Source organism: Pseudarthrobacter sp. B907, from assembly GCF_040137805.1.
Lineage (GTDB): Bacteria > Actinomycetota > Actinomycetes > Actinomycetales > Micrococcaceae > Arthrobacter.
Window position 1 is genome coordinate 92,030 of the sequence record NZ_JBEEQE010000002.1, and the last position, 57,671, is coordinate 149,700.

The 57,671-nt window shown below is 66.0% G+C and carries 48 protein-coding genes and 1 tRNA gene (1 of these 49 cut by a window edge); 24 read left to right on the forward strand and 25 right to left on the reverse strand.

Annotated features, from left to right (window positions below; genetic code table 11):
* Positions 1-39 precede the first annotated feature (39 nt).
* The gene (locus tag ABLI39_RS02005; protein WP_349411897.1) at positions 40-1,734 is read right to left on the reverse strand and encodes an L-lactate permease; all 1,695 of its coding nucleotides are present in this window, start codon (positions 1,732-1,734) and stop codon (positions 40-42) included.
* A 352-nt stretch (positions 1,735-2,086) separates the two neighbouring features.
* Between ABLI39_RS02005 and ABLI39_RS02010 the strand changes: the two genes are divergently transcribed.
* The 4 genes from ABLI39_RS02010 to ABLI39_RS02025 all read left to right on the forward strand — a co-directional run bounded on the left by ABLI39_RS02010 (position 2,087) and on the right by ABLI39_RS02025 (position 7,084).
* Positions 2,087-4,273, forward strand: a complete 2,187-nt coding sequence (locus tag ABLI39_RS02010) for a malate synthase G (protein ID WP_349411692.1) — start codon at positions 2,087-2,089, stop codon at positions 4,271-4,273.
* Positions 4,270-4,698 (forward strand): GlcG/HbpS family heme-binding protein, encoded by a 429-nt coding sequence (locus tag ABLI39_RS02015; protein ID WP_349411693.1) that lies wholly within the window; start codon positions 4,270-4,272, stop codon positions 4,696-4,698. The genes ABLI39_RS02010 and ABLI39_RS02015 overlap by 4 nt, the downstream gene beginning before the upstream one ends.
* Positions 4,699-4,823: 125 nt before the next feature.
* Positions 4,824-5,366, forward strand: coding sequence for a PadR family transcriptional regulator (locus ABLI39_RS02020; protein ID WP_349411695.1), 543 nt, complete (start codon positions 4,824-4,826; stop codon positions 5,364-5,366).
* Between the two features lie 182 nt (positions 5,367-5,548).
* Positions 5,549-7,084 carry an ABC1 kinase family protein gene (locus ABLI39_RS02025; protein WP_349411898.1) on the forward strand — a complete coding sequence of 512 codons (1,536 nt, stop codon included), beginning with the start codon at positions 5,549-5,551 and terminating at the stop codon, positions 7,082-7,084.
* Here the strand turns inward: ABLI39_RS02025 and ABLI39_RS02030 are convergent, their stop codons facing one another.
* On the reverse strand, positions 7,085-7,546 hold the full coding sequence (locus ABLI39_RS02030; protein WP_349411697.1) for a DUF8821 family protein: 462 nt from the start codon (positions 7,544-7,546) through the stop codon (positions 7,085-7,087).
* Between the two features lie 119 nt (positions 7,547-7,665).
* Between ABLI39_RS02030 and ABLI39_RS02035 the strand changes: the two genes are divergently transcribed.
* Positions 7,666-8,244, forward strand: a complete 579-nt coding sequence (locus ABLI39_RS02035; protein WP_349411698.1) for a type 1 glutamine amidotransferase domain-containing protein — start codon at positions 7,666-7,668, stop codon at positions 8,242-8,244.
* Positions 8,245-8,258: 14 nt separating this feature from the next.
* Here ABLI39_RS02035 and ABLI39_RS02040 read toward each other — a convergent pair whose 3' ends face one another.
* The 4 genes from ABLI39_RS02040 to ABLI39_RS02055 form a co-directional block, all read right to left on the reverse strand.
* Positions 8,259-9,332 (reverse strand): DNA polymerase IV, encoded by a 1,074-nt coding sequence (locus tag ABLI39_RS02040; protein ID WP_502935171.1) that lies wholly within the window; start codon positions 9,330-9,332, stop codon positions 8,259-8,261.
* Positions 9,333-9,349: 17 nt separating this feature from the next.
* Entirely contained in the window at positions 9,350-10,006 is a 657-nt protein-coding gene (locus tag ABLI39_RS02045) for a dihydrofolate reductase family protein (RefSeq protein WP_349411699.1), read from the reverse strand.
* 58 nt (positions 10,007-10,064) lie between these two features.
* Entirely contained in the window at positions 10,065-10,814 is a 750-nt protein-coding gene (locus ABLI39_RS02050) for a lytic transglycosylase domain-containing protein (RefSeq protein ID WP_349411700.1), read from the reverse strand.
* Between the two features lie 65 nt (positions 10,815-10,879).
* Positions 10,880-11,785, reverse strand: a complete 906-nt coding sequence (locus ABLI39_RS02055; protein ID WP_349411900.1) for a DUF4192 family protein — start codon at positions 11,783-11,785, stop codon at positions 10,880-10,882.
* A gap of 821 nt (positions 11,786-12,606) precedes the next feature.
* Between ABLI39_RS02055 and ABLI39_RS02060 the strand changes: the two genes are divergently transcribed.
* On the forward strand, positions 12,607-13,227 hold the full coding sequence (locus ABLI39_RS02060; RefSeq protein WP_349411701.1) for a polysaccharide deacetylase family protein: 621 nt from the start codon (positions 12,607-12,609) through the stop codon (positions 13,225-13,227).
* A 98-nt stretch (positions 13,228-13,325) separates the two neighbouring features.
* On the opposite strand, the gene ABLI39_RS02065 is transcribed toward ABLI39_RS02060, so the two are convergent.
* A complete protein-coding gene (locus ABLI39_RS02065) occupies positions 13,326-13,862 on the reverse strand; it encodes a hypothetical protein (RefSeq protein WP_349411702.1) in 537 nt (178 codons plus the stop codon).
* A gap of 513 nt (positions 13,863-14,375) precedes the next feature.
* On the opposite strand from ABLI39_RS02065, the gene ABLI39_RS02070 reads away from it, so the two are divergent.
* Positions 14,376-14,510, forward strand: coding sequence for a hypothetical protein (locus ABLI39_RS02070; protein WP_349411704.1), 135 nt, complete (start codon positions 14,376-14,378; stop codon positions 14,508-14,510).
* A gap of 61 nt (positions 14,511-14,571) precedes the next feature.
* Here the strand turns inward: ABLI39_RS02070 and ABLI39_RS02075 are convergent, their stop codons facing one another.
* Together ABLI39_RS02075 and ABLI39_RS02080 are read right to left on the reverse strand one after the other, a co-directional pair.
* Positions 14,572-15,477 carry a LysR substrate-binding domain-containing protein gene (locus ABLI39_RS02075; RefSeq protein ID WP_349411705.1) on the reverse strand — a complete coding sequence of 302 codons (906 nt, stop codon included), beginning with the start codon at positions 15,475-15,477 and terminating at the stop codon, positions 14,572-14,574.
* Positions 15,478-15,588: 111 nt separating this feature from the next.
* Entirely contained in the window at positions 15,589-16,503 is a 915-nt protein-coding gene (locus tag ABLI39_RS02080) for an NmrA family NAD(P)-binding protein (protein WP_349411706.1), read from the reverse strand.
* Between the two features lie 299 nt (positions 16,504-16,802).
* On the opposite strand from ABLI39_RS02080, the gene ABLI39_RS02085 reads away from it, so the two are divergent.
* Positions 16,803-17,189: an NUDIX domain-containing protein gene (locus ABLI39_RS02085; RefSeq protein ID WP_349411707.1), complete on the forward strand. Its 387-nt coding sequence runs from the start codon at positions 16,803-16,805 to the stop codon at positions 17,187-17,189.
* On the opposite strand, the gene ABLI39_RS02090 is transcribed toward ABLI39_RS02085, so the two are convergent.
* Positions 17,186-17,668: a hypothetical protein gene (locus ABLI39_RS02090; RefSeq protein WP_349411708.1), complete on the reverse strand. Its 483-nt coding sequence runs from the start codon at positions 17,666-17,668 to the stop codon at positions 17,186-17,188. The two genes, ABLI39_RS02085 and ABLI39_RS02090, sit on opposite strands and share 4 nt — an antisense overlap.
* Before the next feature lie 206 nt (positions 17,669-17,874).
* On the reverse strand, positions 17,875-18,573 hold the full coding sequence (locus ABLI39_RS02095) for a maleylpyruvate isomerase family mycothiol-dependent enzyme (RefSeq protein WP_349411709.1): 699 nt from the start codon (positions 18,571-18,573) through the stop codon (positions 17,875-17,877).
* Between the two features lie 282 nt (positions 18,574-18,855).
* On the opposite strand from ABLI39_RS02095, the gene ABLI39_RS02100 reads away from it, so the two are divergent.
* From ABLI39_RS02100 to catC, 4 genes are all read left to right on the forward strand, one after another.
* Entirely contained in the window at positions 18,856-20,241 is a 1,386-nt protein-coding gene (locus ABLI39_RS02100) for an MFS transporter (RefSeq protein ID WP_349411710.1), read from the forward strand.
* Positions 20,242-20,413: 172 nt separating this feature from the next.
* Complete coding sequence (locus tag ABLI39_RS02105; RefSeq protein WP_349411712.1) at positions 20,414-21,352, forward strand: LysR substrate-binding domain-containing protein; 939 nt, start codon at positions 20,414-20,416, stop codon at positions 21,350-21,352.
* Positions 21,349-22,452 (forward strand): mandelate racemase/muconate lactonizing enzyme family protein, encoded by a 1,104-nt coding sequence (locus tag ABLI39_RS02110; protein ID WP_349411713.1) that lies wholly within the window; start codon positions 21,349-21,351, stop codon positions 22,450-22,452. Before ABLI39_RS02105 ends, ABLI39_RS02110 begins: the two co-directional genes overlap by 4 nt.
* A 25-nt stretch (positions 22,453-22,477) precedes the next feature.
* Positions 22,478-22,756 carry a muconolactone Delta-isomerase gene (gene catC / locus ABLI39_RS02115; protein WP_349411715.1) on the forward strand — a complete coding sequence of 93 codons (279 nt, stop codon included), beginning with the start codon at positions 22,478-22,480 and terminating at the stop codon, positions 22,754-22,756.
* A gap of 75 nt (positions 22,757-22,831) precedes the next feature.
* Here catC and ABLI39_RS02120 read toward each other — a convergent pair whose 3' ends face one another.
* From ABLI39_RS02120 to benA, 5 genes are all read right to left on the reverse strand, one after another.
* Positions 22,832-25,636 carry an ATP-binding protein gene (locus ABLI39_RS02120; RefSeq protein WP_349411716.1) on the reverse strand — a complete coding sequence of 935 codons (2,805 nt, stop codon included), beginning with the start codon at positions 25,634-25,636 and terminating at the stop codon, positions 22,832-22,834.
* A gap of 88 nt (positions 25,637-25,724) precedes the next feature.
* The gene (locus ABLI39_RS02125; protein ID WP_349411717.1) at positions 25,725-26,552 is read right to left on the reverse strand and encodes a 1,6-dihydroxycyclohexa-2,4-diene-1-carboxylate dehydrogenase; all 828 of its coding nucleotides are present in this window, start codon (positions 26,550-26,552) and stop codon (positions 25,725-25,727) included.
* On the reverse strand, positions 26,552-28,123 hold the full coding sequence (benC, locus tag ABLI39_RS02130; RefSeq protein ID WP_349411719.1) for a benzoate 1,2-dioxygenase electron transfer component BenC: 1,572 nt from the start codon (positions 28,121-28,123) through the stop codon (positions 26,552-26,554). Before benC ends, ABLI39_RS02125 begins: the two co-directional genes overlap by 1 nt.
* 122 nt (positions 28,124-28,245) lie before the next feature.
* Positions 28,246-28,782 (reverse strand): benzoate 1,2-dioxygenase small subunit, encoded by a 537-nt coding sequence (gene benB, locus ABLI39_RS02135; RefSeq protein WP_349411720.1) that lies wholly within the window; start codon positions 28,780-28,782, stop codon positions 28,246-28,248.
* Positions 28,783-28,818: 36 nt separating this feature from the next.
* Positions 28,819-30,201, reverse strand: coding sequence for a benzoate 1,2-dioxygenase large subunit (gene benA / locus ABLI39_RS02140; RefSeq protein WP_349411721.1), 1,383 nt, complete (start codon positions 30,199-30,201; stop codon positions 28,819-28,821).
* Positions 30,202-30,518: 317 nt separating this feature from the next.
* On the opposite strand from benA, the gene catA reads away from it, so the two are divergent.
* The 5 genes from catA (at position 30,519) to ABLI39_RS02165 (ending at position 38,518) form a co-directional block, all read left to right on the forward strand.
* Positions 30,519-31,415, forward strand: coding sequence for a catechol 1,2-dioxygenase (gene catA / locus ABLI39_RS02145; RefSeq protein ID WP_349411722.1), 897 nt, complete (start codon positions 30,519-30,521; stop codon positions 31,413-31,415).
* Positions 31,416-31,524: 109 nt separating this feature from the next.
* Positions 31,525-33,021, forward strand: a complete 1,497-nt coding sequence (locus tag ABLI39_RS02150) for a benzoate/H(+) symporter BenE family transporter (RefSeq protein WP_349411723.1) — start codon at positions 31,525-31,527, stop codon at positions 33,019-33,021.
* Between the two features lie 775 nt (positions 33,022-33,796).
* Positions 33,797-34,681 carry an undecaprenyl-diphosphate phosphatase gene (locus tag ABLI39_RS02155; protein ID WP_349411724.1) on the forward strand — a complete coding sequence of 295 codons (885 nt, stop codon included), beginning with the start codon at positions 33,797-33,799 and terminating at the stop codon, positions 34,679-34,681.
* Between the two features lie 1,076 nt (positions 34,682-35,757).
* On the forward strand, positions 35,758-36,891 hold the full coding sequence (locus ABLI39_RS02160) for an alkaline phosphatase family protein (RefSeq protein WP_349411726.1): 1,134 nt from the start codon (positions 35,758-35,760) through the stop codon (positions 36,889-36,891).
* Positions 36,892-36,922: 31 nt separating this feature from the next.
* Positions 36,923-38,518, forward strand: a complete 1,596-nt coding sequence (locus ABLI39_RS02165) for a S53 family peptidase (protein ID WP_349411727.1) — start codon at positions 36,923-36,925, stop codon at positions 38,516-38,518.
* 252 nt (positions 38,519-38,770) lie between these two features.
* On the opposite strand, the gene ABLI39_RS02170 is transcribed toward ABLI39_RS02165, so the two are convergent.
* Entirely contained in the window at positions 38,771-40,345 is a 1,575-nt protein-coding gene (locus ABLI39_RS02170) for a multicopper oxidase family protein (RefSeq protein ID WP_349411728.1), read from the reverse strand.
* A gap of 658 nt (positions 40,346-41,003) precedes the next feature.
* On the opposite strand from ABLI39_RS02170, the gene ABLI39_RS02175 reads away from it, so the two are divergent.
* The 5 genes from ABLI39_RS02175 (at position 41,004) to ABLI39_RS02195 (ending at position 46,474) form a co-directional block, all read left to right on the forward strand.
* Positions 41,004-41,840: a carbohydrate ABC transporter permease gene (locus tag ABLI39_RS02175; protein ID WP_349411729.1), complete on the forward strand. Its 837-nt coding sequence runs from the start codon at positions 41,004-41,006 to the stop codon at positions 41,838-41,840.
* 40 nt (positions 41,841-41,880) lie between these two features.
* Positions 41,881-43,209: an ABC transporter substrate-binding protein gene (locus tag ABLI39_RS02180; protein ID WP_349411731.1), complete on the forward strand. Its 1,329-nt coding sequence runs from the start codon at positions 41,881-41,883 to the stop codon at positions 43,207-43,209.
* Between the two features lie 215 nt (positions 43,210-43,424).
* Complete coding sequence (locus ABLI39_RS02185) at positions 43,425-44,168, forward strand: carbohydrate ABC transporter permease (RefSeq protein ID WP_349411732.1); 744 nt, start codon at positions 43,425-43,427, stop codon at positions 44,166-44,168.
* A gap of 40 nt (positions 44,169-44,208) precedes the next feature.
* On the forward strand, positions 44,209-45,567 hold the full coding sequence (locus ABLI39_RS02190; RefSeq protein WP_349411733.1) for an MBL fold metallo-hydrolase: 1,359 nt from the start codon (positions 44,209-44,211) through the stop codon (positions 45,565-45,567).
* Positions 45,568-45,682: 115 nt separating this feature from the next.
* Positions 45,683-46,474, forward strand: a complete 792-nt coding sequence (locus tag ABLI39_RS02195) for an HAD family hydrolase (protein WP_349411734.1) — start codon at positions 45,683-45,685, stop codon at positions 46,472-46,474.
* A gap of 403 nt (positions 46,475-46,877) precedes the next feature.
* Here ABLI39_RS02195 and ABLI39_RS02200 read toward each other — a convergent pair whose 3' ends face one another.
* A complete protein-coding gene (locus tag ABLI39_RS02200; RefSeq protein ID WP_349411736.1) occupies positions 46,878-47,309 on the reverse strand; it encodes an SRPBCC domain-containing protein in 432 nt (143 codons plus the stop codon).
* Between the two features lie 394 nt (positions 47,310-47,703).
* On the opposite strand from ABLI39_RS02200, the gene ABLI39_RS02205 reads away from it, so the two are divergent.
* Positions 47,704-49,026, forward strand: coding sequence for an alpha-amylase family protein (locus tag ABLI39_RS02205; RefSeq protein ID WP_349411737.1), 1,323 nt, complete (start codon positions 47,704-47,706; stop codon positions 49,024-49,026).
* Between the two features lie 1,051 nt (positions 49,027-50,077).
* Here the strand turns inward: ABLI39_RS02205 and ABLI39_RS02210 are convergent.
* From ABLI39_RS02210 to ABLI39_RS02225, 4 genes are all read right to left on the reverse strand, one after another.
* Positions 50,078-50,326, reverse strand: coding sequence for a hypothetical protein (locus ABLI39_RS02210; protein ID WP_349411738.1), 249 nt, complete (start codon positions 50,324-50,326; stop codon positions 50,078-50,080).
* Between the two features lie 230 nt (positions 50,327-50,556).
* Positions 50,557-52,353, reverse strand: a complete 1,797-nt coding sequence (selB, locus tag ABLI39_RS02215; protein ID WP_349411739.1) for a selenocysteine-specific translation elongation factor — start codon at positions 52,351-52,353, stop codon at positions 50,557-50,559.
* A 3-nt stretch (positions 52,354-52,356) separates the two neighbouring features.
* Positions 52,357-53,688: an L-seryl-tRNA(Sec) selenium transferase gene (gene selA, locus ABLI39_RS02220; protein WP_349411740.1), complete on the reverse strand. Its 1,332-nt coding sequence runs from the start codon at positions 53,686-53,688 to the stop codon at positions 52,357-52,359.
* Positions 53,689-53,726: 38 nt separating this feature from the next.
* Positions 53,727-53,821 (reverse strand) — tRNA-Sec (locus ABLI39_RS02225).
* Between the two features lie 44 nt (positions 53,822-53,865).
* Between ABLI39_RS02225 and selD the strand changes: the two genes are divergently transcribed.
* A complete protein-coding gene (gene selD, locus ABLI39_RS02230; protein ID WP_349411741.1) occupies positions 53,866-54,891 on the forward strand; it encodes a selenide, water dikinase SelD in 1,026 nt (341 codons plus the stop codon).
* A gap of 15 nt (positions 54,892-54,906) precedes the next feature.
* Here selD and nrfD read toward each other — a convergent pair whose 3' ends face one another.
* From nrfD to fdh, 3 genes are all read right to left on the reverse strand, one after another.
* A complete protein-coding gene (nrfD, locus tag ABLI39_RS02235) occupies positions 54,907-55,998 on the reverse strand; it encodes an NrfD/PsrC family molybdoenzyme membrane anchor subunit (RefSeq protein WP_349411742.1) in 1,092 nt (363 codons plus the stop codon).
* On the reverse strand, positions 55,995-57,005 hold the full coding sequence (locus ABLI39_RS02240; protein ID WP_349411743.1) for a 4Fe-4S dicluster domain-containing protein: 1,011 nt from the start codon (positions 57,003-57,005) through the stop codon (positions 55,995-55,997). The genes nrfD and ABLI39_RS02240 overlap by 4 nt, the downstream gene beginning before the upstream one ends.
* Before the next feature lie 104 nt (positions 57,006-57,109).
* Positions 57,110-57,671, reverse strand: partial view of a formate dehydrogenase gene (gene fdh, locus ABLI39_RS02245; protein WP_349411744.1) — the end only. It continues 2,771 nt past the right edge of the window; the window shows 562 of its 3,333 coding nt (coding positions 2,772-3,333); its start codon lies beyond the right edge, outside the window — the gene reads right to left on this strand; the stop codon is at positions 57,110-57,112.

Consider the following 57,671-nt stretch of genomic DNA (forward strand, 5'->3'; position numbering starts at 1 on the left):
CGGGGCCGCGCCGGACTGTGTTGGGACGGTGTCGGTTGCTTAGGGAACCATCCAGCCCAGCACCGGGGTGGACTGCAAGACAATAAGGATGGTCAGGAATGCCAGCAGTCCCAGGCTCCAGCCGATGAGCTTCCGGAACAGGACGCTCTCGGCCCCGTCCAGGCCCACTGCAGCCGAGGCAACGGCCAGGTTCTGCAGGGACAGCATCTTTCCGAGGACCCCGGCAGAGGAGTTGGACGCCGCCATCAGGGTCGGCGACAGGCCCGTTTGCTGGGCCGCGGTCACCTGCAGCTGGCCGAACAGTGAGTTGGACGAGGTGTCCGAGCCCGTGAGCGCAACACCGATCCACCCCAGCAGCGGGGACAGGAAAGCGAAGAAGCCTCCGGCGGACGCCAGCGCAATGCCGAGCGAGTTGGTCTGCCCCGAGACGTTCATAACAAACGCCAGGGCCAGCACCGAGGTAACGGAGACGATGGTCCAGCGCAGCTGGAACAGCGTGTCGCGGTAGATGCGGAGACCGCGCAGGGGTGCCAGCTTGTACAGCGCCATGGTGATGATGCCCGAGATCAGCAGCAGCGTGCCGGTGGCCTTGAGGTGGTCAAGCTTGAATTTGTGGGCGGCAACCGGTTTCCCGTTGGGATCCACCGCGTCCAGGCCGGGCCATTCGAACGTCACCGAACCCACTGCTGAGAGCCAGTTCTTCACACCCGGAAGCTGGGCGATCGAGAACACCGCCATGATGATCAGATAGGGGGCAATCGCCATCCACACTTCGCCGTTGGAAGGCCTGACCGCGGCGTCGCTGCGCTCCCCGGATGTGCCCGCCTGCGCGGGCGCACCCTTGCGGCTCACGCCGCCGAGGCCGGAGGACGTTCCGTAGCCAGTACCGGACTTCGCACCGACGCTGGCCAGTTCGGCGTCGGCGGTCTCGCTGTCGGCGACGTCGTGCATTCCGATGATCTGCGCCGGCTGCCAGTACTTCAGCATGACCAGCACCACCGCCACGGTGGCAATGGCGGCGACGACGTCGGTGAGCTCCACAACCAGGAAGTTCGAGGCAACGAACTGCGCCAGGCCGAAGACGATGCCCGAGACCACGGCCACCGGCCAGGTTTGCCGGACGCCGCGCTTGCCGTCGACGATGAAGACCAGGATGAGCGGGACGATGACCGCGACAAAGGGCGTCTGGCGGCCGGCCATGGAGCTGAGGTCGTGAAGGGGGATGCCGGTGACACCGTTAAGGGCGATGATCGGCGCGGCCATCGCTCCGAAAGCCACGGGGGCGGTATTGGCCAGCAGCGCCACGATGGCCGACTTCAATGGTTTCATGCCGGCCGCCATGAGCATGGCGCCCGAAATTGCCACCGGGGCGCCGAACCCCGCCAGGGCCTCCAGCAGCGCCCCGAAACAGAACGCGATCAGGATCGCCAGGATGCGCAGGTCGTTGGAGATGGAGCGGATGGTCCGGCCCAGTACCTCGAACCACGGGGTATCCACCGTGAGCTTATAGACCCAAAGCGCGTTGATGAGGATCCAGAGGATCGGGAAGATGGCATAGAAGGCGCCCTGGCCGGCGGCGCTGAGGACCTGGCCAAAGGGCATCTGCCAGCCCACGACCGCGAGGACAATGGACAGCAGCAGGCTCGCGATAGCAGCCTTGGGGGCCTTGACCCGGAAGACGCCCAGCAGGACAAACAGGAGCAGCAGCGGCAGGGCGGCAACCACGGCTGACATGGCAAGGGAACCCGCTATCGGGTCGATGACTTGCTGGAACGGCTCAAACCTGGGACTCACAAAAACTCCTTTGTTTTCTCCGAGCTATCGGTGGGCACTGCGTGGCAGCATGGCGGCAATCCGCTCAGCCTGCGGATTGATTTCCGCATAGTGGAATATATCTTTTGTTCAGTGATATTCAGTGACTGAGAGTATGTGCGATCCACGTCACAGTCAACCGTCCGCCCGGCGCGCCGCTGCGCCGTGCCGGGGGCCGCAAACGCCGTTGACAGGCAGCAATCGGGCTAGGTAGGTTTTATATATTGGTATTTAACTTCCACAATATGAAATTTGATCTTGAGAGGTGGCCGGTATGCCGAATCACGTGGAGACAAACGGGCTGAACGTCGCCGAGGAGCTCTACGCCTTCGTCCGGGACGAAGCGTTGCCGGGGACGGGAATCGAAGCGGAGGCATTCTGGGCCGGCGCCGCCGAGCTCATCTCCGAGTTCTCGCCGAAGGTGCAGGAACTGCTGGACATCCGTGACCGGACCCAGCAGCAGATTGACGAGTACCACCGTTCCCGGGGCGCGGCGCCGGTGGACCCGGAGGAGTACGAGGATTTTCTTCGCTCGATCGGCTACCTGGTCGAGGAACCCGGGGACTTCACTATCTCGACTGAGCGGGTGGACCCCGAGATCGCGACCGTCTCCGGAGCGCAGCTGGTGGTCCCGCTGTTGAACGCGCGGTTCGCGGCCAACGCCGCCAACGCCCGGTGGGGCTCGCTCTACGATGCGCTGTACGGCACCGACGTCATCGACGACGCGGACGGGCGCGGGCACACCAGCGGTTACAACCCGGTTCGCGGTGCCGCCGTTGTCGCCCGCGGGCGGCAGTTCCTGGACGAGACCACCCCGCTGGCGGGCGCATCGCACACAGATGTCACCGCATACCGGATCGCCGACGGCGCCCTCCTGGCAGAGACTCCGGACGGCGCGAAGCCGCTGGCGGATCCGGCCCAGTTCGCCGGCTTCAGGGGATCCGCTGACGCACCCGAGTCCGTGCTCCTCGTACACCACGGGCTGCACGTGGAGATCCAGATTGACCGCAGCCACGCCATCGGCTCAGGCGACCCTGCCGGCGTCAAGGACATCGTGCTGGAATCCGCCATCACCACCATCATGGACCTCGAGGACTCCGTCGCGGCGGTCGATGCCGGCGACAAGGTCGAGGGCTACCGCAACTGGCTGCAGCTGATGCAGGGCACCCTGAGCGCCGACGTCGAGAAGGGCGGACGCACGTACACCCGGCGCCTCAACGCCGACCGCGTCTACACGGCACCCGACGGCTCGGAGCTGACCCTGCCCGGCCGCTCGCTGCTGCTCATCCGCCAGGTGGGCCACCTCATGACCAGCGACGCCGTGCTCGACGCCGCCGGAGCACCGGTGCCAGAGGAAATCCTGGACGCCCTGTTTACCAGCCTCGGTTCCGTGCATGACCTCCGCGGTCCGCACGCCGGCCGGAACTCCCGTGCCGGATCGGTGTACATCGTGAAGCCGAAGATGCACGGCCCGGGCGAGGTGGCCGTGGCCTGCGCGCTGCTGGCCGGCACCGAGTCCGTGCTGGGGCTCGAACCGCTGACCCTCAAGATCGGCATCATGGATGAGGAGCGCCGCACTTCGGCCAACCTGAAAGCGTGCATCTGGGAGGCGCGGGAACGGGTGGCGTTCATCAATACGGGCTTCCTGGACCGTACCGGCGATGAGATCCACACCTCGATGCTGGCCGGTCCCATGGTCCGCAAGGCCGACATGCGCAACTCCAGCTGGATCAAGGCCTACGAGGACGCCAACGTCGATATCGGACTGGAGTGCGGCTTCAGCGGGCGCGCCCAGATCGGCAAGGGCATGTGGGCGGCCCCGGACAACATGGCCGACATGCTCCAGCAGAAGATCGCCCACCCGCTCGCGGGCGCCGACTGCGCCTGGGTCCCCTCGCCCACCGCCGCGACACTGCACGCCATCCACTACCACCAGGTCGACGTGGACGCCCGGCAGGCTGAACTCGCCGGGAAGCGCCGTTCGACACTGCGGCAGCTGCTGACCATCCCGGTCGGCGATCCTGCCGGGTGGGACGCCGACGCCCGGCGCAACGAGCTGGACAATAACATCCAGAGCAGCCTCGGGTATATCGTCCGCTGGGTGAACGACGGCGTCGGGTGCTCCAAGGTCCCCGACATCAACGGCACGGCGCTGATGGAGGACCGCGCTACCTGCCGGATCAGCTCACAGCACGTGGCCAACTGGCTCCAGCACGGCGTCGTGACCCCGGAGGAAGTGGAGGCATCCCTGCGGCGCATGGCCGCCGTCGTCGACGAACAGAACGCCTCAGACCCCGGCTACACGCCCATGTCCCCCGCGTTCGACGGCGAAGCCTTCCTCGCCGCCCGCGAGCTCGTGCTTGAGGGAGCCGCCCAGCCATCCGGCTACACCGAGCCGGTCCTGCACCGGCGCCGCGCCGCGCACAAGAACACCGAGAATCTGGCAAGGAACGCATCATGAACCTGACACTGGAATCCGCACAGTCCATCATCAGCGACGCCTTCGCGGCCGGGGCGCAGCACGGCTTCAAACCGCTGACCGTGGTGGTCCTCGACGCCGGAGGCCACGTGATCGCCGCCGCGCGCCAGGACGGCGCCTCGAACAACCGCTTTGAGATTGCGCAGGGCAAGGCCTACGGGGCGCTGGCCCTAGGGATGGGTTCGCGCGCCATCATGGAGCGGGCCGAGCAACAGGCCTACTTCATCGCTGCGGTGACCGCCGCCGTGGGCGGCCGGCTCATCCCGGTGCCCGGCGGCGTGCTGGTCCGGGGGCAGGACGGCACGGTCCTGGGTGCTGTCGGCATCACCGGCGACACCTCGGACAATGATGAGACGGCGGCGACGACGGCGATTGAGGCCGCCGGCCTGACGGCCCAGGCCGCCTGACCCCGGGCCGCTCCCCTCGATCATCTTTTGGGATCGAGGGGGGTGGACCGTCGCCACGCCTCTGGTTTTCGGGTGTATCGGGATGTATCGTTAAGTATCGTTCGTGATCCACCGAGGAGAACAACATGCGCAATTCACACCCGATGGGCGGCTTCGGCGGCCCCAACATGGACAACATGTGGCAGGCCGTCGAAGATCTGCGTTCAAGGTTCGAGAAGCGCGCGGGCACCCGCGCCGGGCGGGGCGAGGTGCGGTCGGCCGTGCTCGCCCTGCTCGCCGAACGGCCGATGCACGGCTACCAGATCATCCGGGAAATCGAGGAACGCAGCAACGGCAGCTGGAAACCCAGCGCCGGCTCCGTCTACCCCACGCTGCAGCTGCTGGCCGACGAGGGACTGATCCGGGCCGAAGAGTCCAATGGCCGCAAAATCTACTCGCTGACCGACGCCGGGCGCGAAGAGGTAGCGCAGGCCGACGCGTCAGCGCCCTGGGAGGAAACGGGCCCCGCCTCCGGCCCGGGCTTCGCGGCCCTCCCCAAGGCCGGCGTCGAGCTTGCGCAGGCCGCGGCGCAGGTGGGCCGCACCGGCTCTCCGGAGCAGGTGAAGCAGGCCGTGGCGGTGCTCGACGAGGCACGCCGCCGGCTGTATTCGATCCTCGCCCAGGACTGACGGGGGTGCCGGCGGCCGATCGGGCCCGGGCGGCTCCGGTGCCAGGCGCCGGGAACACCCGCGCCCGCTACCGCCGCATCCTGCGCTTCGCCGCGTGGCACCTCGCGGTCACCTGGTGGTTCGAGCTGCTCCTCCCCCGTGTCGGGCTGGGCGGACTTGCCGGGCGCACGCGGACCAAGCGGATGCAGAACTTCGCCAGGCGCTTCCACGTGCTGGCGGTGGAACTGGGCGGCCTGATGATCAAGGTGGGCCAGTTCCTGTCTTCCCGGCTGGATGTGCTCCCGCCCGAGATCACCAAGGAGTTGGAGGGGCTGCAGGACGAGGTCCCTCCCGTCCGCTTTCCGGCCATCCGCGCCCTCGCCGAAGTGGAGCTCGGTGCGCCGCTGGAGCAGGTTTTCGCCTCGTTCGAGGAGACGCCCATCGCCGCGGCCTCCCTCGGGCAGGCGCACCGGGCGCAGCTCCTGCCCGCCAATGCCGCGGACGCCGGGCTCCACAGCGTGGTCGTGAAGGTGCAGCGTCCGGGCATCGAGGAGATCGTCGACGTCGACCTGGCGGCGCTGCGTAAGGTGGGCGGCTGGCTCAGCCACGTGCGCCTGGTCTCCGCCCGCGCGGACATGCCCGCCCTGGTCGAGGAGTTTGCCCAGACCAGTTTCGAGGAGATCGATTATTTGCATGAGGCGGGGAACGCGGAGCGCTTCGCCGCCGATTTCGCCGACGACGACCGGGTGGATGTGCCCGTCGTCGCCTGGGAATGGAGCACCCGCCGGGTCCTGGTGCTCGAGGACGTAGCGGCGATCAAAATCACGGATGCGGTGGCCCTTCGTGCGGCCGGCATCGATCCGGCCCAGGTGGCTCCGGTCTTCGCATCGGTGATGTTCGACCAGCTGTTCACCAACGGCTTTTTCCACGCCGACCCGCACCCCGGCAACATCTTTGTCACCCCGGTGCCCGGTGCTTCCGCCGGGCATCCCTGGAAGCTGACGTTCATCGACTTCGGCATGATGGGCGAAGTTCCGCCGGGCACGAGGCGGGGTCTGCGGAAGCTGCTGATCGCGGCCGCCTCGCGTGACGGCAAGGGCCTGGTCGGCGCGATCAGCGACGTGGGAGTGCTGGTCCCGTCGGCCGACAGGGCGGAGCTTGAGCGGGCGATGACGCAGCTCTTCGACCGCTTTGGCGGAATGGGCTTCGCCCAGCTGCGCGAGGTGAACCAGCGGGAGTTCCTGGAGTTCGCCGTCGAGTTCGGGGACCTGGTGCGCTCGCTGCCGTTCCAGTTGCCGGAGAACTTCCTGCTCATCATCCGGGCCATGTCGCTGACCTCGGGGGTGTGCAGTTCGCTGGATGAGGAGTTCAATCTCTGGGACTCGGTCGAACCCTATGCGGCGCGCCTGCTCCGTGACGAACGCGGCAACGTGGTGCAGGACGTTGCCCAGCAGGCGCTCGACGCCGCCGGGACCGCGCTGCGCCTGCCGAAACGCCTGGACGGCCTGGTCACCCGGATCGAGGAGGGTTCACTGGCCGTAGCCAATCCGCGGCTCGAACGCCAGCTGGCGCAGCTGGACCGCTCGGTGCAGCGGACGGCCTCGGCGCTGGTCTTCGGCGCCCTGCTGATCGCCGGGTCCGTGTTGCGGGCGGACGACGCCGTCCTCGGCAGCGTGCTGATGATCGCGTCGGTGGTCCCGCTGCTGCACGGGCTCTGGGTGGGGCGCCGCGGCCTGTGATCAGTACTCGCCCTTGATCACGAAGTAGGACCCGCGGATCACGCCGGCCAGCTTCGATTTCTGCCGGGCGAATTTGAAAGCTGCCAGTTCCTCCGGGACCTCCATGCCATCGGACAGTTTGAAGCCGACGGCCCGCTTCCCGCCGTCCTGGATGCTGGACATAACGTTGATGGACAGTCCGGACTCGTAGAAGACGTAGTCCATCCGTAAGCCGTCCACCTCGAAGCTGGTGGCTTCGAGCGGCCGCGAGCCGATGACGATGCCGCGCTCCTTCCGGAGGATGCGGCTCACCCGGTCCACGACCTCCGGAACCTCGCCGGCCGGGCTCACGGTAAAGACGTGGTCATATTTGTTGCGGTAGTAGCGGGCCTCGTTGGCGCGCAGTCCGGCCAGCGCCCCGGCAACCGGGGACGTTTCCAGGCCCACGGTGGCAACGTTCTGGAAATCAACGACGTACGGCATGCGCCCTCCCGGGATAGACGTGTGGTGGACCAACAATAACGTGGCGGCGCTCTGCCGGCCCGAAAGGGCCCCTCCCTTCGACTCTGTCCGACTCCGGTGCCCGCCCCTACAATGGCGCTATGGCAGTTCCGGAATATGGAAAAGTACCGCAGCCCGTCGGTGGCGGGGCTCCGAAGGCGCTCGTTCTCTCCGCCGATAAGTTTGAAGATCTGGAGTTGTACGTCCCGGTCTTCCGCCTTGTCGAGGCGGGGTGGACGGTCGATATCGCCGCCCCGGAAGAGGGCCGGATCACCGGCGAAAGCAACTGGTACTACGTCATCGCCAACAAGCGCATCGACGACGTCGACCCTGACGAGTACGACCTTCTCTTCATCCCCGGCGGCAAACCGGATGGTGCACCGACCACGGTGAGGAACAACAGCCGGGCAGTGGACATCGTCCGTTCGTTCTTTGCCGGCAACAAACCGGTCGCCGCGATCTGCCATGGACCGTATCTCCTGGTTTCCGCGGACCTTGTGAAAGGCAGGCGGCTAACCTCCTATTGGGGCGACGGCGTTCCGGAGGAGATCACCAGTGCCGGCGGGATCTGGGAGGATGCGGACGTTGTGGTCGATGGAAATCTCGTCACCTCTCGATGGCCGATGGACCTGGCAGCGTTCTCACGCGAAATGATGAAGTTGGTTGGCAACCGCGCCTGACTGGAAGGGCGCCGTCACCAGCCGCCGCGCGTGGGTGTATGCCCATTTCGGGCATCGTCGGGCATGGCCATCTCGGCCCGCAGCCCCAGGAGCCGGACCGGACGGCCCGCCTCGATTGCCGCGGCCAGGTCAACGGCCCGCGCGAGGACTTCGTTCCGGTCGAAGGTCTCCGGAATCTTCCGCGCATGGGTGGTGGTTAGGAACGGCGCGTACCGGATCTTCAGGGTCAGCCCAATCACGGGCCGGCCCTCTGCGGCAACATCCTCAAGGACCCGCGCTGCCAGCTCCCGGACGGCGTCGTTCACCTGCGCGGGGTCGGTCAGGTCGTGTTGAAAGGTGGTCTCGCGGCTGTGCCCGCGGGCAACCCACGGGGTGTCGTCCACAACGCTGGTGCCGTCCCCGCGTCCGAGTTCCGCGTACCAGGGGCCCATCCGTGGTCCGAACTCCGGGACCAGGTTTTGGGGGTCGGCCGCGGCGAGCTCGGCGACGGTACTGATGCCGATTTTGGCCAGCCGTGCGGAGACTTTGGTTCCGACGCCCCACAGCTCCCTGGTGGGCCGGGCGCCCATGACCTCGAGCCAGTTCCCGGCCGTGAGCCGGAAGACCCCGGCCGGTTTGCCGAATCCGGTGGCCACCTTGGCCCGGACCAGGGTGTCGCCGATGCCGACGCTGCAGTGCAGCAGCGTGCGCTCCAGGACGGCGGCCTGAACCTGCCGGGCGTAGGACTCGGGATCCGCCGTCTCGATGCCAACGAAGGCCTCGTCCCAGCCCAGCATCTGGACTGTCGCACCGGGCTGGGCTCGCAGGGTCGCCATCACCGTCTCAGAGGCGGCGAGGTATGCCGCCTGATCGACGGGCAGGATCACGGCGTCGGGCACTTTGCGGGCCGCCACCCGCAGGGGCATTCCGGAACCCACACCGAACGCCCTGGCTTCGTAGGAGGCGGTCGACACCACGGCCCGCTCGGAGGGGTCGCCCCGGCCTCCGACAATGATGGGCCTGCCCGCAAGTTCCGGCCGCCGCAGCACTTCGACCGCCGCGATGAACTGGTCGAGGTCGACGTGCAGCACCCACCGGATTCCGCTCACGCCACCAGCCTGCCCTATTAGCGGGTGCGACGGGTGAAGACCATATGGACGACGCCCGCCGGGGACGGAGTCGTTTCGATGTCGAAGCGCTGTTCGAGTCCCTCGAGGGAATCCCAGAGCCGTTCACCCCGGCCCAGGATGATCGGTACGACGACGATGTGCATGTGGTCGATCAGATCGGCCTCGAGGAACTGCCGGACCGTGCTGACGCCGCCGCCGATCCGGACGTCGAGGTCACCGGCCAGGGCCCGCGCTTGCTTGAGCGCGGTGACAGGCTCGGCGTCGACGAAGTGAAAGGTTGTTCCACCCTCCATCTCCAGGGTCGGCCGGGGATGGTGGGTCAGGACGACCACCGGGGTGTGGAAGACAGGGTTGTCGCCCCACCACCCCTTCCATTCCTCGTCCGCCCAGGGGCCCCGCTGCGGTCCGAATTTGTTCCGGCCCATGATCTCCACACCGACCCCGGGGCCCCAGCCGCTCGCAAACGCCTCGTCGACGCCGAACGATCCCTCCGACTCTCCGTGGAAGCCCATCTGGCGGAAGGTGCGTGTCTCGAAGGCCCACTCCATCAGCCGCGAGCCTGCATGGCCGAACGGCGCGTCGAGTTGCTGGCCCTCGCCGGTGCCGAAGCCGTCGAGGGAGATCGAGAAGTTGTGCACGCGGACGAGGGACATATCAGCTCCTGGGGTGCTTGTAGGTTGCAGTTACCTTATGGTGATTGCACCCGGCGACTCAAGAGGTTCCCGTCTTGGCGGCGTAGTCGGCCGCCTGGTCCCGCACCTGGCGCACGTAGGACCCGGACTGGTTGTAGGAGTAGACGGCGTCGGTCCAGCCTTGCGCGGTGGAAAGGTCACGGCCGTGGGCGCACAGATAGGCCGCCGCGCTAAGCGCGGCGTCGTCGATATTGAACGGGTCAGCTGTTCCGTCGCCGTTCCCGTCCCGGCCCGCGAGCTGCCAGGTGGAGGGGATGAACTGCATGGGTCCGACGGCGTGGTCCCAGCGGGCGTCGCCGTCGAGGGCTCCGGCGTCGGTGTCGGCGATGGCGGCGAACCCGGCGCCGTTGAGGCTCGGGCCCACGATCGGACCGCTAGCTTCGCCGTTTGCGTTGAGGCTGCCGCCGCCGTAGCTTCCGTGGGCCGTTTCAACAAAGCCGATGGCGGCCACGGTGTTCCAGCCGATCCCGCACTTTGGAGCGGAATCGTTGGCCGTGGCCGCTGCGGCAACGTAGGCCCGGAGCGCGCGGGCCGGAATCCCGGTCTGCCCGGCCGCCCGGATCAGCCACTCGGCATCAGTGCTGGGGGTCACGTTCACGGCGGTGGTGAGGCCTGCGGAAGATGCGGCGAGTTTCGCCCCCGCCCGCGGCGGCGGAGCCAGTGCCCCGCTGGCGTCGGCACCGGGCTGGCGGACAGCCCAGAATGAGAACGCCGTGATGACGCATAGCGCGAACAGGCCGAAGACCAAGAGACGTTTGAGGCGGAGCACCGACTAATCAAACCATCCAGGTTCGGTGGCCGGTAACCGGCGGCCCTGCGGTCAGCAGGCCAGCGTTACCGGCGGACGGCAGCGCGCCGGCGGCCGGCGTCGCCGCTCATCTGCGCGTAGGACTTCTCCGGATTCCGGGCGCAGTCAGCGACCAGCCCGCGGTTCACGACCTCGGCCAGCAGCACCGGGAGGCGGTAGTCGGCGGTGTCCTCCAGTGCCAGTTTCAGGTACCGGGCGGCAAATCCGGACTTGCCTTTGAGCCATTCCAGCCAACCGATGAGGCAGAGCATCGGGGCGCGCTGTCCTTCGCTTGTGGCCTTCATCAGTTCGAAGGCGACTTCCTGGGCGGTGTCCACACGGGCCCAGTCCGGACGGCCCTCGAACAGTCCAAGCATGACAAACCGGAATGGATCCGATGCACCGGTAATGACATCAGTCATGAGACAGTCCCTGATAACGGGGTGCTGAAATCCCGCCGCGAGTTCCTCCGCGGTCTGGGCGGTCAGGGTGGCGGGCGTCCGCAGAACCTGTGCCCACTGCTCCCGGCTACTTGCCAGCCCGGCGGCCCATCTATCCGGGCGGGAATCCGCGCTGGCGACGCCGGATCCGTTGTTCCCGGTGAACGGTGCCGGTGCGGTGACTCCCGTGGTGTTGCTTGCGGCGCGGATCGGGCCGGCGTGTCCGGCGCTGGTGATGACCGGGTCCAGCGGCCCCTCGGTCCGAGAGTCCAGGTCGGGGCGGAGGTAGTTCATCCAGGCTTCGGAAGCGACCAACCATGCGTCCGGGAGCGGCATTTCCGCGGTGACCAGCTCGCCAATCAGTGCCGCGACGTGATCGGCATGCGGACGGCGGCGGTTTGAGCTGGCTGCGTCGTGGCCCTGGTGGCTGGCCGGTATCCGGGCGAAGGCCGGCGGGTTGGTGCCGAACCGCGCGCCCACGCGGAGCGTGAGGCCGGGCCGGTTTCCCTGCATGGTCAGCACGTGGCGGTATAGCTAACACTCATCACAAGAAGCGTCCACCCTTGGGTTGCGTTTATGGCTGGCCGGCGCCGCTTGGGGACAGGCACCGGCCAGCGCCTATGTCGGAAGCCCGGCCGCCAGCACTGGTGGGGGTCCAGGCTACAGCGGCGCTTCCGGAGCAGTAATCGTTGAGCAACCCCGAAAGGTTACGCCCCAATCGGAAATTCTTTTTCCGCCTACGCAAGCGATACCCATCCGCTGGCACGCTGGCCCCATCTGCCCCGGCTCCGGCAGCGCCATGCACCCCGCTGTGTCGTCCGACCGCGGAATCGGCCCTCGCTGGGAGTTCTTGTTTACCGGAGATTAACCCGATGCCCCTATGCTGGGGAAAACCGCCGTCATCGGGAAGGGCCCGTCCAACCGCCGCGCCCCGCCCCCGGCGGAGCAGTGTCGGGCCCAGGCCGCACGTGCGAAATTCAAGCTATAAAGATCGGACAATTGCTGTGACCGGGATCCCGAATCGGAGATCGTTCCTACTGGCTGCTGCCTCTTTGGCCCTGGCCGGCTGCGCGCCCGCCAGCCAAGAAATTGGGGCACACCGGACCCCGGGGACGGACGGTGCCGCTCCGCACACCCCCGGCGGGGCATCCCTCGCTGATGGCGGGGAATTAGGAATCGACACGGCCGCTGCTCCGGCCATCCCCGCAGACTTACACCCGGCGGACCTTCCGGCGCCGCCAGCGACAATGCCGACCCGCGCCGACGTGACAACTGCGTTCGCCGGACACGCGCCTAAGTACTGGGGGCTGGAAGCACCCGGGGTACTTAGCCGGTTGCCAGCCACGGCCCCCGGGGTGGCGCTGACGATTGATTTTTGCGGAGGCCCCAACGGCACTGGAGCCGATCTCGCCCTCCTGGCCCTTCTGCGGCAACAGCAGGTCCCCGCCACCTTGTTCCTTAACTGGCGATGGATCACCGCCAACCCCTCCCTGGCCAAGGACCTGGCCGCCGACCCGCTCTTCGAATTCGCCAACCACGGCACCACCCACCGGCCCCTGTCCGTCACGGGCCGGAGCGCCTACGGGATCACCGGCACCGCGAACCCCGGCGAGGTCTACGACGAGATCATGACCAACGACGCCCGCCTCACCGAACTGACCGGACACCGCCCCCGCTACTTCAGACCCGGAACCGCCTACCTGGACGAAGTCGCCGCCGACATCGTCCGCTCGCTGGGCCTTGTGCCGGTCGGCTTCAGCGTTAACGGCGACGGCGGCGCCACCTTCCCCGCCCCGACGGTCACCCGCGAGGTCTCCCGCGCACACACCGGCGACATCGTCATCTTGCACGGCAACCGCCCCGGCGGCGGTACCGCCGCCGGCCTCGTGCGCGCCCTGGCGGCAATGAAGGACCGCGGCGAAACCTTCCGGCCCCTTCCCAAGGAGACTAGCTAGCTGAGCCCAAGGCATGGCGGTCCTCCCACACTGTGGCATGCACTTACCGGGCCACACATAGGGGGAGGGCCCCCAAGGCCCTCCCCCTATGTCGGTTGCTAGCGGCCGAACCGGTCCTGCCCGTCACGGTGCTCCCGCTCCCGCCCGTCACGGGCCGGGTAGCCCGGGCGGCTGTCACTGGCGTGTTCGGAGGCTTCGCTGTCTGCCGAAACGGCGTCCTCGTCGTCGGACTTGCTCGCGACAGGTGCTGGCACTTCCGGCGTAGCCGGAACAGGCTTCACCTCGTCCGTGTCCGTTTCGTCCTCCGGGGCTTCCGCCGCCTCTCCCTCTGCCTTCCCGTCATCACGCACTGCGGGCTCCTCAGGCGCCGGCCCCTCGCTGGCAGGAGGCGCCGCAGCCGGGGCTGAAGCCGTCGGAGCAGGTGCCGGGGTCCCGGGGGCGGACGGGCTGGCCGTCGGCGGCTCTGATGGTGCCCCTGTCGGGGAGCCGGACGGCGACGGGGAGGTGACGGCCGGCGACGTGTCGACCGAGGTGATGGTTGTGAACGCGGCGGCGCCACCGCCGAGGGCGATCGCGCCCGCGGCGGTGAAGGTGATGACGGTCTTGCTCGCGGCAAGCGCTGTCAGAATAGGCATGGAGACCTCCGGAATTTCTCGTCTTGATTGCTCATTGGATATTTCTCGGATTGGGCTGCGGCTGCCTCACCGCATGTTCGAACTGCTTGAACACCCAGGTACAACGTAGGCATACCGGCCGGTAGTTTTCAGTGTTCCTTCGGCAATACTGAGCGACTGTTCACTTTGGGTTTACCCGAGGGAAAGAGTTTTCGGCGTAGGGAGCTTTTCCGGCACCCGCAGTGAGGACCGCCGGGGTGTCCACCTGGTGGAACCCCGGGGCCGTCCGGGCCCCTTCATGGGCCAGGGAACCATGACCCCATGGGCGCCGTCACCACCGCCGGCTGGCTCGCCCAGCTCACAATACCCAGTACACCCCGTGCCGCCGTCGGGAATCGCTATACTCGATTTGTCCCCCGCTGGGGAGGATTTGAACTTGATGCTTTGGAGGCGGATATGGACGAGAATTTGGCGCGAGTTTGGGTTGCTTCCGCAGACAGTGAGTCAGCGGACTTTGCGGCGGACCAAGCGAGGATGGACCTGCACGATGCAATGACCGAGGCCTTGGAGGACGGCGCCGATCCGCAAAGTGTCTGGGCAGCCTCCAACGCCACTGACTCTGACATGATGCGCGACCAAGTCCGGGTGGACGGGCCCGAGTCGGCATAGAACGTGCGGCCGCCATGGCACCTGCCATGACCCGCGCCTGCCCGTGAAATCTGCCACAGTTCTAAGCGTCCCCGACGCGGGCGCCGGCCTCGTCGGGCCGGCCGGGCCAGACGCGATCCGCCAGTCCGAGGACCGGTAAAAGGGCCGGGTTGTCCGAGGCCCCGCGCCAGGCCATGCGCAGGTAGATCGGCAGGGTCTCGTCGAGCACCCGCAGGAAGCGCACATGCGGGTCCGTCACGTTCTCCGCCACCGAAGAAACCGTGAGCGAGCACCCGACTTCGGCTCCGACCAGGGCCATCGCGGTCCAGGAATCTGGGGCCCGTTGCACGATGTCGGGATCGAACCCGGCTCCAAGGCTGAGTCTGCGCAGCCGGTCGCCAAGGACAGAGCCCTCGTGCGGGGGAAGCGCCACGAACGGCTCTCCGGCAAATTCGGCCAGCTGCACTTCCTCGTGCCCGGCCAGCCGGTGGGATGCCGGGACCGCCATCACCAGATGTTCTTCCACGATGATGCGCGACTGAACGCCAGCAGGAACGAAATCCCACCGGCCGAGGCTGATGTCCACGTCGCTCCGCAGAACCCGGGCGAGAGCCGGCAGGGCGAAGTCCTGGCTGTCCAGGCGGAATTCGATGCCCGGGTAAACTTTCCGGACTTCCCGGGCGAGCACTCCCACAAGTACGTGGGTTGATGCACCGGCGTAGGCCAGCTTGACCGTCCCCACCTCCCCGCGGCCGGCGGCGTGCGCGCTGGCCCTGGCACGGTCCGCTGCGGCGAGGACCTCCCGGGCGGTTGGCATCAGGGCCGCTCCGGCGGCAGTCAACTGGACACTGCGGGTGCTGCGGACAAAGAGGTCGGTGCCGAGGTCGCGCTCCAACTGCCGGACCATGCGGCTGACCGGCGGTTGCGCCAGATGGAGCCGCTCCGCCGCCCGCCCAAAATGCAACTCCTCCGCCACGGCGAGGAACACGCGCAATTGTATGTGACGGCCGCCACAGCGTCTGGGTTAACGCTAGATGCGCTGCGCAGAGGGCAGTGTTCCGATGTGAAACACCGGCCATCAAGTCCCGCTGACACGCAATTAGCGCGTCTTCACGGACTCCTGCAGGTGCGTTTCGAGAACGTCGCGGACCGAGGTCCATGCGTGGGGCCCGTAGCGGTCGTTGTCGACGTGCCGGAGTTGGGCTTCGCCGCTGAACATGCTGACGAAGTACTGCATGCCCTGCCAGGCGGGGAAGGCCTCGCCTTTGTCTTTGGACAAGCGGCGGCCGATCTTGCTCATCGCCAGCAGGGTCCCCGCCGTTCCCGCCCACTGCGGTGAAAAGGATGTTCCGGTGAGCTCGGTCATGGTTTGGGCGATGGTGCGGGCGGTGACGCGGTCCCCGGCGACTTCGACCACCCGGGGCGCGTCCGCATCGAGGGCCACCAGCGCGACGACGCGAGCGACGTCGTCCTTGGTGGTGAAGTCAAGGACTTGGTCCGGTGAGGACCAGTACAGGACCCGGTGGCGGGAGAAGAGGATCATCGGCGCCTGCCCGGTGAGCATGTCCGTGAACGCGCCGTTGAGCACGGACGTCACGCGAAGGGGTGCGGCGTCAAGGTCCGCGGCGAACTCGCGCCGCAGCTCGAAGTTGCGGTTGCTGCCGGGGGTGATCCGGCGGAAGTCGGCGGAGTAGTCCGACGGGATGAACCGTGCCACACCGGCGTCGACGGCGGCGGCGAGAAGTGCACGCTGGACGTCGACGATGACCGGACGGGCGCCGCTGACGGCGGAGACGACGGTGTCGACGCCGGACAACGCGGAGACGAGGGCGGGAGCGTCCGTGTAGTCGACCTCATGGATCTCCACGCGGTCCTGCCCGCCATAGATTCCGTGGGCTTTGCCGCTGCCGGGGCGGGTCAGGACCCGGACGAGGGTGTCGTGCCGGTGGAGCTCGCCAACAATGCGTTGGCCGAGGTCACCGGTGGCTCCGGCGACGAGGACGGTGCTGGTCATGGTGCGCTCTTCCCGGTGAAGTTGTTGGCGAGGTTTCGGCGCGAGGATCGGCGGCCTTCGCCATGAGTCGCCCGATGCGGCCGCGGTCTCGGGCAGCGACGTTCCTCCTGCGAGACGGCCCGGCCATGGGTCCGACTCTAGTCCAACAATGGCCCAGTTCCGATCAAGACTGAGACGGGGAACACCAATATCACTGCTACGCTCCATGCTTGGGCAGATGCCGGAACCCTGCTGAATCTGACCGAAACTACACGCGCAATTCTGAAGAGCCACCTATCAAACGGGGGACGAATATGGCCATGCCGCCTTACATTGCCCAGCTACGTCAAAAAGTTGGCCGAGAGCTGCTCTGGCTTCCCGGCGCTACCGCGATTGTTCTCGATAGTTCGAACGGACAGCTCGAAGTCCTGCTGGTACGTCGAAGTGACAACAACGAGTGGACCCCGGTGTCGGGATTCTCCGATCCAGGAGAGGACCCAGACGTAACGGCGGTGCGCGAGGTGTTCGAAGAAACAACCGTGCATGTGAAAGTCGACAAAGTCCTGTGGATTCAGGCTCTACCAGAGTCGGAGTATGTCAACGGGGACAAAGTTCAGTACTTCGACGTCCGCCTCAATCGTTTCCTTCACGAAACTCCGCCCGGGCTCGTGGTTTTCAAAAGACGAGGGTGCCGGAGTTACAACTAAGCGAGCGCGACGATGATCTTATCGCCCTCGTAGAAACCCTCACCATCCGCCTGAATCATGGCGCCGTTGTTGTTGATCAGATAGCGCAGGATATTCCCCAAGGCCACGTATCCGTCCTCATCGATGCTTGAAGTCGGCAGTTGCGCCGCGACGATGAACCGCGTATTTCGTAGATTTGTCTCGACACGCCTTCGGTTCCTATTTCTCGGGGCGTCCTCGAGGAGATCCAGGAACTCCTCGATTTCTTCGTGCACTAGGGATTCATCGTTCCCGTCGCCGCCAATAAGATCAAGCAGGATTGATGGCTTGTGGTTCTTGTAGACGATGCCAACCTGATCCCAGCGGGAATCGTCAAGAGCCGGACCGCCTACCTCTGGGTCCAGATCGAGAGGGGCTCCATGTTCCGCGGAGAATGCCAGGATCGGCCCCAGTGGCGGAGACTCGCCCTGGGTGCAAAAAGCTCTGACGTAGTAGGCCACGACTAGGAGGATACAGCTGCGCCCAGCGCTGGCCAGACAAGTCTCGTGCTATTTCGACGACAGATGACCCGCCGGGCCCATGGAATCTGGGCGGTGACCGAAATTTGCCCACGCCACAAAGAGCGGTCGGCCCGCGTGAACTCGGGGCGTTTGCGGCCCGAGGGTTCCGATGAGGTAGCCAATACCCATGGCGAACCCAGCGACGCTCACCACGACGGCAGTGCAGGCACCGGGCCATCCGCCTCAATATGCCCGGCGTCCCCACGTGCCAGCCACTGGAGCAGGCCCTCGCGGTCGGACACAACGCGCAATGCGCCGTCGCCGATCACCCACTCGTCTCGTTCTTCGGTCGCCAGGGTCATGCCGGGAGCGCCCTTGGCACGGAGGGATCGCACCACGGCTTCGAGTGCGTTCAACAGGGAATCCGGATCGGCCTCCTCGATGGTCCAGGCGGTGTCGAGGTCATGGTGGTGCACCACCACCTCGGCAATCCGGAGCGCCACGATGGATGTGGCGGGGAGCGCCTTGCCACCTACCTGCACTTCCGTCGCCACGAGATCCCCGCTCAGCCGCTGTGCCTGCTCAGCAAAGTTCCGGGCAGACTCCCGCACCTTGCCAATGAGTTCCTCCCGCGGCAGGGCCGCCAGGGCAGCGATCTCCACGGCGCGGGCCTCGGATGAAGCGTACAGGGGACGTTCCGCGCCGGAAGTTGCCCAGTCGATGAGATTCACGAGGGCACGGCCGCTGGAGGCAACGTGGGCAATGACCTCGGCCCGGTTCCATCCCTCACACAGCGATTGAACGGTCATCTCGTCATCGGCAAGGGACTCAACAGTGGCCAGGAACATGTCCGTTTCCCTGCCGAGGCGGGACAGGTCCGAGTAAAGGCGTGCAGGGTTGATCATCTTGCCAGCCTACCCACGGGCCCGTTCGCAAACCACCGTCCCTACCCCGCCGTTCCATACCCAGATCGTCTCGACTGAGACGGGCAGCATTGCACGAACTTTCCTCCCAAATGCGGGCAGTTTGAGATCACCAGCATATGAATACCCCCCGGGCGGAAAGCCGGGAATTCCCCTCATATGTTGTACATCACACCTCTGTCAGGCTAAAAGCACTCGGAGGACGGCCCCTCGGATCCTCCCGGTGCCGCAAGCCTCCACTTCTGTTAGAGAGGACTTGGGCACATGACACAGCCGCATGCCGTTATCGCGGAAAATCCACAAACGGAGGCGCGGACCGCCAATTGGGTCGCCTTCATTATCTGCGTAGCGCTCCTGTTTGACGGCTACGATCTCGTCATCTACGGCACCGTCCTGCCAGGGCTGCTCGCGGACCCAGGCCAGATCGGGGCGTTTGATTCAGTCACCGCCGGCCTCCTCGGTTCCTGGGCCCTCATCGGGGTACTTGTAGGCTCACTGGTTTGCGGCGCTGTGGGAGACTTTTTCGGCCGACGCCGGCTGATGCTCATGGGCATAGCTTGGTTCTCCATTGGTATGTTCGCCACAGCCTTTGCCACCAGCGTCCCTGCCTTCGGTGGCCTGCGTTTCGCGACCGGACTCGGCCTGGGAATAGTTATCGCCAGCGCCGGCGCCACCATGGCTGAATTCGCCCCGGCGGGACGGCGGCAGTTCTACAACGCCATTGTGTATTCGGGCATCCCGGCAGGCGGGGTCCTGGCCTCCATCCTGGGCATCCTTTTCCTCGACAACATCGGCTGGCGCGGCCTGTTCATGATCGGTTCCCTGCCGCTGCTCATTCTTCTGCCCATCGCCTGGCGCAAGCTGCCCGAATCACCTCGCTGGCTGCTGTCCCGGGGTCGCGAACAGGAAGCCATGGCCGCCGCAGAACGCACCGGCGTCCCGCTCATCGAAGAGCAGATCATCCGGCAGGTCGGCGCTGCGCCGCAGAAATCAGGCTTTGCAGCCGTATTTTCCCGCCAGTTCGCGGCGGCAGCCGTCCTGCTGGGCATGATGTCCTTCTGTGGTCTTCTGCTGACATACGGACTCAATACGTGGCTGCCCAAAATCATGGAGGGCTACGGCTACGGGCGGACGTACTCCCTGTTCTTCCCGCTGGCACTGAACCTCGGCGCAGTGGCTGGCGGCTTGCTCGCCTCCCGCCTGGCGGACAAGAGCGGCCCCCAACGGGTCATCGCGGCCACGTTCGCCCTGGCGACCATTTCCCTGGCACTCATGACGTTCAGCTTTCCGCTGCCGCTGCTTTTTGCGTTTATCGCCCTTGCAGGCGTGGGAACACTGGGCACCCAGGTGCTGATTTACGGATTCCAGTCCAACTACTTCACCACCAATGCCCGGGCCGCCGGCGTCGCTTGGTGCGCCAGCGTAGGAAGGCTGGGCGGCGTGCTCGGTCCAATCATCGGCGGCTGGCTGGCCGCCGCCGGCATCGGCGGATCCACGGCCTTCTACATCTACGGAGCCGTGGCACTGGTCGGTGCGCTCGTGACCGTGCTGGTGCCTCGCCAGCGCAGGCTGGAGGAGGCCGGGCACAAGGTCGAGGAGCTCGCAGAAGGCCGGACAACGGATGGCATTCCTGTCGAGCAGTTCAAATAGTTCACCGTCGTCCCATGATCCCGCGGCCGCCTGGGGCCAGCGCTCCCCGGGCCGCTGGCCCCAGGCAACATTACGACGCAGAACTGTCCTAGTAGGGCTTATTATGGTTATTCTTTGAATCAATCACGAGCCCATCCCAGATGGGGCCGGTTAGCGGAGGGACGGGACCACATTGGACATCCGCCAACTGAACTATTTCATCGCTGTCGCTGAGGAAAGGCACTTCGGCCGGGCAGCCAAGCGCCTGCACATGGCTCAGCCGCCCCTCTCCCAGCAGATCCGCCAATTGGAGGATCAGCTGGGGGTCAAGCTGCTCAACCGGACCACCCGCAGGGTTGACCTCACGGCGGCGGGTCAGCTCCTGCTGGACCGCGGTCGGCAGATCGTCAACGACATCGCGACGCTTGAAGCCGATGTCTACCAGGTGGGGCGGGGCGCCACCGGCGTCCTGCGGGTGGGCTTCTCGGGGTCTGCAACCTACGGCGTCATGCCCCGGATCGCCCGCCTTGCGAAACAGGTCCTGCCAGGCCTGTCCCTCGCGCTGCACGGCGAAATGCTCACGCCGTCCATGGAAGCGGGGCTAAGGGGCGGCACCCTGGACGCAGCTTTACTGCGGCCGCCGGTCGCGTCAGAGGACATCGACTACAGAACGGTGACCCGGGAGCCCCTCGTTGTCGCGCTTCCCTCGTTCAGCGCCCTAGCCGTGGGTCAGCCCGTGGCAATGCACGAACTGCAGGACCAGGACTTCATCGCCTACGGACCCGAGTCCGTTCTCTACCGCACCACCGCAGACCTGTGCCGCCAAGCGGGTTTCCAGCCGCGCATCACCCAGGTGGTTGGGGAGACCTCCACGATGCTGGCGTTCGTTGCAGCGGGCGGCGGAGTTGCGGTCATGCCGTCCAGCGTGCAGGCCTTCCAACTTGAAGGCGTGGCCTACCGGGAGATAGAAGACGTCCCGGAAGTGGAGCTCGCCGTCGCCTGGATGCGGGGGCATCAATCGGCGCTCCTGCACAATTTTCTCGACGTCGTGGTGACCGCAACTGCGGAAACGACGGCCCCGGCCAGCGGCCCTGCGCAGTTTCCCACTGATGAAAGGCTTACCCACGCATGAAGATCGCTGCCATTGAGGCGATTCCCTATTCGATCCCTTACCTTCATCCCCTTCACTTCGCTTCCGGTTCCGTGCATGAGGCAGACCACGTGCTGATCAGGCTTCGTACGGATGACGGCGTGGTGGGCACCGCGGACACCCCGCCGCGCCCCTACACCTACGGCGAGACGCAGAAGTCGATCGTCGCCGTGGTGGAGGACATCTTTGCTCCGCAGCTGATCGGCGTCGACATATTTCACCGCGAGAAGATCCAGGCAATCCTGGACCGGACGGTGCACAACCAGACCGCGAAGGGGGCTGTGGACATCGCCCTCTGGGACGTCATCGGCCAGACCCTGGGTCAGCCGGTGACGAAACTGCTAGGCGGCTACACGGACTCGCTGCGTGTCTCCCACATGCTCGGCTTCAAGCCCGCCGAGGAGTTGCTGGCGCTGGCCTTGGAGTTCCGCGAGACGTACGGCATCAACACGTTCAAGCTCAAGACCGGACGCCGTCCCCTCCACCTCGACGTGGAGGCCGCCCGGGTCTTGCGCGAGGGCCTGGGTGAGGATGCCGAACTCTACATGGACGCGAACCGCGGTTGGTCGGCCAACGAAGCAGCCGAGGTACTCCGCCGCACGGCGGAATTGGGCCTGCAGTTCCTTGAGGAGCCCGACGACGCCCGCGAGGTCCTGGGGCGCCGCCGCCTGGTGGCGAACTCCCCCATCCCCATCGCCGCGGACGAATCTGCCGCCAACCTCGGCGAGGCCGCCAGGGAAATCCTCACCGGCGGTGCAAACCTACTGGCGGTCAAGACGGCCCGGTCCGGCTTCACAGAGGCCGCCAAAATCGTTGGTATGGCCGAGGGCATGGGCATTGACGTCTACATTGGCAACCAGATCGACACCCAGGTCGGAACGGTCGCCTCGGTGACCTTCGGCGCCGCCTTCGCCCACACGGCCAAACGTGCAGCGGAGCTGTCCAACTACTTGGACATGGCCGACGACCTGCTGGCTGAGCCTTTGGCCATCGTCGGCGGACGCATCCTTGTTCCTGGGGTCCCGGGCGTGGGCACAGCCGTGGACGAAGACAAACTCTCGCGCTACCGCTCCGACCGATAACACCTCCCTGACCGAAAGGACACTAATGAAGTATCTGGTCCACATGGACGTCAACCTGCCCGTCGATTTGCCCGCCGGGAAGGCCGCGGAGATCAAGGCCACGGAGAAGGCCTATTCGCAGGAGCTGCAGCGCTCCGGCAAGTGGCCGGAAATCTGGCGGGTGGTGGGCGAGTACGCCAACTACTCGATCTTCGACGTCGATTCGAACGACGAACTTCATGAGATCCTGCAGAACCTGCCGTTGTTCCCCTACATGGACATCTCGGTGGTGCCGCTTGCGAAGCACCCCTCAGACGTGAAGTAAGCACCGGCGTCACGTACCCGCTCTCGCATAGCTAACCAGCAGCGCCAAAAGCGGAGGACCGGCCGTGTTCCGGGGTCAGTCCTTGGCCCGGAACAGGGCCGCGAGCTCGCTGCGGGAGCGGATTCCCAGCTTCCGGTAAAGCCGGGTCAGGTGGTACTGCACGGTCTTTTCCGCAAGGAACAGCGCCCGCGCCGCTTCCTTGTTGGTGGCGCCGCCCGCCACCAGTTCGGCCACCGCCCGTTCCTGCGCTGTGAGCTGGAGGTGGTGGTTGCTGACGGCGGTGAGCACCGGGTCGGCAGGGTCCGGCACGTTCCCGACGTCGAGCCCGGTTGCCTTGAGCTCGCGGTCGCACCGTTCCACGTACGTGGCCGCCCCCAGGGTGTCATATAGGTCGCGGGCTGCGCGCAGGACGGTTGACGCCAGGCGCCGCTTGCCCGCCCGGCGCATGCTCTGGCCGAAGGCAAAGCTGATCCGCGCCCGCAGGTAGGGCCGGTTAAGCCCCCTGAGATGGCCCAGGGACGCCTCAAAATGTTCCCTGGCAGTGTCCGGGTCTCCCTGCGCGGCCACGAGCCGGCCCCTCGCCCAAGCCATACGCGCCATATCCGAGGGTATTTGCCGTTCGCGCGGCACGCGCTCGAACGCTGTGAGGAACGAGTCGGCGGCGTCGAGCTGGTCCGTCATGACCAGGGCGTTGACATAGGTGTCCTGCCAGGGCCAGAAGGACACCCGGTGCTCAGTCCACGGGTCCAGTTCCGTCAGCGGCTGCAGGACAGCCAAAGCGCCTTCATAATCAGCCCTCGCCTCGTGGAAGCGGGCACGGGCGAGGCTCGCCGGCACCTGCATGGCGCGGTAAGTTCCGGGCTGCACCGCCGCCTGGGACACGTAGTACCGGGCCCGTTCCCAGTCCCCCCGCATGGACCAAAGTTCCGCCGCAGTCCAGTAGAGCAGCGGGCGGATCAGCGGCATTCGTGAGGTCTCGAGACGCACGGATGCGCGCGCCACGGTGGCGGCCGCGGCATCCCAATTGCCGAGCACCAGGTGGGTGCGCGCCAGCCAGGCCTCGGCCCAGAGCGAAATGCGCATCGAGCCGCCGCGGTATTCAGTGGGTGCCGCGGACTCGAAGTTCACGAGCGCCGTTTCAACGTTGTCCAGGCGTAGCGCCAGCCACCCCGCGCCCATCTGGACCCGCTGTTTCTGGGCGTTCTCGGCAGCGTGTTCGAACGCCCGGTGATAGGAGGCCTCCGCCTCCGCAACCCGCCCCTGCGCGTACAAACCCAAGCCATAGATGGCCTCTGATTCGATGTGGGCGGGCGTTTCCGGGGGCGTAAGTTCCATGGCCCGTTCGGCCCAGGTGGTGATCATCGGGCCGTCCCAGGATGCCACTCCGTGCAGGACGAAGCGCTGGGCCACCTGCGCGGCGGCGGCCGGGTCCCGCTGCGGGTTGGAGGTGCGCCAGGCCATCTCCAGCTGCGTCTGCGCGCTGTCGTTCTGTCCCGACGCGGTGGAGAGGTAGCCCAGCACGGAGGAGCGAAGCGGCGACGGCGGCAGGGCGTCGACTGCCGCCGTCCACATCTGGGCCTGGGCAATGTTGCCGGAACCCACCAGGGCGTCCACGGCCCTCAGGAGCCTGTCGTTCCGGGACCGGATGTCCAGGGAAAGGCGGGAGGCGGAGAACAAGGCTGTTGAGGCGTCCTGCCACGCTCCGACCCGGGCCTGGCGCCGGGCGAAGTCTTCCAGCTCCTCCGCCAGGGCCTCGTCCGCACCGGGGGTGGCGGAGACGCGGTGGCCTAGGCGTTCGGCCTCGGGCTGGACCGCTTCAGCGGCCAGCCGGTGAAGCGCAATGCGGCGGCTGGGAACGATCTGTTCGTAGACGGCCTCCGCGGTGCCTGGTTCTGAGAACACGACGGCGGAACGTGCCTGGTCAAGGGTCAGCCCGAGCAGCCCGGCACGGTGTCCCTCATCGAGTGCCGCCATGACGGCCCCCACCCCGCTGACCGCCGAAACCTCTGCCATGTTTGCGGCCCTCCCGATCACTGACGCGGCCTCCGCGACGGCGACCAGCCCGGGGGACGCCGCGGCCAGGACACTGCGCACCCGGGCGCGCACCCGGGACGTCGGTGGGAGGGAGGGAAACCACGCCTGCCAGGTTTCGGCGGGCAGCTCCTGGAGCAGTTCCACGATCGGTTGTGCAAGCCCCCGGGTGTGCCGGACCAGGCCGTGGGCCGCCGTCGCACTCAGGTCGACGCCGAGCATCCGCCTGGCGAGATCCTGCACCTGCTCCGGGGTGAGCGGTTCCAGCGGGATGGTCACAACCTGGTGACCGGTCAGGAAGTCCAACGCGCCTGGAGGGACGCGTAAGGCGTCGTCGGGGTTGAGGGTGAGCACAAACAGAATCCGCTTTCCGTGCAGCCGGCGCATCACAAAGGTGAGGATGCGCAGGCTCTCCACGTCGAGTTTGTGGACGTCATCCACGGCGACAACCACACTGCCGTGGGACTGCAGTCCTTCCAGGTGGGTGCTGAGGGTGGAAGCGTAATTAACAACCTGGTCCGGAGTGAGGGCCGCAACGGGGCCTGCGGGCAGGGCAGGGCCGCCGTCGTAATCTTTTGCCGAACGCAGCGGCAACGTGAGCATGAGCTGGGAGTAGCCGGCGAGGGGAAACTGCGCCTCCCACTCGTCGCCCATGGCAGTCAGCACCCGGACACCACGGGCGCCGGTGCGGCAGTGCTCAAGAAAGAACTCCAGAACCGCGGTCTTCCCGGACCCGGAGGGGCCGGAGATCACCACAGCACCCACTTTGCCCTTGCGGGCGGTCCGGAAAATCCCCAGCAGTTCCTCGAAGACCTCCGACCGGCCCACAAGCGGTAAGCCCTCCGCCATGTCACCGTGTATGGAGGCCGCCGTCATGGCCGCAACTCTACCGGAGCCGGCCTGCAGGGCCCGGCGGCGGCCAACTATCACGGTGTCCTCAGCCCAGGTCCCCGCCGGCGACCGGAAGGATGCTGCCGGTGACGTAGGACGCTTCATCCGAGCCGAGGAAGACGATGGGTGCGGCCTGTTCGTCCAAGGTCCCGTAACGCTTCATAAAGGACGAGTCCACGGTCTGGTCGACGATCACCTGGTACCAGGCCTTTTCCGTGGGGGATTCGGCTTCGGGCCCGCGTTTGACCCTGCGGGGCGGCGCCTCGGTGCCGCCGGGGGCTGCGGCCACCACGCGGATACCGCGGCCGCCCACCTCCATCGCCAAGGACTGGGTGAGGGCGTTGACCCCGCCCTTCGCGGCCGCGTACGGCACGCGGTGCAGGCCGCGGGTGGCCACGGAAGAAACGTTGACGATGGTCCCGGAACCCTGTTCCAGCATGGCCGGCAGCACGGCGCGGCACGCCCAGAGGGTGGGAAAGAGCGAGCGGCGGATCTCTTTCTCGATCTTGTCCTCGTCGTACTCTTCGTAGGGGCGGGCCCAGATGGTGCCGCCGACGTTATTAACCAGCACGTCAACGCGACCGTGCGCGGCCAGGGCTGCTTCCACTGCCTGCTGTGCACCGGCGAACGCCTCGAGGTCTGCGGTCACGGAAGTGGCCGAGCCTCCTGAACCGGAAGCCTGCGCGGCCTCCTCGATCCCCTGCGCCACCTCATGGACCAGTTCGTCCCGGTCTACAAGGACGACGGTGCCGCCCTCGGCTCCGATCCGTTCGGCCACTTTCTGCCCAATTCCCTGGGCGGCACCGGTCACCACGGCCACCTTGCCGGCATACCGCCCGGGAGTAACGAACTGTCCCGTATATGCCCGCGCCATCAGCGGCCCACCTTGGCGTCGATCGCTCCGGCCATGGTTTCCTTGGCATCGTGAGCGTGGGCCATGATGACCTCCCGCACCCGCGCCTTATCGTTGCGTTCAAAAGCGTCAACCACATCAAGATGGTCCTGGGTGACCCGCTCGAAGATGGCGGTTCCAGCCTCGAAGGCCGCTGCCATCTGCGCGTGGACGTCGAGCCGGCGGTAGGACTCAAGCAGCATGGGGTTGTTGCAGACCACAAAGAGGTATTCGTGGAACTCCTCGTTGGTCCGCGCGAATTCTTCAGGTTCCTGGATGATGCCGGCAGCCACCGAGCGGGTGGTGGCCTCGGCGAGCCGGCGGAACTGCTGCAGCTGCTCGTCGCTGAGGCGGCCCAGCATCAGTTCGCTCACCGCGAGCTCCAGGCCCATCCGCGCGTCCAGCTGCGCGAAGCTGTCCTCCTTGCGGAAGTCCAGCCGGCCGGTCTCCAAGGAGGAGACCGCCTCGCTGCGGCTCATCGTGTCGCCTTCGGCCTGGATCTTCTCTGCCGGTGCCGGAGCGCCTGTTTCGGCGTCGCCCCCGGTGGTTTCCTTCGGGGCAAAACGCTCGAAATAGAAGTTGGCAGGCTTGATGCCCTCGGAATCCAGCCACTTCGACACGGCGTTCACCATGGGAGGCGGGCCGCACAGGTAAATATCGACGTCGCCGTCGTTCAGGTGCTTTGGCGCAATGATCTGGGTGACGTAGCCCGTATGGGGGGCGGACGTCCCCGGCTCGGAGGCAATGTAATCCCAAGTGAAGGCCGGCATCTTCGCCTCATACTCGCGCAGCCAGTCCAGGCCAACGATGTCCGCCTCACGGGTCAGGCCGTAGATCAGGTGGACCGGTACCGACGGCGGGTTCTCGGACAGCTTTTCAAGGATGGACAGGAGCGGGGCCAGGCCTGTGCCGCCGGCGAGGAGCAGCAGGGGCCGCTTGGGCTCGCGCAGGAAGAATGAGCCGTACGGACCCGTGAACTCGATGGTGTCACCCACTGCTGCCCTGTCACGCAGGTATTCGGACATTGCACCCTGCGGTGTCACCCGGACCATAAAAGACGCGTCCTGCACCTCGGGGCCGCTGCTGAACGAATAGGAACGCTCCGCGTCGGTTCCGGGGACCTTGATGTTGACGTACTGTCCCGGCAGGAAGGCCAGACCGTCCCGGTTTTCCGCCTGCAGGGTGAAGGAAACCGTCGTTTCCGAGTGCTTGTTGAGCTCCGTCATGGTGGAACTGAAGGTGGTGGCCGAGGTTTTCGCGGATTCTGACGTGGCAGGGATCTGAATGGCCAGGTCCGATTCCGGAACCGCCTGGCAGGTCAGCAGATAGCCCTTTTCGAGCTCGTCCTCTGTCATGGCGTCGTCAATGAAGTCGCCCGGATCGAAGGAACCGGAATCGCAGAACGCCTTGCAGGTGCCGCACGCCCCGTCCCGGCAGTCCGACGGAATGTTGATCCGTGCCTTGTACGCGGCGTCCATCACGGTCTCGTAATCGCCGACCTTGATGACCTTGGTGACGCCGTCCTCAAAGCTGAGGGCTACTTTGTGGCCCATGGTTTCCTCCTGGCTGGGGGCGCGCCGACGCGACCCTGGTAGTGCGGATGTGCCCTGCGGGCACTGGTTGTGAAACGGCCAAGGCCGGTGCCTGGCACATGCCGGGCACCGGCGCGAGGCCGTCAGATCATGTAGACGTCCACTACGTGGTGGATGTAGTCGTTCTTGAGGACGACCTTCTTTTTCATGATTACGGGCTCGCCGCCGGCAAGATCGATCGTGTAGAAGCTGTTCCCGAAGTACGTGTCCGTGGTGTTGTAGCGGAAGTACAGGGTGAACCAGTTGAAGCGCACCTCTACACGGTCGCCGTCGTGCTCCATGATTTCGATGTCGGTGATGTTATGCCCGGTGCGGGGCTCCGGCAGGGAGGTGGCTGAGGACCGGTCCGTTTTGATCCGGAAGACACGGTCCTCAATGCCGCCGCGGTTGTCGTAGTAGATGAGCGAGATCTCGTTCTGCGGGTCCTCGGTCAGTCGGTCATCGACGTCCCAGGCGGGCATCCAGAATTCGGAGTCCGGGTGGTAGCACTGAAGCCACTCATCGAACTGGCGGTCATCGAGCAGCCGGGCCTCCTTGTACAGGAAGGCGCGGACGGTTTCGAGGGTGGCGATCTCCTCGGCGCTCTTGAGCGCCGCAGCGGGCGTAGTCAGGTTGATCATGGGTTCTGCGCTCTCTCTGGTTCCACGTGGTCTGGGTCAGGCGGTGACTGGAACGGCATCCAGTGCGGAGATCTCTTCCTCCGCCAGCGCCCGGTCCATGACTTCCTTCCAATACCCGTGCTGGATCGGATAGAGCCCCTCGTCCTCGGTGCGCGTCCCGGACGCGATGACCTTGGTCATGCCCAGCGCCTTGGCCTGCTCGTCGGGGCCGGCGATCTCATGGGTGGACCCGCGGGTCATGTCGTTCCAGGGCGCCGAGGTGGCCCAGTAGGTCTTGTTGCAGGACCGGAACTCCTCGAGGTCATCGGGGGTGGCCATGCCTGTGGCGTTGAAGAAGTCCTCGTACTGGCGGATGCGCTTGGACCGGTTCTCCTGCGATTCGCCCTTGGGTGCGATGCAGTAGATCGTAACCTCGGTCTGGTCTGCGGAGATGGGACGGAAGTGGCGGATCTGGGAGGAGAACTGGTCCATGATGTAGACATTCGGGTACAGGCAGAGGTTCCGCGAAATGTTGATCATGAAGTTGGCCATCTCTCCGCCATACTTTGCAACGAGCTCCTCGCGGCGGTCCCACAGCGGGCGGTCCTCGGGGTTTGTCCATTCCTGCCACAGCAGCAGGTGTCCGTGGTCGTAGGAGTAGAAACCGCCCTTGACCTTGCCCCATTTGCCGGCGTCCATGGCCTTGGTCTTGTTCGCGGAGTCGCCGGCGGTGCGGCGGGCCGTCGTGGCCGCGTAGTTCCAGTGAACGGCGGTGACGTGGTACCCGTCAGCGCCGTTCTCGGCCTGCACCTTCCAGTTGCCGTCGTAGGTGTAGGTGGACGAGCCGCGCAGCACCTCGAGGCCCTCCGGGGACTGGTCCACGATGGAGTCGATCACCTTGGTGGCGTCCCCCAGGTGCACCTCGAGCGGGAGCACGTCAGCCTTCAGGGAGCCAAAGAGGAAGCCGCGGTATGACTCGAAGCGGGCAACCTTGGTGAGGTCGTGGGAGCCTTCTTTGTTGAAGGTCTCCGGATAGCCCGCGTTGCGTGAGTCTTTCACCTTCAACAGCTCGCCGGAGTTCTTGAACGTCCAGCCGTGGAACGGGCAGGTGAAAGTGGTGCGGTTGTCCGTCTTGCGACGACACAGCATCGCGCCGCGGTGTGAGCAGGCGTTGACGATGCAGTTAAGGTTTTCGTCCTTGTCGCGGGTGATCACTACCGGAGTGCGGCCGATGTTGGTGGTGAAGTAGTCCCCCACGTTGGGGATCTGGGATTCGTGGGCCAGATAAACCCAGTTGCCTTCGAAGATGTGCTTCATCTCGAGCTCGAAGATCTCTTCATCGGTGAAGATTTCGCGCTTGGCACGGATAACGCCGTTCTCACGGTCGTCGATCACGGCGTCGGCAAGGACCTCGCGGACATGGGCCAGGTTGTCGGTCATGGCGTGCTCCTTCATTGGAGAGTGCTGGACGGATGGGCGGGAGGTCCGGGCCAACCCGCGGTGCCCAGGCGGATGTTGTCACGTAAGTCTTGCCCACCGTGATGGCTCTCACATCAGGCAAACACCTAGGTTTGGCCAAGGGTGTCTTTATGTCTGCTTCATGACTAAAAATGGGTCGAATCGATATTTGTAGCGTCCTTATTTCGGTTCTACGATGAGACGGACATCACGCGATCTGCGTCGCGACGGGTTCCCGCCCCCCCACCGGTTTGCACCGGCGTTCAGGACCAGGACCTGTCCCCTATTCAACGAGGAGTATGGACATCACCATGACCGAGACCCAAGCAGACACCCGCAAAGAGGACGAGGGCACCGCCGTCGAAGCCGGCTCCAAGGCCACTGAACGCTTCACCGCCTCAGGAAAGCTCTCGCACGTGGATGTGCCGAAGGAACGAGTAAGCCTGCTGGCGGGAGCACTCATCAAAGCTGCCAACGACATCGTGGTAGAACACCAGGTCACTTATGAGGAATACAACGCACTCAAGGCTTGGCTCATCAAGGTAGGAACTGACGGGGAATGGCCGCTGTTCCTCGACGTGTGGCTGGAGCACACCGTGGAGGACGTCAATTCCCAGGACCGCCCCGGCACCGTCGGCACCATCGAAGGGCCCTACTACGTACCAGGCTCCCCGGTGCTCCAAAGCCCCGGCACCGTCGAAATGCGTGAGGACGAGGAGGGCGTCCCGTTGCACTTCAGCGGCCAGTTCACCGATACGGACGGTAACCCGATCCAGAACGCCCAGGTGGAAATTTGGCATGCTGACAGTGCAGGGTTCTACTCCCAGTACGCGCCGGGCCTGCCCGAATGGCTCTTCCGGGCCACGGTGAAGGCAGGCGACGATGGCCGCTTCGAAATCAACACGATGCGCCCGGCGCCGTACCAGATTCCCACAGACGGAGCGTGCGGGCAGCTGATCAGCGCGGCAGGCTGGCATGCCTGGCGCCCGGCGCACATCCACATCAAGGTTTCCGCGCCCGGCTTCCAGCCTGTTACCCAGCAACTGTACTTCCCAGGCGACCCGCACAATGCCGACGACATCGCCTCGGCAGTCAAGCCCGAACTGATGCTGGACCCCAAGCCACGCACGGATGGCGGTGCTGGCGAAGAAGTGGTCTATGACTACGTCCTCGCCAAGCAAGGCCAGCACAAGTAAGACTCACCGCCAATAATCGGTGCCGGCGCCTCGGCTCCGGCCCGACGGCGCCCTGGAGTGCAGGCTCCAGGGCGCCTGTCTTTTTTTGCCGCCGTTGCCAGGAGCCCGAATGCTGCCATCCCGTCAGGACCCATCCGCCGTTCTCGCAGAAGCCGTTGCTGCTCCACTACGCCAAAGCCTGCTGGAACGCCCGGGCGTCGCTCCCGCCGGCTTGCGCTCCCTCCTCCGCGACCTCGGCGTGCCGTATGTTTCCAACGGCGTAATCGGCTTCATCTTTTCCGCCTCAGGACCCATAGCCGTAACCTTGGCCGTGGGAACGGCGGGGGGACTTACCGAAGGCCAACTCGCGTCCTGGGTGTTCGGCATCCTATTTTCGGGCGGGGCAGCCACCCTGGTCATGTCTCTCCTCTATCGACAGCCTCTGGGCTTCGCCTGGTCCATTCCCGGGACTGTGCTCCTGGGCCCGTCCCTGCAACACCTGTCCTTCCCGGAAGTGGTTGGGGCCTTCTTCACGTCCGGAATTCTCGTCCTCGCGCTGGGCGCCACCGGGGTGGTGCGCCGGATCATGGCTGTCGTCCCGATGCCGATCGTCATGGCCATGGTGGCCGCGGTATTCCTAAAGTTCGGTACAGATGTCGTGACCTCGACCCAAGCAAACCCCGTGGTGGCAGCCCCCATGGTGATCGTCTTTCTGGTCCTCACCGCTGTACCAGCCCTCGGCCGAGTCCTTCCGCCTGTGCTCGGCACCCTGGCGATCGGGTGCGTTGCCGTGGCTGCCAGTGGTCAATTCTCATTCCACGGGGGCCCGATTTTGGCCTCGCCGGCCTTCACCCTTCCCGAGTTCACCTGGGCTGCCCAGCTCGAGCTTGTGGTTCCCCTGGCTCTTACCGTGTTGTTCGTTCAGAACGGCCAAGGCATCGCCGTTCTCCGGGCGGCCGGCCACACTCCGCCGGTCAACGTGTTCGCGATTGTTTCGGGCGCGTTTTCGCTGCTTAACGCATGCTGCGGGGCTGTCTCAGCGTGCGTTACTGGCCCCACCAATGCGCTCCTGACATCCTCAGGAACCAGGCAGCGTCAGTACGCGTCTGCCGTGGTGTTCGGCGTCCTGGCCATCGGCTGCGCTCTTTTCCGCTCGCGGACCCGGATTCCGTCCTCCGCGGTGATCGTGGCCCCGGGGCATAGTGTGATCCAAATGATCCCGCCCCCGATATCGTCGACCGTGACATTGACCGTGACATTGACCGGGCCGGCACCCGGGCCGGCACCCGGGACGGCCCGGGGAGCCCCGCCAGCCACATCAGCCACGTCGGGTGCGGTCCCAGCGGCTGACGGGGCGCGGTTTGTTGCAGTTCGGAATTGCGTGGTCATCGGTCCCCCGGGAACGAATTCGACTGCGGCGGTTCGGCGCAGCGTGGCCCGGGATCTGCCACAGCCCGGCAGAGGCCAGAGTACCCGCGAACGGACCATGCGTCTACGAACCCGTAGCGCCACTCCTACCATGCCACCCCCACCCAGACCCGGGACAGGCCCCCGGGGGGGCTACCGCATCATGGGCGATCCCGTCGTTTATCGTGGTCCCCATGCGCGCGTGGCCGATCATAGCTAAGGCGCCGGGACGCTGCGCCCCATCCACGAATATTCGATTGCGGTTGATCCGAGCTGTGGTTCACCACGCGGCGTCGAGCTTTGGCGTTTCTCGGAAGCCACCCGGATTCAAGACCCATCTGACGTACTCAACCCACTCGCCCGGATCGCAAAATGGGGAGTTGTTCCCCAACGAGAGTTTCTTTCCAAGTACGTCATTGGTCGTCAACGTAGGCTTGCGCGGGCATCCCGAACGCGCAGGTGGTCAATCTCCGGCCCAGCAGCGAAGCAGTTGTTGTAGCTCGATCTTGATTGCTCCGGCGTCTCGTCGAAGGTTGTCCACCGTTTCGGTCAAGAACTCGGAAGCCCATCCGTCATCGTCATCATGGATACCGACGAACTCGCTGGTGCCGTTCCAGGCCTCTGCCCATCGGCATCCAAGACCGTGCAAAAGGTCGCTCCTGCATGGAGTCCGAGCCGCAACCAGAACCCGGCTGTCGCCTCGGGAACGTCAGCCCCCGAAGTCTTGACCGTCGATTAGGAACGTGCCCCAACCCCTCGTTTCATTACCATCGCGCGCAACACAGGCACCCATGGGGCCGGACCGTCTGCATCCCGAAGCTGAGGCGCCGCCCCCTGACAGACGTCGGGCCCTTGACCACCCAGCAGAGCAACGCGGACATCGTCGACCGATACCCCGCGGCGGGACGCCCGATTCCATGGTATGAGCTACGGCCTCCACCGCGGTCCGGATGCTGGGAAACCTTCCCGCCTTCTCTTGTTGGTATCCTCCGGGAATGATCAACACCATCCAGGCCGTCATTCTCGGCGTCATCCAGGGAATCACTGAACTTTTTCCGATTTCGAGCCTCGGCCACAGCGTCATCATTCCGAAACTCTTTGGCTGGAACCTTGATCAGAATGCGCCCTCGTTCCTGACCTTCCTCATCGCCACGCATCTGGCAACGGCCATTGTCTTGTTTCTGTTCTTCCTCAAGGACTGGATCGAGGTCTTCAAAGGCCTCGGTCGTTCCATCCGCGACCGGAACGTCCTACCGGAAGACACGTACGCAAAACTCGGCTGGCTGCTAATCCTGGGCACCATCCCGGCCGGGATCCTGGGTCTGGCCCTCGAGAAGCCGATCCGCGCCCTGTTCGCTTCACCCCTGCTGTCCGCCGTATTTCTCGTCGTCAATGGCCTCATCCTCTTCACCGCCGAGCGGCTCCGCCGCAGGGAGGGCCATCGTGCATCGGCCCAGGCCCCGGCGACAAACGCAGCTGTCGCCGATGCCGAAATCGCCAAACTCTCCTGGAAACAAGCACTCGGCATCGGCACCGCACAAGCAGCCGCACTCGTCCCGGGTATCTCCCGCTCCGGATCCTCGATGGTCGGCGGGCTGCTCTCGGGCCTCAACAACGAGAATGCCGCCCGGTTCAGTTTCCTGCTGGCCACCCCCATTATCGGCGCTGCCGCCATCCTGAAATTGCCTGAGCTCTTCAGCCCCGCCATGGCCGATGAACGCCCCGCGTTTCTCATCGGAGCGCTCTGCTCCGCCGCCGCCGCCTGGTTCTCCACCAAGTTCCTGCTCCGGTTTTTCGAGACCCGGACCCTCACGCCGTTCGCCATTTACTGCGTGGCGGGCGGAGTTCTCTACTTCGCCCTGATGCTCATCATCGGCTAAGCCGACCACCGGCCGAGTCCAGGCCGACCACGACGGTTAAACCCCGGCCCGGAGCACCCCGGGCGGCTCGCAGCGGGCCTGCCTGACGACGGAGCTTCACCGGTCCTGGACCCCCGATAGTCGACGCCCGGCAGTACAGTGCCAACAATGCCTAGGAGCCACAGGTGGGCAGCCTCGTCCGGTCAGAGCGCGTAGCGCCGGGATCGTCCGGGGATCATGTCCTTGACCAAGGCGATTCTGCCAGTGACCGTCACGGTGAACCATTGCCCGGAAGAATGGTCATGGCCTGCGAATCGCCCGAATTCGGTCTGAATCAGCACCTGCCGGCTAACCCGCCACAGGGCCGATTGGGTCCGCGAGGGGCCGGGAACGTCCGCAAGGAGCGAGCTCTCAACGGTGGAGGCGGCCGCTCATCGACGAGGCCATTCCTCGTGACTAACGCCCCGGCCGCGGGCTGACAGGGCAGGCCGCCCTCGCGGCCGTGAAACACGCCTGCCGCGGGCTCCGCCTTCGCACCGTCCGGGCGCCCTTGGACGGAGCCTTCACCGTCGCAGGGAAGAAAGAACTCTCTTACCCGGGGTTCGTGGCCGGGGTGGGCCAACCACACCGTCACCTCCACCGAAACCGGCGGACAGGGCGGCCACAACCACCGATCCTTGTCTGCTCCTTCGGGCGGGTGGTTCAAAGCAGGTCCGTGCGCCTCTGGGGACACGCTGCAGGCCATCCTCGTGGCGCCAATCGAACAGTACCGCACCCCCGTCACGCCGTCCTACCTGAACTCCGAGCCTGAGACAGTCGCCTTCGAAAACCCGCCGACGCCAACATCCTCATGCAGCGGCACCACGCCGTCGAAGCTGCCAAGGGTCGACGGGCGACCTTGATGGCGGTCGTTGCCACCCGGCAGATGCAGTCATGCCGTCTTGGTGCGCCGAAGGCTTTCCCTCTCCCCGTGCGGTCCCAGAGGTGAACATTCCCTTAATGCTGGCCCGATGCAGAGGAACGGGCCGGCTTTCAGCCTAGTCTCGTTAGAGACCGAAAGACGCCCGGGTGGCACCGGCCGAGGATACGGGGATGTCATGGCGAACAGCAGAGTCAAACGCGTTGTGGTGATGGTCCAGGAAAACCACACGACCGATAATTACTTCCGGGGACTTGGCCCGTATGGGGCCAACGTTGCTACCGACTGGCCGATCCAGGCCAATCCTCCCGCGTCGGACCAGCCCCACGACCGGCACGCCTACTACAGCTGGCTCACCGGACAGCACAAGGCAACGCGGACCCAATTCCAGACCGTGACGGACGTTCCCTTCTACGCGTATCTGGCGCTGACCGGGGCTTTCCTTGAAAACCATTGCAGCGGTTTCGGCACGAACTCCACCCCGAATCATCTGCTGATCATCGGCGGCCAGTCACCAACTCTGCGCAATCCGTCCAGGACTCTGCCTCCTCCGTTGTGGGACATGCCTTCGGTGCCTGGGCTCGCGGCCGACGCCGGTGTCGGCTGGGCCTGCTACACCGGCAGCAGCAACTACCCTGCCGGGTTCTACAAGCAACTCAACGGCTCCAAAAATTTGATCCCCAACTCGCATTTCGTCGCCGACGCCGCCGCCGGGAAACTGCCGCCGCTGACCTATCTCTGGCACAACTCCCCCGAAGACGAACACCCCACCGCCGATGTCACGATCGGAATGAACAAAATCTGGGAATCCGTCGACGCGGTCGTAAAATCAGGTGGCTGGGACGAGACAGTGTTCCTGCTCACCTGGGATGACTGGGGCGGCTGGGATGACCACGTCGCGACCCCCAACGTCGAACACACCCCCGACGGGGTGCAACTCGCTTACGGCCCGCGGGTACCGCTGCTCATATTCGGCGGCCCGGTGAAACCGGGCATCGACAGCCGCTGGTCCAACCACGCCGGCATCCCGAAAACTGTGATGCAGCTCCTCGGACTGCCGAAGCTCGGCGTGGACCGCGTCGATAATGACCCCGGCCTCAAGGACCTGATTGATCCCGCCCTCCACAATCCGGTACCGCCCGCCTACGGAACAAAGATCACGCTTCCGTCTCCGCCTCAGCCGACCCCCAAGCCCCACCCGGTGCCGGCACCTCCCGTGGCGGCATCGGCTCCGGTGGCTCCGGTGGCACTACGTGGCGGCGGGACCCTGCCGCCGCCGAACAATGTTCCCCTAAAACCAGCGAAGCCCTGAATAATGACCCTCCTAGGAACGGAGCTATTTGATGTCTGCGCAGAGCAACAACGCCCCTAACCCCGGCCAGGGCAGTGTCCCCCTCGCCGGCTCGGAACGCCCGGCCGCCGCAAGGATTCAAGCCACCCACGGGCCCGTCGATCCTTCCCGCAGGATTGAAGTGACCGTGATCCTGCGCCGTCAGGAACAGCTGACGCAAATACCCGCCGAACCAATGTCCCGCGAGGAACTCGCTGGCCGCCACGGAGCCTCCACCGAAGACCTGCGGCTTGCCACCGAAACGTTCACCCGGCTCGGAGTCGAAATCCTCGACGCCGACCCCGCATCCCGCCGATTGCGCCTCGCCGGCACTGTCGAACAGCTAAGCCAGGTCTTCGGGACCAGCCTGGAGGAAGTGACCAGCAGCGGGCCCCACGGACACGACATCACCCACCGGCACCGGACCGGAACCCTGCAGATCCCAGCAGAGCTGGATGGAATCATCACGGCCGTTCTGGGCCTGGACGACCGCCCCCAGGCGCGTGCCCAGTTCCATGCCATCCCGCTGGCCGCAGCCAGCACCAGCTACACCGCGCCTGAACTGGCAAGGATCTACAACTTCCCTGCCGGCGCAGACGGCACCGGCCAGTGCGTGGCCATCATCGAGCTCGGCGGCGGCTTCGGCCAGGCGGACCTCGACACCTATTTCGGAGGTCTGGGAATCGCCGGACCCAAGGTGACCGCGGTGGGTGTTGACGGCGCCGCCAACCAGCCCGGGCAGGACCCAACAGGAGCGGATGGCGAAGTGCTGCTCGACATCGAGGTGGTCGGCGCTCTGGCACCGAAGGCGGACATCCTCGTCTACTTCGCCCCAAACACCGACGCAGGGTTCCTCGACGCGGTTATCAACGCCTCCCACACCACCCCTGCGCCGGCTTCGATCAGCATCAGCTGGGGCCAGAGCGAAGACGCCTGGACCGTCCAGGCACGAACGGTCTTTGACCAGGCACTCGCCGACGCCTCCGCGCTCGGCGTGACCGTCACGGCGGCCGCCGGGGACAACGGCAGCGCCGACGGGGCTACCGATGGAAGAGACCATGCAGATTTCCCGGCCTCCAGCCCGCACGCGCTGGCTTGCGGAGGTACCCGCCTGGACGCCGACCCGGCCCTCGGAAAGATCCGGTCCGAAACCGTTTGGAACGACGGCCCCCACTCCTCCACAGGAGGGGGCTACAGCGATACCCTCCCCACCCCGGCATGGCAAAACGGGCTGGCCCCCCACGCACGACACCACAAACCGGCGCCGACTCCTGCACCCGGCGGCCATGGGCGCGGCCTCCCGGACGTCAGCGCCGTCGCTGATCCGCAGACCGGGTACAAGGTCAGAGTTGATGGCAAGGACATGGTCATCGGAGGCACCAGCGCCGTCGCGCCTCTCTGGGCCGCACTCGTCGCTCTGCTCGCCCAATCAACCAACCGTCGCTTCGGCCAAATCCAGCCCCTGCTTTACAGCCGAACGGCCGGTTTCCACGACATCACCACCGGAAACAACGGCACCTACCATGCCGCACCCGGCTGGGATCCTTGCACCGGGCTAGGCAGCCCCGACGGAGCAGCCCTGCTGGCGGCCGTCAAGTCCGGACACTGAACCGACTTCGACTCGTCGGCGAGGCGTGACGTCTTTACCTAAGCGGCCCCTTCCAAGGCCTGGGTCGGGCCGTCGCGCTGAAAGCTCTTCAATGCCGGGAACGCGGCCGGCCCTCGACGCTTCGAAGCGGACATGCGGTTCCTGGGCGCCTTCAACCACCCCGCCCTGGCGACCCCCTACGACGCCGGCACGATGGTGTCGCCGATCGAGCCCCTGGCTTGTCCCGACGTTCCGGGCAAGGCCGTGTCCTGGTCAGGGGACGACTTGGATGTAGCCCATCATGCCATTGTCCTCGTGGGCGGCAATGTGGCAGTGGAACATCCACCGTCCGGGGTAGTCTGTGAAGGCCTGGCGGATCACGACCTTGCCCGGGGTGCCGTCCGTAGCGTGAGGGACGATGACGGTGTCCTGTCTGTGGGGGGCGGAGAGCGGGGTGCCGTTGGTGCTCATGACTTGGAAGGCATTCGTGTGCATGTGGAAGGGGTGGTCTTCGCCCGACGTGTTCAGGATCGTCCACTCTTCTACCGTCCCGAGCTTCGCCGCCGTGTCGAAGGTTGGCCGGTCCATGGCGAACTGCCTGCCATTGATGTCGAACGAGTTGCCGGAGGGATCCTCTGAGAGCACGACGGTGCGGCTTTGAGCGGACACAGCTCCTCTGAGATCCGCTTCCGCGCCGTGAAGCAGGGTACCTGCCGGCAGCGGATCGGTGGTTGTGACGGCTGCCGAACCTGAGACGTCGAGTTTCATCAGCTGAGTGTCCGGGTACGAGTCGCCCTGGGGGCCGTTGCTGTAGGCAAGGGTGTGCAGCCAGGTGGTGCCCGCAGTCTGAGCTGCCGTGACGAGGACGTCATACCTCTTCCCGGGGGGAAGGAGAAGCTCGGCTGCATCGGCGGCGGCAGGGTATTCGTTGCCGTCTTCGGCCAGCACCCTGAAGCGGTAGCCTCCGAGCTGGAGCCGGTAGAAGATATCGGCTCCGATATTGGCCAGCCGCCACAGCTGGGTCTCGCCGGGGCGCATCGACAGGACAGGACGGAGTTGGCCGTTGACAAGACGCACCGTGTCGGCGTTGGAGTCGATCGAGGTAGCCGCGGTGTTCTGCACGATCTTGCCTGCCTTATCAATCTGCGCGTCCCGGAGCACCATGTCATGGACCGGAACATCGCGGAGCGAGGCGGGCAGGGATGCTCGATTGTCGCCGACGACCAGCTCACCGGACAGGCCGGCAGAGATCTGGTTCTCAACATCTCCCGGAACGAAGGAGGCAGAAGGCATGTGGTGGGCGTGGCCGCCAGTTCCGGTCTCTGCTGGGCAGCTGGTACCCATGGCGTGGCTGTGGTACCAGAACGTACCCTGCGGGTGGTCGGCCGGGAGGTCGAGGTGGTACGTATATGACGCCCCCGCCGGGATGCACAGGAAGGGGTTGTCCGAGCTGCCCTCCGGGGACGTGTGAAGGCCATGAAAGTGGAGGCTCGTTGCGACCCGGAGACGGTTGTGGAGGGTGATCGAGGACGTCGTGCCGGGCTCGAGGTGCAGTGTCGGGGCGGCAAGTGTGGTTCCGCCATAGGTTTGCCCCCAAACCTCCTTGCCGGAGACGGTAAGGCGGGTCTTCGCCGCGTCCAGGGTGATGTCCATCTTGTCTGTGCTGACGGCGCCCGGATCGGCAAGCGAGGCGCCAGGGCTCATGCCCTGCTCCTGCTCCGCCGTGGTCCGTATGGTCAGGGGGGCGGCGACAGCTCCTGCCGTGAGAAGGGCTGCAGCGACTGCGGCAGCCACCGCAGCCAAGACCCTTCCGTTGATGCGCGGCCGGTGCGCGTCTTCAAGGTGCATGTGGTGCTCCAAAAGGTTTCGGATGGGAGGGATCGAGCAGTGGGCAAAAGGCTCGAACGGGACTCTTCGTCGGGAACATGCCGGGGGCGCCTGGCCCCCAATTACGCAGAATGGGCTTCATTGCTGCTTAGGCAAGCCTTACCTATGGAAGAAGATACACGACACCATCTACGACCTAAAATCCGAAGAGGCGGCTGCGAAGTGGTGGCATGTGCGTCGGCTGGCGGTCAGCTGTTTGGGCCAGCGCTGTCAATCACAGGGGATCCGGCCACGCATGCCCGGTTTGCCTAAGACGATGCCGCTATGAGCGTCAACGTCAACGGTCGATGTTGGCGGGCTGTGCCGGCGGCGCATCTGTCCGTCACAGGGCATCAACGGTTGCGCCTCGCCGCTTCGTCCCGGACAAGGTGCCCCAAAGGGGTGGAGCGGAGAATCCGCTCCCTGTTCGCCCTCGATTCACTGGGGAGTTCAGATTCGGTCATGTTGCAGCCTCAAGGTAGGGATCTTGGTCACCCGCCAAGGGCCGGACAGGTCTTGCGTGATGTTGGGAGTTATGGTGCAGGCGATCGTTCAAGGCAGGCCCGCGGGCCGGCCTGTAGCCTCCCGCGGCAGGTCCGGGCTCCGGTCCCCCGTGGCGTATTTGTTGATTCTCCCGGCATTGGCGATCTTCCTGGTTTTCACCATCGGGCCAACGGTTTTCACGTTTGTGGTCAGTACTTTCAAGTGGAACTGGCTGAACCCGGACCAGAATAAGTTCGTGGGCCTGGCCAATTATCAGATGCTGGTCGACGGCTCACAGGATCCGCCGTTTACCGGTACCTTGCTGACCTCGGCCTACTTCGTTGTGGCCATGGTGGTGGGTGGAACGGCGATCTCGCTGAGCCTGGCAATGTTGCTGCGGCGAGCCGGAAGAGTCAATGTTGCCGCCCGCACCGCGGCCTTCCTGGCCCACGTCACCCCGCTGGTGGCGACGTCGATTGTCTGGGTCTGGATTTTCAATCCCCGCTTCGGTTTGGCCAATCTGGTCCTGAGCTGGTTCGGTATCGCCAATATCGACTGGCTCGGGGATTCCCGCTACGCCATGCCCGCCGTGATCATCTACTCGCTGTGGCATGAAATCGGCTTCACCACGGTGATCTTTCTCGGCGGCCTGACCACCATTTCCACGGAGCTTTCCGAGGCGGCGAGGCTCGACGGTTGCAACGGCTGGCAAGAATTTTGGAACGTCACGTTCCCGCAGCTTCGTCCGGTCGTCATCTTCGTCATCGTGGTCTCCTCGGTGGCTTCCCTGCAGGCGTTCACCCAGTTCTTCATGATGACCAGCGGGGGCCCGGGATTCGACACGGCAACGCTGGGCTTCCAGCTTTACCAACAGGCGTTCGTATTCCGGAAAACCGGGTACGCGGCCGCGCTGGCTGTCGTCCTGTTCGGCATCACTGTAGCGCTCTCGATCCTTCAGCTGCGCACGACCCGGTCTTTGGACCGGACCAGCTGAGAAGTTCTCAGACACCACCCCTTACACACAGGAGTACAAAATGACGCGAAACATCAAACCTGCCCCCCTGGCCGGCCGACGTCGGACACTCGCGACGACGGTTCTGGTTGCCGCCGGGCTGACGCTGAGCGCCTGCGGCACCGGCAGCAACACCGCGGCGTCCGGCAGCTCCGTGCCGGCGGACACCGGCGCGCCGGCAACGATCACCTTCATGGAAGCGATGTCATCCGGGGCGCAGAAAACTGCGTTGGCCAAAATGACCAAAGACTTCATGGACAAGAACCCCAACATCAAGGTCGAGCTGCAGGACCAACCCGACTACGGGACGCTGCAGACCAAAATCAACGCCCAGACGGCGGCGGGAACGCCCCCAACGATCGCCCAGGTGTACGGAAACTGGGCCGACGAATTCGCGGCCAGCCAGGTGATCGTCCCGCTCGATGACTACGCAGCGCAAAGCGATCAGTACAAGAGCTTCTTTGCCGGCATCAAAAAGGACATGAAGCTCACCGACGGCAAAACGTGGATGTGGCCGTTCAACAAGTCCGTCGTGGTCCAGTACTACAACCCGAACATGGTGCCCGCGGCGCCCAAGACCTGGGACGAGTTCGCTGCTGCCGCCAAGACAGCCTCCACCGGCAACACTGTCGCCCTGTCCATGGACCCGGGCAGTTCTTCGGGACCGGCCGGCGGCACGGCCTTCTTTGAAATCCTCGCCGAGTCGATGGGCGACACCGTCTTCGCAGCCGACGGTACACCGCAGTTCACCAAAGACGGGGCCGTCAAGGCGATGGATTACCTGGTCAAGATGAAGAAAGACGGATCGCTGATGCTCGGGACCAACTACCCCGGCCAGGCAGCACTGGGCGGCGGGACGGGCGCGTTCGATCTGTCCTCCGTGGCCAGCTACCCGTATAACCTCAAGGCCGTAGGAGACAAGTTCAAACTCGGCGTCGCTGCGCTGCCCTCTGGCTCGAAGGGCTCCGCCAACCAGCTGGCCGGCACCAACATGGCGCTTTTCGCCAAGAGTTCCGACGCGGAAAAAGCCGCCGCGTGGAAATACATGCAGTTCCTGACCTCCCCGGAGGAAATGGCTTACTGGTCTGCCACCACCGGCTACCTGCCGGTCAGCAAGGACGCCATGGACCAGCCCGTGTTCAAGGACTACGCCGCCAAGACACCCTTCGTGACCGAAGCCGCCACCCAGCTTGACTCGGCCACGCCGCTGCCGCCGAAGGCGTGGATCAGCAAGGCCTCCGGTGCTTTGGCCCAGGCCATCCAGGCCGCTGTGAACGGGACGGCGAGCTCGAAGGATGCCCTGGCCGCCGCCCAGGACTCGGCGATGAAGGCCATGAAGGGTTCCCAGTAGTTCCCGTGGAAACGAAAACACCCAAGAGGACCGCGGTCACTCCAGCGCAGGAGGACGCCCGGGCCAAACAAACCGGCCAGCCCCCCAGGTCTTTGCGCTCCGGCCCGGGGCGGCCGGGCCTGACTCGATGGCGGCACCGCGTACGGCTGGGACCGCTGTTGCGGCCCTGGGTCGCGGCCGCCGTCGGGTTCCTGTTTCTGGTCCCCATACTCTGGATGCTCATCACCAGCGTCGCGTCCGATGCGGACGTCTTCACTTTCCCGCCCAGGCTCTGGCCGGCCTGGGACTTCTCCAACTACGCCCGGGCGTGGGGGAAGAGCCCTTGGCTGGCCTACTTCGGGAACACCGTATTGATCGCCGGCTGCGTCGTCCTGCTGGTCCTTATCACCTCGCTGCTTGCCGGGTTCGCCTTCGCCCTCATGCGGTTCCGCGGCAAGGGGGCCCTCTTCCTGCTGGTTATGAGCGCCATGATGGTGCCGCAGACCGTACTCCTGATTCCCAATTTCATCATTGCGCAGAAGCTGGGGTGGTACGACACCTACCTGATCCAGATCATTCCTTGGGGCGCGTCGGTATTCGGCATCTTCCTGCTGCGCCAGTTCTTCCTCACCCTTCCCAAGGAACTTTTCGAAGCGGCGGAGATTGACGGAGCCGGACCGATCCGGATGCTGTTCTCGGTGGCCGCGCCGCTTGCTGCTCCCAGCCTTGTCCTGGTGGGGTTGAACTCTTTCATGGGCTCCTGGAACGCGTTCGTCTGGCCCTACATCATGACCAAGTCGGACGCGGTCCGGCCCATCGAAGTGGGACTTCAGGCCTTTTACGGGACCGAGGGAACCGACTGGACAGGACTGTGCGCAGCGGTGTCATTCACCACGCTGCCCATCATCGTGCTCTTTCTGTTCCTGCAAAAGTACTTTGTCACCGGCACCTACGGTACGCAGGGCAGCGTCCGCGGCTAGTGAAACACAACAAGATCAACACCCACGAACGGGGCCTGGCATGACAACGATTGAATTCTTCGGCGGGATCGGGGTGATCGGATCCTCCAAGATTATGATCTCGACGCCCACTGCGCGAGTGCTGCTGGACATGGGGCTGGATATCCCGGCCGAACGTGACCTCTTCCGCGCGCCGGTGCGCGAACGCCCCGGCTTCGAACTGCGGGACCGCCTCGCCGTCGGGTTCGCACCCGAAATTCCGGGGGTCTACGACCCGGCCCAACTGGATCCGGGCGCAACCCTGGGCCGGCCCCATCACCGATCAACTGCGGTCTTCCTCTCGCACGCCCATCTGGACCACGACGGCGCGCTCGGCTTCCTCCGGCCCGACGTCCCCGTCCACGCGCACCCGGACACGGTGTTGTTGGAGGCCGCCATAGCGGTGTCCGGGACGGGCGGCCCCGGCAACCGACCCGAGCTGACCCCCATGACCGGAACCGTAACCGTCGGGGACATCGCCGTAGAGGCCGTCCCGGTGGACCACGACATCCCTGGCGCCTGCGGATTCCTGGTCACCACACCGGACGGGACGCTGGCGTACACGGGGGATCTGAACTTCCACCGTGACGGCGCCCGGTTCAGCCAAGGATTCGTAGACCGCGCCGCGGGCGTAGACATGCTGGTCACCGAAACGACCATGCTCTCCTTCGACATCCCCGCCGGCGCAGGGGAACCCCGCACCGAGGCGGAAGTACTCGATCTGGCCGAAGAGGCTATGAGCAGGGCGCCCGGACTGGCCCTTGTGAGCATGTATGTCCGCGATGTCGACCGCGCCCAACGCCTCATGGCCCGGGCAGCCGCCCATGGCCGCACCATGGTGTGGCCCGGGCAGTCCGCGGCGCTCCTTCACCACCTCGGGGTCGAGGGCGTCACTACGTGGGACGGATCCCGCCCACAGACCCGCTGCCATGTCGAAGCCGTGGCCCGGGCCGAAGCCTCCGGCCACGGAAGGATCCGCACCGTCAGCCTGGACGCCGTCCGGGCTTCCCCCTCCTCGTTCCTGATCCAACCGGACGTCTCGGACGTCCCCAGCCTCCTGGACCTCCCGCTTGCCGCCCCGCATCGGCCGCCGGGAACGTTTCTGCCCTTCATCCACGCCCAAGGCGAGCCGCTGGGCCCGTTCATGGCCAACTGGCACACCTACATGGAATGGCTGGAACGGCTCGATGTCACCTTTGTCGGCATCGGCTCCTCCGGGCATGCCACCGGAGAAGCGCTGCACAAGATGGTCATGGACATCCACCCGGGTGTTGTGGTGCCCATCCACGGATTCCGGCCCGAAGCCCTCCAGGTGGACGTGCCCAGACTCCTCCCTGAATACGGCACCTCGTACACTCTTAACGGCCGTGCCCTCCGCTAGGCACGTCGCCGGCCGCAGGAACCCCGACCGCGCAGCTGCGGGCCCGCCGCGGCCCGCTACTCCCCAAACTGAACATCACATCGGAACACGCGTTCCCCTGGATCGAGAGTCACCCGTGAGCCCCTTCCCCTCGGCCGAAGATGACCACGATACGGCCTTCGACTCACCATTGCCTCTGCTCGTCCTAGACTTTGACGGCACCGTCTGTCTCGGGGACGGGCCGGTGCATGCCTACGCAGACGCCGCAGCGCGACGTCTGCCCGCACGCACCAGCGCACCGCTGCTCACTACATTGCAACGGTTCCTCAACAGCGCACCGGGCTCCAGGGCCTACCCGGACGGATATGCAGCCGTTGCGGACTTGTTCGGCGCCTACCTTCCGCAAGATCAGCTCAGTGCCGCCTTTACCGAAAGCCGCCAGCGCCTGGCCGCCGGCGAAGTGGCAATTACGGCCCCGCCCGGCCTCGCCAGGTTCCTCGACGGCCTTACCGGCCGTGCGCTCCGTGTCCTAGTGACCAATGCACCTCACGTCGGCGTGCTCGAAAGCCTCCGGACACTCGGCCTCCAGGACCACGTAGACGTGGTAAGAGCCGACGCCTCAAAACCGCACGGCTTCGCCACCCTGCTCCCCCTGATGCTCCGACACCGGGCACCCCGCCGACTGCTCAGCGTCGGCGACATCTGGGAAAACGACCTCCGGCTCCCCCTTGAAGCCGGCTGCGCCACGGCCTACATCGACCGCTTCAACCACCAGAGCGGTCCCTCCACCTTGCGCGGCCCTGACTTCCCGGCCCTCTACCCGGCCATCCAGGCCTGGGCGGATAACCCCGACGGGTTCCACGAGGGGCACCGCGTAACCGCCTCCGCCATGGCCGCAGGCGGCGCATCGAAGGCCACTCACGCGTGACCATTTGGTGCCCGCGGAGGACGCGCGGCGCCCGGAAGCGCGGCATCGCTCGACCACCAGCCGAGCGTCGAGCTTCACTGGAACACCGCCGCGATGAACTTCAGTCAGGACCCGTCCGGAATCGCTACGGTCCAAACATCTCGTGGAGATTTCAGTGGATTACGGTGAGGTCTACAGCTGCATGATCATTGCGACGCTCTTCGCCATTGCCCTGGGCAGTTACGCCTTGGCGTCTACCTTATGGGTTGCCGCGAGCGGCAACCCGCTGGTCGCCGCCCGTGACCCGACACCCCCACGGCAAGATTCGACGAAGTGAGGTCCCGAACGGGGAACCTTGGCGGGCGGCCCCGAGTCGGGACCTGGAGTCGCGCAGGCGGAAGTCTCAACGGCGCCGGAATTTGGTCTATTCTCGCTCGGCGATTTCCCTAACACCCGCCACAAGGATGTCCCACATGCCCTTCGAGTGCTTAGCTTCCTCGGCAGTTGCGTTGTTGTCCTGTGAGAGCGTCAGTTCCGTCGAGTCGGTCTCGCCCTCCAGAGTCCACGTGAGCGTGTGGTAATTCTCGGGCTTATCCTCGCGGCCGCCGAGCGGGCTGAAATGCGTATGTACGAGCCGTCGTCCAGGTTCAAACTCGAGGATCGTGCCCTTGTCCTCATATTCCTTGCCTTTCCATACGCCTCGCCAGACGATCGGGCCGCCGATTGCCCAGTCGGTCACGACGTCCGCGCCAAACATAAATTCCCGGATTGCGTCCCGGTCGGTGAGCACGGACCATACACGGCTTGTTGGCGCCTCGATCATGATGGTCGAAGTGGCGACATACTTCCCAGTCATTGTTTCCCTTTCAATCGGAAGCAGTTAGCGGCCGGACCGCCTGGCACAGACGTTACTCCGCTGATCGGAACGCCCGTAAGCCGGCCCCCACCGTGACACCCTCGGGCCACGCCAACGAGCGTGTTCCTCCCAGTGTGAAATGGCGGTCGTTTCGAAGTCCTATTTGTCACCCTTCAGCCAGCAGGGGGATGGCGCAACGGACGCGAACCATCATTCTTATGGCTCAGTCAGCTCGGTGAAGCCTTCCTGGGCGTAAGGACCGTGATCATCGGTCCCACAGCTCAACACCGCCTCAACATCCGGGCCGATATAGCCTAGACAGGACGTTGGTCCCGCCGGGCCGGCCCGCCGCCCTCATGGGTCGGCCCGGAACGAAGAGAAGAGTCTCATCGCCATGAACGAACCTGGCTGGGTCCAGCACGCCATCTGGTGGCAGGTCTATCCCCTCGGCTTCGTCGGCGCGGAGAAGACCGCGACGCCGGAACCTGCCGCTGACCGCCGGCTGCTGGACCTTGTCCCGTGGCTCGACTACGCGGTGGAACTCGGGGCATCGGGGCTGGCCCTCGGCCCCATCTTCGAATCGGAGACGCACGGGTACGACACCACAGATTACTTCCGAATCGATCCCAGGCTCGGCTCCGAGCAGGACTTCAGCACCCTGGTGGCCGAGGCACACCGTCGCGGACTGCGCATACTGCTCGACGGCGTCTTCAACCACGCCGGGCGCTCCTTCGCGCCGTTCCAGGATGTCCTCGCACGCGGGCCGGAAGCGGACACCGCCGCCTGGTTCTCGCTGGAATGGCCGGACGGCGCCGCTCCCGGCGGCGAACCCGCGTACCGCGACTTTGAGGGCCACCACCACCTCGTGGCGCTCAACCATGACGAGCCGGCAGTAGCTGATTTCGTCATTGAAGTCATGGAGTACTGGTTGCGCCGGGGTGCGGACGGCTGGCGACTCGACGCCGCCTATGCCGTCCCGTCGGCGTTTTGGGCCACGGTCACGGCGCACGTCCGGTCATCCCATCCGGACGCGTACTTCGTGGGCGAGTACATCCACGGCGACTATGCATCGGAGGTCCGGTCCGGCGGCCTCCATTCCGCCACGCAGTACGAGCTCTGGAAGGCTGTCTGGAGTTCGCTCAACGACGCGAACTTCTTCGAACTCGCAGCCGCATTGGAACGACACAACGCACTCCTGGGCTCCTACGCACCGCTCACCTTCATCGGCAACCACGATGTGACCCGCATCTCGAGCAAGCTCACCGATGCAGCGCTCGTCCCGCACGCCGTCGTCGTCCTGCTCACGGTCGGCGGAACGCCGTCCATCTACTACGGCGACGAGCAGGGCTACCGGGGCATCAAGGAGGACAGGGCAGGGGGCGACGACGAAGTGAGGCCGGTCTTCCCCTCCTCCCCCGACCAGCTCTCGGCCGCGGGAGGCCCCACCTTCGCCATGCACCAGGAGCTCATTGGGGTGCGGAGGCGGAACCCGTGGCTTCACCGTGCGAGCACAGACGTCCTCCAGCTCTCCAATGAGGTGCTTGTATACCGCATCGCGGCGGGCGCCGATGCGCTCGTGGTCGCACTGAACCTCACGCACGATACCCAGCGGATCAGGGCCGCGGGCGCCACCATCGTCGTAGCCGGACAAGCGACACTCAATGACGGTGCGAACGCCGCCCTGGTGCCACCGCGAGGGTGGGCCGTCCTAGGCTGAGGCAGCTGCGAGAGGACGCCCTATCGAATGTTCTTCTCCCGGGCCTTCAAGACGCATCGACTGCCCGTGAGCCGGTCCCACGCCGGAGCAATCACTACCCAAGCTTTCCGGATCACAATCGCCGCGTTTGCGGGCCGGCGGATCCTCGTAACACCAGCCCGCAAAATTGCCCGGTGATGGGAGGCTAAACGGGACGTCCAAAACAATGACCAGGCACCTCCTCGGATATGCCCGCTTATCCCCCGACGTCCAAGACCTCACCGCAAGGAACTATGCACTGGATGCTCTGGGAGTGCCAGCGGAGAAGACGCTCACCAGCCGAGTACCCGCCCGTGCCGACCGGGCACGTCCCGGGCTCAAGGACGCGCTAGCGCCCGACCGTCAACAGACCCGTCCAGGTCATTCACTTACCTAGCAACGTCGCCATGAACAGTCATGACATCCCAGCAAGGCGTCGACGCTCCCCCGGCCAGCGTCCAGTCATGCAGTTAGCGCAGCTCACGGCCATGATCGGGTAGCGGCGCCACCGCTGCCCGAAACCACGAGAAGGAGCCGCCGGCCACAGCAACGGCACACCAACAAAACTAGGCCCCGAAGGGGCCCATAAGCGAACAGTTTGTGCACACTCAGAGGCCAAAAAGCCACTGAACAGGGAAAACACGTGCCCGAGGTGGGACTCGAACCGGGTTCCAGCACTTGAATTTCCGCCACTCCCCCGGAAACCTCCGCAATCCGGCCCAGTCCGGCACCAGTACGACACGATCCGAAGCCCAAGGTGTGCACATTGTGCACACCCTCTTTCTTGCCCACTGCGGCGTCCCCAACCCGGCTGTATAAACGGCCGTCCAGGTGGGGCAGCCGTGTCTTTCGGGCGATTTCGCTCCGACATGAAGCGCTGACCTTCGGAACCGGACCGGCCCCGAACAAGCACCGCACCAGGGGGCGGCCCTCATGCTGAAATTCGACAATCCTCATGGCGGCGGGGTCCTCCTTTCCGAACACCTCATGGAGAAGCGAACAGTAACCTGCATGACCGACCGAGGGGCCGGGATTATGCGAAGTGAACACGCACCACCAACGGCGCGCCGCAACCGGCCAGCGGCCGGCGACCAAAACTCACATTGCGGAACTCCGCCCCATGAGCCACCGACATGGCCGACATCCTTCCGCCAGCCCCCGTGAGGTAGAACAGTCCGGCGGCGGCACCAAAGACGAGGGCCATCCGCCGCCACTCCAAGCCCCGCAGCCGGGCCCACACCCGCCGCCGGACGCGGAGGACCAGCAGGATGGCCAGGGCCACTATGCCGATCTTGAGTCCCACAAAGTGGGGCCCGGCCTGCCATATCGGGTTTCCGGTTTGGAGAGAGAACACCCGGGTCCAACCTTTCGTTGCCACCAGTCTCGGTTCGTGATGCTAGGCAGAGGCTACCGGATGCACCTCGGTGGCAGCCCTCAGGAACGTCCCGACGGATCCGCCAACCAGGCAGCAGACAGCGGGACGCTTCCGGCCGGGACGCAGGACGCCTGGGATCAGCGCACAACGGTGCGGTGGCCCGCATCAAGGCGCTGGGTCCAGCCGCGGGAATCAAGATGTTCCAGCAGCGGGATCGCGATCCGGCGCGTCGTGTCGAGCGCCTGACGTGCCTGGCTCGTAGTGAACGGCTGATCCAGGGCGGCGAGGGCTCGCATCGCCAGGGCCGGCGCCGTTGGCAGCAGCACCACTCCGTCACGCAGCCGAAGTACGCGCCCCGCGCGTTCGGCGGCGGCCAATTCCCGGCTGCCCAGGCCGAGTTTGGTCAGCTCGTCAGCTTCAGGAGCCTGGAAGGGGTGCGCGGTAAGCCGGTGTTCCAACCCGGCGATTGCCGGCTCGATGGGTCCGAGGTTGTCGCGGCTGCCGGGAACCCGGATGTGGCCGCCGTCAGCTTCCAGCTGTGCACCATCGACGACGTGCGGCAGCAACCTTTCATCGGGCAGGGCGAGTAGGCCCACGGCCGCCCCCATCGACAGCCCGGGGGCCAGCGGGTCCCGTTGCTGTAACTCCTCGACGGCGGCAAGCAGACGCTGCTGCCAGGCCTCGAGGACGGGAGCATGCACCCACCAGTTACCGAGCACCCGCAGGCCCGGCAGCTGGGCCGGGTCCTGGCCGGACAGCAGCCCGAGCCGGCCAAGGTGGTCTGCCTGAACCGCCCCGCGGGCTGCCACTTCTCCCAGGAGATCACCGGCGGGATCCATTCCAGCGAGCCGCTGCGCCCAGTTGGCGCCGTCGCCGCGTCGGAGGAGCGCCGGCGGGTCGGCGTCGAGGATGCGGGCACCGCCCAGCACGGAGCGCCGCCCCGGGTCACGCAACACCAGGCGGTCCCCGAGAACCAGCGGCAGGCGCCTGTCGAGGACGAGCCGGGCGTGGTCCGCGCCGAAAGGCCGGAGCCGGGCCGGCACCGAAGCGGTTCCCACGTGCACCATGAGTTGCTCCGGCACGTCCGTATAGGCGACGCCTGAGGTGCGTTGAATACCGACGACGCCGGTGGTGGGCCACGCTTCAGGGGTCACCAGGGCATCTCCCCGGCGGATCTCGGCGGCGGCGACGTCGCGAAGATTCAACGCCACCCGGCTGACCGGCTCCACCGAGTCACGGGCAGTGTCGCAGCTCTGCAGGCCGCGGATTACCACCGGCCGGGAATTATCGTGCCCGACAAGCTCCATCCGGTCACCCCGGGCGAGCGTCCCTGCCGCCAGTGTTCCGGTGACCACCGTTCCCGAACCGGTGATGGTGAAGGACCGGTCCACCCACAACCGGACGCGTCCGGTGGTGGCGGGTGCAGTTACCCGGGCCAGGACGTCGTCGAGTGCGCTACGCAGCTCGGTCAGGCCGGTTCCCTCTATGGCCGACACCGCAACCGAGGGCGCGGCCTGCAGCCCCGTTCCGGCCAGCTCAGCGCGGGTCCTGGCGAGTACGTCGGCCAGACGCTGCCCCGAGGCCCGGTCCGCCCGGCTCAGCACCACCACGCCTTGTTCGATGCCGAGGGCAAGGACGGCGTCGCGGTGGTCGCTTGATTGCGCCTGCCACCCCTCGTCCGCGGCGACGACGAAGCAGACGACCGGCGCCGGACCGATTCCCGCAAGCATGTTGCCGAGGAACCGTTCGTGGCCGGGGACGTCAACGAACGCTACGTCCTGGCCGGAGGGCAGGGTGGTCCAGGCATAGCCAAGGTCGATGGTCAGGCCGCGGCGCCGTTCCTCCTCCCACCGGTCCGGCTCCATGCCGGTGAGGGCGCGGACCAGGGTGCTCTTGCCGGAATCGACGTGCCCGGCTGTGGCGATGACATGCACTGTTCAGCCCTCTCGGCCTGCATCGGCAACCGTCAGGGCTGTCCGGGCCTGCCGTACCGCGTCGAGAATCCGTTCATCGTCGGCAGGGGGTACGCAGCGCAGGTCGATCAGGCAGGCACCGTCGTGGACGCGCGGCAGTACGGCCGGATCGCCCGTGCGCAGATGGGGTGCAAGGCGTTCCGGGAGCCGCAGCGCCCACCCCGGCAAAGGAACTCCGGGGGCGCCCCCGCCGCCCACCCTGCCGTCGTGGGCCACGACGGGCAGATCGAGGGCCGCGGCAAGCTTGTCCGTTCGCCGCCGTAACTGATCGACGTCGGCGTGCAGGGCCTGGAGGACCGGTGGCGGTCCCCCGGCGAGCGTCGCCTCCAGTGCGGCGAGGGCGAGTTTGTCGGCGCGGACCGCCCGGGCCAGCGGGTGGTGGGCCAACCGCGCGATAACTTCCTTGCGGCCCAGCAACAGGCCCGCCTGGGGGCCGCCCAGCAGCTTGTCGCCGCTGGCGATGACGACGTCGGCCCCTGCCACCAACGCCGAAGTCACGTCCGGTTCATCGGGCAGGAGTGGGTCCGGCCCCAGCAGCCCACTGCCGAGGTCAGCGACGAGAGGCACGCCGTTGGACACGGTCAGCGGGCTCAGTTCGTGCAGCGGCACGGCCGACGTGAAGCCGTCCACCCGGAAGTTGCTCGGATGGACCTTGAGCACACAACCGGTTTGCGGTCCCAGAGCGCCTGCGTAGTCGTGCAGGTGGGTGCGGTTCGTCGTGCCGACCTCGCGAAGCGTCGCACCGGTTGATTCCATCAAGTCGGTCAACCGGAAGCCGGCACCGATTTCGACCAGTTCGCCGCGGCTGATGACCACCTCCCGGCCGGCGGCCAAGGCGGTCGTGGCCAAAACCAGTGCCGCCGCACCGTTGTTGACCACCAGAGCGTCCTCGGCGGCGGGGCAGGCGGCGAGCAATGCAGCCCGGGCACCAGCTCCCCTGCGAGAGCGGGTCCCGTCGACGAGGTCCAGCTCCACGTCAACGTAGCCGCTGGCGGTGACAAGGGCGTCCACGGCGGCTTCGGAGAGCGGGGCGCGCCCGAGGTTCGTATGGACGACGACGCCGGTGGCGTTCAGCACTGCGTGCAGCGTTGTTGCCCGCCGTGCGGAGAGGGCGGCCAGCAGTGTCTGCTCGACCAGCCCCGGCGCAAGTTCGCCGCGCCGCGCCCGCTCCTGGGCCTGCCTGATGAGCTCACGGATGACCCGCTCACTGAGCCGGGTCCTGGCCTCGCGGACGGCTGGCAGCGCCAGGAGATCATTGGTCCGGGGTATCAGGCGCCGGGGGTCGATGTGGTCCACAGCCCTCCTCCTCCGGTGCCGGCGGTGATGCTTGAAGTTGGCGGTGGCGGACGGGAATCGAACCCGCCAGGCCGAGATGCTCAGCCGCACCGGTTTTGAAGACCGGGGGGCCCACCAGGACCCGGACGCCACCGCGCATCAATATAGCAGGGTTGCCTTGGGAGGTACGCTAAGCGGGTGAATGAGGCTCAGACGTCGGTCCGGCAGCTCAAGGACGGCAACACCGGGACATTTCGGCTCACCGACTTTGCCCACGGCGGGGGGTGCGCATGCAAGATTCCTCCCGGCGAACTCGAGGATGCCGTCAGGGGCCTCATCGGACAGCCCGGCCCGGAGGTACTCGTCGGCCTCGACAGCGGCGACGACGCTGCCGCCGTTCTGGTGCGCGAAGATCTGGCTGTCCTCACCACCGCCGACTTCTTCACTCCCGTCGTCAACGATGCGTACGACTGGGGCCGCATTGCGGCGGCCAACGCCCTCTCGGACATCTACGCCATGGGCGGCCGGCCCGTCACGGCCATCAACCTTGTCGGCTGGCCGCGGGGTGTGCTGCCGATGGAACTCATGACGGAAGTGCTCCGCGGCGGGCTGAGCGTGGCAGCCCAGGCCGGGTGCCCGGTGCTGGGCGGCCACTCCATTGACGACCCGGAGCCGAAGTACGGCATGGCAGTCACTGGCGTCGCCCATCCGGACCGGCTGTTGCGCAACGACGCCGCCCGGCCCGGGCTGCCCATTACGCTAACGAAGCCGATCGGCGTCGGGCTTCTGAACAACCGCCACAAACAGACCGGCGAAGTTTTCGCCGAGGCGCTCGAGACGATGGCGAGCCTCAACCGGGACGCGTCCGATGCCGCGGTGGCCGCCGGGGTCAAGGCGGCAACGGATGTGACTGGTTTCGGCCTGCTCGGGCACCTTTTCAAGATGGTCCGCGCCTCGGAGGTGGGCGCCGTCATCGACTTCGATTCGGTGCCCCTGGTCGACGGCGCCCGGGAGGCGCTGCGCGATGGCTTCGTCTCCGGCGGGACCCGGCGCAACCTTGACTGGGTTCGGCCCCACCTCAGCGCCACCGCCGGCATTACCGAGGACAATCTTCTGCTGCTGGCCGACGCCCAGACCTCAGGCGGCCTGCTGGTGGTCGGCGAGCTGCCGGGCTACCCCGTCATTGGCCACACCACGGCCGGCCGGGGAATCCAGATCCGCTAGGACCGGGACGGCCGGTCAGCTGCCGGTGGTGATCCCGTCGCCGGTGATGCCGGCGGCACGGCGGGCCGCGAGCCGGTTCTTTTGCGGTTCGATGGTGTACCGGGGGTCCTTGGCCGAGGCGAGGCCGGCCTCGAACACCCCGAAGCGGGTTAGGGCCGACGCGGCCAGCAAGGCCAATCCCGATGCTGCCGCCGCCACGCGGTTGCGGCCGCCCAGGAGCGTCCCCAGTCCCCCCGCCAGCACAAGCCGCTCGCTCCATTTCAGCATGGCGCCGGCCTTGCCCTGATGCAGGGGTTCTGCTGCCACCGGGTCCATCCGCCGCTGCATCACCTTCATCGCGACCACATCGCCCACGACGCCGAGTATCGCGAGCTTCCGCGCGGGCCCCGCCTCGCGCACCGGCGTGGTCACCATCGCGAGCCCGCCGGACGCGAGGCTGGCCGAGCTCACGAACACAAACGGCAGCTCCTCGTGGGCAGCGTGCCAGGTCGGGGTCGCGGTGTCGCCTAGCAGCACGGCAGTGTAGGCCGCCAGCGGTCCGGCGAACAGCGCAGCCTCAAAGCCGGCCGGCCCCTCGACCGCCCGCAGCACGGTCCGCAGCGGACCCAGCGGCAATCGCTCACCGCTCATCCGGTCGATTTCCGCCACCGCGGCGACGCCGGTCCCGGCGCTGAAGGCGCTGAGAATCCATGACCCGACGCTCATCGGCGAGGTCACCTTGAAAGTCCGCAGCATGTTCAGGAAACGTTCCGGCCTGCCGAGATCCTTTACCAGGGCGACCGCGCCGAGGCCCACGGCGGCCAGGGCACTCAACCGGGCATTCCGGCGCAGCGCCGGCCGACCGGTCAGCTGGCCGCCGAGGCCGAGCATGGCCGAGCCGCCCGCGACCCCGCCCAGGAAGAGGTAGATGGCGACGTCGTCGCCCCATGGTGCCGGCTTGACGACCGGACGGCCGTAGTACGAGGTGAAGTCCGGCTCCGGCACCATCGGCATTTCCCGGGAGCCGTCCCCGTTGTCGCGGCGGCGGCCGCTGCCGCCCTTACCGCCCGTCCGGCGGCGCCGGCCGGGTTCCGACGGCCGGAAACTGTCGAACTCTGAGAGTGTCACTCCCGTCCTCCCAGGAACGCCACCGCAGCGGCAACGGCCATGCCCGCTACCGCCAGACCGGCCCGCCGGTACATCGTGGGCAGGTCCGCGGTGGGGACACGCGGATCCGGCGGGAGTCCGTACACCTCGGGTTCATCGAGCAGGAGGAAGACGGAACCGGTTCCGCCGACGCCGTCGTGTTCGTTTGCACCGTAAAGCCGCGCTTCGGTCATGCCCTGCGCGTGCAGGTCGGCGACCCGTTCCCGGGCCGCCTCCACCATGTCGTCGTGGTCGCCGAACTTGATGGACGTCGTCGGGCAGGCCTTGGCGCAGGCGGGCGTCTCGTCGGCCACCAGTCGGTCGTAACAGAGGGTGCACTTCTGCGCGACGCCCGCGTTGGGGACGGCGGGGTGCCCGGCGTGTTGGTCTTCCCGGCTGGTGGCGACCTTCACCGTGCCGTTGCTGCGGCGCTCGATCACGCCGAAGGGACACCCCGCCACACAGGTCCCGCAGCCATTGCAGACGTCATCCTGGACCACGACGGTGCCGAACTCGGTGCGGAACAGCGCTCCCGTGGGGCAGACGTCGAGGCATCCGGCGTGGGTGCAGTGCTTGCAGACGTCAGAGGACATCAGCCAACGGAAGTCTGCCGTGTCCGGCGGGGTGGTATCCGCGTCCGCGAGATCCGTCGTGGCAGCCGCCGCCGGGGCGGGCGGGCCGATGCGCGGCATGCCAAGGCTCACCAGCGCGCGGCCGGACTCCCGCGCCTCAACAATCCGCTCCTGGCCCTGTTCGATGAAAGCGACATGCCGCCAGGTGCTGGCGCCCAGCGCTCCGGTGTTGTCGTAGGAGGACCCGAGGAGTTCCAGGTTGCCGTCCTGCGGGTTGTGGTTCCACTCCTTGCAGGCGACTTCGCAGGCCTTGCAGCCGATGCAGATGGAAGTGTCGGTAAAGAACCCCTTGCGCGGATAGCTGTGCTCCCAGTGGGCATCGGCGGTGGGGTCGGTCGGTCCGGCCAGCTGGCCCATCTAGTCCTCCAACGTCGGGTCGGTGTCCGGAAAGCTGCCATCAGGCGTCGGCTGTCCGGACGGGGCAACGTGTGCCGCGGTCGGCGCAGCAGCGGTCTTGGCGGTCACGGCGTCTCCCGGTCGGTGGGGTGGTCCCTGCCGGAGCCGTGGTCGACGCCTTCCGCCGCAGGATCGGTCACCGCGCGGTTCCCGGTCTCGGGCGTCACCCCGGCGCGCGCTTGGTACTCCGCGACCAGGGCAAGCAGCTCCGGACCGCGGGGCCGGCGTCCCGGGCGAATATCACAGGAGGCGACCTTCGATTCCTGGATCTGGACGTTGGGGTCCAGGGTCACGCCCAGCAGGTCGTTCGCCGCGTCGCCGCTGACGACGGCGCTGCTCCCGACGCCCCAGTGGTAGGGCAGCCCGATCTGGTGCACGGTGTGGCCGCCGACTTTCAGCGGTGTCATCCGTTCCGTGACCAGCACCTTTGCCTCGATGGCGGAGCGGGCCGAAATGATGGTCGCCCACCCGTAGGGCTCCAGTCCGCGCTCGGCGGCCAGTTCAGGCGAGACCTCACAGAACATTTCCGGCTGCAGCTCCGACAGGTACGGCAGCCAGCGGCTCATACCGCCCGCCGTATGGTGCTCGGTGAGCCGGTACGTGGTGAAAACGAACGGGTAGACGTCC

Coding starts and splice junctions, on each gene's coding strand:
- ABLI39_RS02005 (WP_349411897.1), bottom strand. CDS start 1,734: ATGTCAGCCGTGGTTGCCGCCCTGCCGCTGCTGCTCCTGTTTGTCCTG.
- ABLI39_RS02010 (WP_349411692.1), top strand. CDS start 2,087: ATGCCGAATCACGTGGAGACAAACGGGCTGAACGTCGCCGAGGAGCTC.
- ABLI39_RS02015 (WP_349411693.1), top strand. CDS start 4,270: ATGAACCTGACACTGGAATCCGCACAGTCCATCATCAGCGACGCCTTC.
- ABLI39_RS02020 (WP_349411695.1), top strand. CDS start 4,824: ATGCGCAATTCACACCCGATGGGCGGCTTCGGCGGCCCCAACATGGAC.
- ABLI39_RS02025 (WP_349411898.1), top strand. CDS start 5,549: ATGCAGAACTTCGCCAGGCGCTTCCACGTGCTGGCGGTGGAACTGGGC.
- ABLI39_RS02030 (WP_349411697.1), bottom strand. CDS start 7,546: ATGCCGTACGTCGTTGATTTCCAGAACGTTGCCACCGTGGGCCTGGAA.
- ABLI39_RS02035 (WP_349411698.1), top strand. CDS start 7,666: ATGGCAGTTCCGGAATATGGAAAAGTACCGCAGCCCGTCGGTGGCGGG.
- ABLI39_RS02045 (WP_349411699.1), bottom strand. CDS start 10,006: ATGTCCCTCGTCCGCGTGCACAACTTCTCGATCTCCCTCGACGGCTTC.
- ABLI39_RS02055 (WP_349411900.1), bottom strand. CDS start 11,785: ATGCAGGGAAACCGGCCCGGCCTCACGCTCCGCGTGGGCGCGCGGTTC.
- ABLI39_RS02065 (WP_349411702.1), bottom strand. CDS start 13,862: ATGCCTATTCTGACAGCGCTTGCCGCGAGCAAGACCGTCATCACCTTC.
- ABLI39_RS02070 (WP_349411704.1), top strand. CDS start 14,376: ATGGACCTGCACGATGCAATGACCGAGGCCTTGGAGGACGGCGCCGAT.
- ABLI39_RS02080 (WP_349411706.1), bottom strand. CDS start 16,503: ATGACCAGCACCGTCCTCGTCGCCGGAGCCACCGGTGACCTCGGCCAA.
- ABLI39_RS02085 (WP_349411707.1), top strand. CDS start 16,803: ATGCCGCCTTACATTGCCCAGCTACGTCAAAAAGTTGGCCGAGAGCTG.
- ABLI39_RS02095 (WP_349411709.1), bottom strand. CDS start 18,573: ATGATCAACCCTGCACGCCTTTACTCGGACCTGTCCCGCCTCGGCAGG.
- ABLI39_RS02100 (WP_349411710.1), top strand. CDS start 18,856: ATGACACAGCCGCATGCCGTTATCGCGGAAAATCCACAAACGGAGGCG.
- ABLI39_RS02110 (WP_349411713.1), top strand. CDS start 21,349: ATGAAGATCGCTGCCATTGAGGCGATTCCCTATTCGATCCCTTACCTT.
- catC (WP_349411715.1), top strand. CDS start 22,478: ATGAAGTATCTGGTCCACATGGACGTCAACCTGCCCGTCGATTTGCCC.
- ABLI39_RS02120 (WP_349411716.1), bottom strand. CDS start 25,636: ATGGCGGAGGGCTTACCGCTTGTGGGCCGGTCGGAGGTCTTCGAGGAA.
- ABLI39_RS02125 (WP_349411717.1), bottom strand. CDS start 26,552: ATGGCGCGGGCATATACGGGACAGTTCGTTACTCCCGGGCGGTATGCC.
- benC (WP_349411719.1), bottom strand. CDS start 28,123: ATGGGCCACAAAGTAGCCCTCAGCTTTGAGGACGGCGTCACCAAGGTC.
- benB (WP_349411720.1), bottom strand. CDS start 28,782: ATGATCAACCTGACTACGCCCGCTGCGGCGCTCAAGAGCGCCGAGGAG.
- benA (WP_349411721.1), bottom strand. CDS start 30,201: ATGACCGACAACCTGGCCCATGTCCGCGAGGTCCTTGCCGACGCCGTG.
- catA (WP_349411722.1), top strand. CDS start 30,519: ATGGACATCACCATGACCGAGACCCAAGCAGACACCCGCAAAGAGGAC.
- ABLI39_RS02150 (WP_349411723.1), top strand. CDS start 31,525: ATGCTGCCATCCCGTCAGGACCCATCCGCCGTTCTCGCAGAAGCCGTT.
- ABLI39_RS02155 (WP_349411724.1), top strand. CDS start 33,797: ATGATCAACACCATCCAGGCCGTCATTCTCGGCGTCATCCAGGGAATC.
- ABLI39_RS02160 (WP_349411726.1), top strand. CDS start 35,758: ATGGCGAACAGCAGAGTCAAACGCGTTGTGGTGATGGTCCAGGAAAAC.
- ABLI39_RS02165 (WP_349411727.1), top strand. CDS start 36,923: ATGTCTGCGCAGAGCAACAACGCCCCTAACCCCGGCCAGGGCAGTGTC.
- ABLI39_RS02170 (WP_349411728.1), bottom strand. CDS start 40,345: ATGCACCTTGAAGACGCGCACCGGCCGCGCATCAACGGAAGGGTCTTG.
- ABLI39_RS02180 (WP_349411731.1), top strand. CDS start 41,881: ATGACGCGAAACATCAAACCTGCCCCCCTGGCCGGCCGACGTCGGACA.
- ABLI39_RS02185 (WP_349411732.1), top strand. CDS start 43,425: ATGCTCATCACCAGCGTCGCGTCCGATGCGGACGTCTTCACTTTCCCG.
- ABLI39_RS02190 (WP_349411733.1), top strand. CDS start 44,209: ATGACAACGATTGAATTCTTCGGCGGGATCGGGGTGATCGGATCCTCC.
- ABLI39_RS02200 (WP_349411736.1), bottom strand. CDS start 47,309: ATGACTGGGAAGTATGTCGCCACTTCGACCATCATGATCGAGGCGCCA.
- ABLI39_RS02205 (WP_349411737.1), top strand. CDS start 47,704: ATGAACGAACCTGGCTGGGTCCAGCACGCCATCTGGTGGCAGGTCTAT.
- ABLI39_RS02240 (WP_349411743.1), bottom strand. CDS start 57,005: ATGGGCCAGCTGGCCGGACCGACCGACCCCACCGCCGATGCCCACTGG.